A 57,671-nucleotide genomic window follows, 5' to 3' on the forward strand; every position below is an offset into this window, starting at 1 on the left:
ATGGCTCATGATGTCCCTCTGGGATGCGCTCCGGATGAATATGATGATCTCATATCAGGAACTTGTTCGCACCTTCCCTAAGAGAATCACGCAGAGCGGCGGTCTGATCAGCCGTTAAGCGGCGAGCACCGCCGGGTGCAGTAATATCGCCCTGAGCAGCCCGGTTTTCCAGAACAGGCATTTCTGGTGTCCGGGCTTTTGTCACAGGGGTAAACAGTAACGGTAAGAGTGCCAGTGCAATAGTGCTTTGTTTCACTTTATTTTCTCCATGTACAAATACATTAAAAAATAAAAACAAAGCGACTATAAGTCTCGGCCGTGACAACTTTATGACAGCTGTTGAAAAGATTAACTTTTTACTGACGAGGATGCTTCAATAACTTCTTTACGTAATCGCGCAGCAGCTCCGTATCGTCGTCAGGAATGCTGGCATCGGGCTTTACCTCGTACAGCGCCCCCTCTACCTGATCAATCAACCGCTGTTGGTCATTTTGCGCCATATTGCGAAGCATTGCAGTGACGATAATCTCCAAAGCTTCTACCTGCGCACACAGTTCTTTCGACTCTTCTTCTTTTTGGGCAAGCTTAAATAACAACTCAGCAATGAGATTTTTCATGTCTGTATTTCCTTATCCAAAGTATGGAGAAGTTAACATTATGTTTCACAACTTCATAGTGTCTGGAAGTATTATTTTTATGACAAAGGAAATACTTTACGCAAATATTTTTTGTTTGATTACCAGCGAAACGTTTCTCTTATTTAAATAATTACCCACACAAAATATAGGCTTTTAATTATCAACCTTTATTATAAATAAAAGTTATGAAATATATTCTCTTCGTTAACTTATAATTAAGAGAAAAAAACTCACCGCATGGCCATTTAAGCCAGGAATAAATTAGCTTCCCGTTCATCATTTTCGTGATCTTGCGCACATCTTTGAGATAACACACTTTCTTCACCAGTACGTTGCACGCTTTGTCAGCAGAAGATTGCAACAATCTTTCAGAAGGCCGCGAATCCCCCGTTTTGTCGTGGTAATGTATGCACTTTGTGTTAGACGGGATAGGTTTTTAAGATGGAAAAACTGCGGGTAGGAATCATTTTTGGTGGTAAATCAGCGGAACATGAAGTGTCTCTGCAATCGGCAAAAAACATTGTCGATGCCATTGATAAAAGTCGCTTCGACGTTGTGCTGCTGGGCATTGATAAACAAGGGCAATGGCACGTCAGCGATGCCAGCAATTATCTGCTAAATGCAGACGATCCTGCCCATATTGCGTTGCGCCCTTCGGCGACCAGCCTCGCCCAGGTGCCAGGTAAACATGAGCATCAGCTTATCGACGCGCAAAACGGTCAGCCGTTGCCGACGGTGGATGTCATTTTCCCGATTGTCCACGGTACGCTGGGCGAAGATGGTTCCTTGCAGGGAATGCTGCGGGTCGCCAATTTACCGTTTGTAGGTTCTGATGTTCTGGCTTCAGCAGTCTGTATGGATAAAGATGTAACCAAACGTCTGCTACGCGATGCCGGGCTGAACATTGCGCCATTTATTACCCTGACGCGCGCTAATCGTCACAACATCAGTTTTGCCGAAGTGGAGTCTAAACTGGGGTTACCACTGTTTGTAAAACCGGCTAATCAGGGCTCTTCTGTTGGTGTCAGCAAAGTAACCAGTGAAGAACAGTACGCAATTGCCGTCGATCTGGCGTTCGAGTTCGATCATAAAGTGATCGTTGAGCAAGGGATCAAAGGTCGTGAGATCGAATGCGCAGTTCTGGGCAACGACAATCCGCAAGCCAGCACCTGTGGCGAGATCGTACTCACCAGCGATTTCTATGCCTACGACACCAAGTACATTGACGAAGATGGCGCGAAAGTGGTAGTTCCGGCAGCCATTGCGCCAGAAATCAACGATAAGATCCGGGCGATTGCCGTTCAGGCTTATCAGACGTTGGGATGCGCAGGCATGGCGCGTGTAGACGTGTTTTTAACCCCAGAGAACGAAGTGGTGATCAACGAGATCAACACACTGCCTGGCTTCACCAACATCAGTATGTATCCGAAGCTGTGGCAAGCCAGCGGTCTGGGTTACACCGATCTGATCACACGTTTGATTGAGCTGGCGCTGGAGCGTCACGCTGCGGATAACGCATTGAAAACCACAATGTAATATTTTAACGCCCGATAATATTCTTATTGGGCGTTTTCAGTTTCTTCATCGCGACGACGAATAATCAACCCCGCCAGCCAGAAACTAATCACCCACGTCACCAGACCGACGGCATAGGTCTGCCAACCTTTTGCTTCAAATCCCAGTAACCCCACCACGCCATTAAGAATGAATATAAGGCCAATGGCGAACGCATAGTAGTGCCAGTCACGGCGGATTTTTACAGGCAGATTCATGGCTGCTCCGTTAACGAAAAACAACATCCTTGCATATTCTGCAACAACCGTCTGTGGTGTAGACAACATTTTCGCAGTTGTTAATAAATTTAACTTAAAGTTGCTATTTTGTGACTCGCAACGAAGATTCACGCTTCGGGAATATTCCCAACATCAATTTACCATGATTCTGATATTGACAATCTAAATGACCTGTCAGACTTGCCATAAGCCGCTGGTATCACACCAGAAGAGAAGCAGATGACTTCCGGAGGTTTTTATGGCTGATTTCACCCTGTCAAAATCGCTGTTTAGCGGAAAATATCGCAATGCCTCTTCAACGCCTGGCAACATTGCCTATGCGTTGTTTGTGCTGTTTTGCTTTTGGGCTGGGGCGCAATTGCTGAACCTGTTAGTGCATGCGCCCGGCGTCTATGAGCGTTTAATGCAGGTCCAGGAAACAGGTCGCCCACGGGTGGAAATTGGTTTAGGTGTCGGCACCATTTTCGGGCTGATCCCGTTTTTAGTAGGCTGCCTCATTTTTGCAGTGGTGGCGCTATGGCTGCACTGGCGACATCGCCGCCAGTAAGATTTACGTTGCCAGATACGGCCTAAAACGCCTTATCTGGCATGACATTCCTGTTTGATCACTGTTTCATACAACGCGCCCGCCGTTCGTCTACGCGCTTCGCAAACCAGGCCGTAGTCAGGTTGCGGGTGATTTTCGGGCTTTCCAGTTGAATGCCAGGCAACATTTCGCGGGGGAGTGATTTACCCGTTTTCGCTTCGGCAAGTTGATAAACTTTCTTGTACAGCGCCGTCTCCTCAAAAGAGAAGCTGTCACCTTTATCTAGCTGACGACGAATTTCGCTGTCGCTCATCCCCAGTTTTGCCGCCAGTTTGCGCGTTGCCAGTTCGGTTTTCCCGGGTTCTTTACTGTCGTAACGAATTAAATCACCGTCCAGTGCCAGCTTCACGCCGCTGGCCTTACTGACCGCGTTCTGAAACGCGGCATTACGGCTGGCGTACCAGCCAGCGTTAAAATCAGCAAAACGGTATATCGGTGCGCTATAACTGGCGGGATAATTCAGTAAATGGTAAGTACCAAACCACAACCCGCCGCGGCGACTAAAGACTTCCTGACGGACTGTACCGTCCATTTTCCACGGATACCCTTTGGTATGCTGTTCGGCAAAAGCAATGCTGACCTGCATCGGCCCACCGGTGCGCACCGGATTAAGCGAACCAAACAGCGTCTGCCCCATTGGCACCATGCTGATCAGATCGTCAAAAATCGCGCTCAATTGCTTTTCTGTACGCACCGAATCTAACCGTTCGCTATAACTTTTGCCGTTTGGCGATTTGATTTTTAGCGCGGTATGAACCAGAAAAGGAGGAATGTGCATCCGTTCAGCACGACGGTCAATCTCTTGCCAGGCGATTTTGCTTAAGCCCGGAACGGCCGGATCTGCCTGATAATTTGACTCCTGCTGCGCCACCGCCAGCACCGAGCAGACGTTTTCCAGCGTCGGTGCCAGCCCCTGACTTTCAAAGGTGGTGGCGAGATCTTTTGCCCAGGCATCGCGGTCTTTCACGTTCGCAGGCATCTTCTGCCGCACGACGCTCGCCACATCTATCTCTTTTTCGCCCTTTTTCAACGGTTGCGGAGCCCGACTACTACACCCCGCTAAAACCAGAACCGCCAACAATGACAGCGAAGATAGAGGATTGACGCGCGACATTACTTCTCCTTTTTAGCTCAAGGTATGGGTTACTTCCTGAATTTTGTCACCATCCAGCTCATGTTCAAAGCTGCGCAGACGTTTGTAGATAGACATCAACTCAACCAGTGTGGTCCATGAGTTAATCAGGTACTGGAAAGCACCGCGAACCTGACCAAAAACGTTGGTAATCTGCGTCATCAGGCCGAGCGTAATCGTACCGGCAACAATTGACGGAAACAGCAAGAACAAACCGAAAACGTTATCGACCTGCAAATAGAGAATGCGGGCGATGTTGAAATACATATAGTGAAAATAGAGGCGGAAATAGTTTTTCCGTACGGCGCTAAACAGCTCGCGTACCGTAGGCGGCGTCGCGCGCGTGGCATCGTCTTCACCATAAACCAGCTCTTTACGGTAGGCAGCCTCTACTCGCTGGTTTTTAAACTCCAGCCCCGGCAGTTTAATCCCTACCACTGCCAGTAATCCGGTCCCCATCAGCGACCAGACGATAGCGGCAATCACCAGACCATACGGAATGTGCCCGATAATCGGCAGCTCCGGCACATGCGCGGAGAGCGTTACCAGCACCGGCAGGAAGGCGATCAACGTCATGATGGCGTTGATAAAACTGACGCCCATATTCTCCAGCGTTGAAGCAAAACGCATGGTGTCTTCCTGCACACGCTGTGCGGCGCCTTCGATATGACGCAGTTGTTGCCAGTTCGCCATGTAATATTCGTTCATCGCCGTACGCCAGCGGAACACGTAGTGACTGACAAAGAAGTTATTCAGCACACTGATCACTACCGCGATCAGCGCAATCCCCAGAAAGACGCCCACTTCGCGGTAAAATTGTTCGATGGTGACTTTATGCGGCGAACTTAGCGCGGTTTGAATCAGATCATAGAACGGCGCATACCAGGCGTTGACGGCAACCCCGACTTCCACCAAAAACCAGGTGACGAAGATAATCAGCGCAGTACCGAGTATTGACCAGTATTGCCAACGATGCGGGCTGTAGATAAACCAGAACAATGCAAAAAGTCCTACGCAAACAATGTAGTAAGCGTAAAAAATCAGGAAATCCAACGACCAGAAACGCGCGGCGCTAATCGGGATCTGCCCGGAAGCGCCGGTGATACGCGCCACCCAGTCACCCCCACCGGCTTGCCAGAAGATAACGGCAATCAATGCCCAAACAAAGGCCGAGAGAAAAAACGTTCCCGGCTTTGGGAAAAAAGACTTAAACATATGCACTCCTGCTAACTTCTTATCGTTTTAACAACTGCTGTGTATTAACCGCATGACCGCTACAAAGCGTCAGCCAAATGAAACCGCCCATTGTGACCCATAGCAAGGCGCTTAGTTCGCCAGCCTGACCATAAGAATTGTTTCGACGGATTTCATAAACCAAAGATTGTTTACATAAGCGGATTAACACGCGCAGGATCACAAATGCAGGCATTGGTGAGCAGGAAAAAGATCGTGTTTACGCGCCGTTACGTTTTTAACACTATTATTGCACTAATTCGCCCTTTGCAATCCATCAATGAGTAGTATAAATACGCTCAGTTACCTTCATTCAATTTATGGACACCACCGTTGAAACGTAGTCTGCTTTTTTCTGCCGTGCTGTGTGCGGCGTCATTGACCTCCGTCCATGCGGCACAGCCGATCACTGAACCGGAGTTCGCTTCTGATATTGTTGATCGTTATGCCGATCATATTTTTTACGGCAGCGGTGCCACGGGGATGGCGCTGGTTGTTATCGACGGTAACCAGCGCGTCTTTCGCAGTTATGGCGAAACGCGACCTGGTAATAACGTTCGCCCGCAGCTGGATTCGGTCGTGCGTATTGCTTCCCTCACCAAGCTAATGACCAGTGAAATGCTGGTGAAATTGCTCGACCAGGGGACCGTGAAGTTAAACGATCCGCTAAGTAAATATGCTCCGCCAGGCGCACGCGTGCCAACCTACAATGGGACGCCCATTACGCTGGTCAATCTGGCAACCCATACCAGCGCCCTGCCCCGTGAACAGCCCGGTGGCGCGGCACATCGTCCGGTGTTTGTCTGGCCAACGCGCGAGCAACGCTGGAAATACCTTTCTACGGCGAAGCTGAAAGCCGCGCCAGGCAGTCAGGCGGCGTACTCTAACCTTGCGTTCGACCTGCTGGCAGATGCACTGGCGAATGCGTCCGGCAAGCCTTATACCCAGTTGTTTGAAGAGCAGATTACCCGTCCATTGGGGATGAAAGACACCACCTACACCCCCTCACCGGATCAGTGCCGCCGTTTAATGGTTGCTGAGCGCGGTGCCAGTCCATGCAATAACACGCTGGCGGCAATTGGCAGCGGCGGCGTCTATTCCACGCCTGGCGATATGATGCGCTGGATGCAGCAGTATTTGTCATCTGATTTTTATCAGCGCAGTAACCAGGCAGATCGCATGCAGACGTTGATTTATCAGCGCGCGCAGTTTACGAAAGTGATTGGTATGGATGTCCCCGGCAAAGCGGATGCGCTTGGTTTAGGCTGGGTATATATGGCCCCGAAAGAGGGGCGTCCGGGGATTATTCAGAAGACAGGTGGTGGTGGCGGTTTCATTACCTATATGGCGATGATCCCGCAGAAGAATATTGGCGCGTTTGTGGTGGTCACTCGTTCGCCGTTGACGCGCTTTAAAAATATGAGCGATGGCATCAATGATCTGGTGACCGAGCTAAGCGGGAATAAACCGTTGGTTATCCCCGCATCCTGATTAATACTCTGAAGGCAAACGGTTGATAGCGACCAGTTTGCCTTTATTCATTTCGATATAGCCGCCTTTACGCAAAGCAGCGAGAACTTCTGCGACGACAGAACGCGATATGCGTGTACGTTGATGGATATAATTCATCACACCAATACATGATCGCAATTCTTCATTCCAGTCAATCATTGATAATAATGTTGCGCGGATTTGTTCGTAGGAATTATGCCCAATGAGCTGCACGTCGCGTAATTCCAGAATTCTATTTTGCCAGGCTAACCAGTAAAAAGCGTCTCGCCAGAGTTGATTTTGTTCAATAAGCGTAATGGTTTGTTTGGCTGGTAGATGATATCCCGTACAATTTCCTTCTGATATTAATTTGTATGGTATATCGTTTTTCATTAAACCATCAGCCAGCCCCATAATATAAGGAGCCTGGGTAATACCGATAAGTACGTTTTCTTCTCTACGCAGAGAGATAACTCCCTCTAAAATAACGAAAGTATCTTCGTTATTGACATCACTGGAAAATATAACTTGCTTTTCATTATTAAACTCGAAGCGCGTACCGTATCTGGACAAACATTTATCGAGCTTACCAAATTCCTGAAGAGGTTTAACTACAGATAACATTTGCGCGTCCTTTGCAGTAATGCCCGTCAAATCCTTGACGGGCATTATTTAGATTAAATTACCAGTATTTCTTCGGAGTGAAGAATATTACCAGGTATATTTAACACCCACGTTCGCGGACCAGTCTTGATCTACGTCACCACCACCGAGGTAGTTAGCATCGGTATAGGCGCTGAAGTTCTTAGTGAAGCTGAACTGAGTACCCAGACCAACACGTACCGCAGACCCTTCAGTACCGTTATCGATGGAATCACCGTTCACATCGTTATCGTTGTTAGAGTCGTCGTAGACGTAAGCCAGTTTGAAGTACGGTGTCAGAGCCTGATCTTCGCTGTAGGTGAAGGTATAACCTGCATCTACACCCAGTTCATAACGCATGCTGCCGTAAGGAGTCACGTAACCAGCATCACCCAGTTTGAAGTCGTAACCGGCTTTCAAACCGAAGCCCCAAGCGTCGGAGTTGGTGCTACCGTCAACGTAAGTACCGTTGCTCATGGTTGCAGACAGGTCGTTGTTGAAGTGAGAGTAGCTCAAGCTACCATCAACAAAGACGTTGTTCGCGAAGTGAGCAGAAGAGTAGATGTAGGCAGTCTGGCTGTCTTGATCCACCTGACCAGAACGGTCATTCATGTCACCTTTAGCGAAGCCTGCAGCCGCACCGACGATCCACTTAGCGTTGTTACCGTCAATTTTGGTATCAACACCGACCATGATGCCGTTAACATCCTGATCATAGTTGATGGTGCCGTTGTCGCCGTTGAAGTTACCACCGAAGTAGCTTACCCATGCGCCGCCGTTATCAGCCAGGCCATGACGAGAGTTGGTCAAACGAGTACCAACGGTGTCTTGTTCCAGGTTCCAGATATTGGTGTTCGCAGATGGGATGCTCAGCGCCATGTTAGCGTAGTCGGTCAGCTCCATCTGTTGCAGAACAACGGTGTTACCGCGCTGTTCAGCCTGATAGGTGTATGCACCCAGGTCAGCTTTGTTAGCAGCAGAGAAGGTCGCGTTGCTGTTTTTGTCGTTGACGTAGATCAGCTCGTTGCCGTTGTAGTCAGCGATAGAACCAGCACCAGTAGCGTTGTCGATACGAACTTTGTAGTTACCGGTTGCGGCTGCAACATGGTCACCGTTGTTATCAACTTCGTTCTGACCAGCTTCGATAGAAGCAGTGTTGTCGTTATCGCCGTTACCGTTAATAGTCAGGTGACCATCAGAGTTCATTGCGATTAAGCCATAACCGTAGTTTGACTTGGTAGTATCGTTGGTACGATCGTTGACCAGATCGGTATCCATTACGTAATCACTGCTATGGATATCGAATACACCAGCGTGAATGTTGCCGTTAGTATCAGTGGTACTGGTCAGATTCAGGGTATCGGCCTGGAACGGGTTAGCATCGAACTGATCAACGTTAACATCCAACAGACCGTCGTTAGTTACGGTGATGGTATTTGCGTACAGTGCAGCATCTTCTAAACCCCAGCCCGCAGAAACATCATCAGACATTTTAACGGTACTATTGTCGATGGTCAGGGTATTAGTCGCTACATGACCGTCTTCACCGATGTTCAGGTTAGAACCGCCAGTCAGAGAGATAGTGTCAGAGATCAGACGAGAGTCTGCAACATTAACCTGGGAACCGCTGTTAATACTTAAAGTATCAATCAGAGAAGATTTTGTTGTATCCCACTCTGAACCACCGTTCAAAGTCACATTAAACAAACCGCTCTGGTAAACTTCGTTTCCTACGATATGGCCATTTTCGTCATATTGAGTATTGATGTTATCAACACCGACAGTTGATGAAGGCCACAGGCTGTTAGCTGCAATATCGAGCAGAGTTGCAGTTGCTTCAGTACCAACAGCATATCCGTCGTAAGAACCATCACCATCTTCATCAACCATATGAACAGACATTGCAGCGCCAACCCACTTGCTGCCGTTGTTCAGAGTCACATCCATACGGTCTGTGCCATCCCAACCGTTGGTATCTACATCACCATCAGCATCGCGATAGCTGTCAGCACCTTGCGGGAAGAAGTTTTCATCGAAATTACTGGAGAAAACAACATCACCCATCAGTGTTGAGTTGTCTAAAGTTACTGTAGTCTGCATCGCATTATCAGCATACGGATTTGCGATTGCGGCAATTGCAACATCGTCTGCAGTCAGCGTGTTGCTATAGTTGCTGGCATTACCAGTATGGCCAAACCAACCAGTAGTACCTTCATCAGTCCATGAACCAGAGGTCACAGTAGAATCTTTAACAGTAATAGTGTTATTAAACACTTCGCTGCTGTTTACGCCAGTGCTGACTGTGTTGTCGTCAATATCTTCCCACTCATAACCCTGAGTCAGCGTAATACCTGCTACATGAGAGTTATTAGTGATGGACAGATCAACTTCCTGATCCAGTGTAATAGCAGTACCCATATCGTAAACATCTACAACATGAGTGTCAGCGGCATTATTATAGGTACCGTTGTAAGTATAATGCTCGTAGTTGTCATCGATCGTTGAATTATCAACGCTCAGTGTCAGACGATCATAAACATAACCAGTAGCACGGTCATCAGCACAATCAGTAGTCATGCACTCAGAGGTAATCATACCGTGAATAGTGCTGTTTTTGATTGTCAGACTATTGGCGTTGGTATTGGTAGAAATACCGTCGTCCAGATAGTAGGTAGAAATCACGCCGTTAACGGTAGCGTTATTAATGACCGGGTAGATATCGCCGTTGTAATAGCTATCAGCGGCATAGTTGTTCCAGCCTACATAACCATCATAGTAAACGTCATCAGCATAGGTGGCGTCGTTGTAGTGATGGAAAGTATTGTAAGTTTGACCAGAAATATCGTTGGTCGCTGCATTAGCCTGAGAGGTGATAGCCAGAGTGCAAGCCAATGCTAATTGTGATACTACAAGTTTCTTTTTCCAGGAGTGCATTTGTCATCCCTCCTCAGGGACGTAATAAGTTGATCCATCAATTATCAATGCATAGAAAACATCTTATGTTTCGCGTTGACGATTATGCGGCGTTATAGAGGAATGGTTCAATTATTCTTTCCCCTAAGTCCGATTGTGGACATATATAAAAATATCTATACGCACAAAGAATAAGTTGACAAAAACACTGCATTTCAACACGTTAATGAAATCATTAATTTTGAATTATAGATCCTAAAAATACCAAAACAACAAATCAGACAAATAATGTATCAATAAGCAATGAACTTTAAGTAATTCAATTTTTGACAGTTCAACCAAATTGGCAAAAATAATAACCAGCACCTATAAATAAAAATTAAAAAATATTTTCAGTGAATATGAAGTTATTGCTATTTCTATTACAAAGATGCCCTGGTCTCTCTTTCATTCTCTTCTTGTCAACATCGTGACAACTTTCGTAAAACACTCCTGCCCCGCTTCAGGTATACTGTGCACCTTAATTCCACAAACATCAGGCAGACCATGACAGACTTAATCCAACGCCCTCGTCGCCTGCGCAAATCTCCTGCGCTGCGCGCTATGTTTGAAGAGACAACACTTAGCCTTAACGACCTGGTGTTGCCGATCTTTGTTGAAGAAGAAATTGACGACTACAAAGCCGTTGAAGCCATGCCTGGCGTGATGCGCATTCCAGAGAAACATCTGGCACGCGAAATTGAACGCATCGCCAACGCCGGTATTCGTTCCGTGATGACTTTCGGCATCTCTCACCATACCGATGAAACCGGCAGCGATGCCTGGCGGGAAGATGGACTGGTGGCGCGTATGTCGCGCATCTGCAAGCAGACAGTGCCAGAAATGATTGTCATGTCAGACACCTGCTTCTGTGAATACACTTCTCACGGTCACTGCGGTGTGCTGTGCGAGCATGGCGTCGACAACGACGCGACTCTGGAAAATTTAGGCAAGCAAGCCGTGGTTGCAGCTGCTGCAGGTGCAGACTTCATCGCCCCTTCCGCCGCGATGGATGGCCAGGTACAGGCGATTCGCCAGGCGCTGGACGCTGCTGGCTTTAAAGATACGGCGATTATGTCGTATTCGACCAAGTTCGCCTCCTCCTTTTATGGTCCGTTCCGTGAAGCTGCCGGAAGCGCATTAAAAGGCGACCGCAAAAGCTATCAGATGAACCCAATGAACCGTCGTGAGGCGATTCGTGAGTCACTGCTGGATGAAGCCCAGGGCGCAGACTGCCTGATGGTTAAACCTGCTGGAGCGTACCTCGACATCGTGCGTGAGCTGCGTGAACGTACTGAATTGCCGATTGGCGCGTATCAGGTGAGCGGTGAGTATGCGATGATTAAGTTCGCCGCGCTGGCGGGTGCTATAGATGAAGAGAAAGTCGTGCTCGAAAGCTTAGGTTCGATTAAGCGTGCGGGTGCGGATCTGATTTTCAGCTACTTTGCGCTGGATTTGGCTGAGAAGAAGATTCTGCGTTAATTTTGTTTCCTCTCAGAAAGGGGGAGTTAACCTGTTGAAAGCACGGTGAACGCCCCCTCACCCTAACCCTCTCCCCAAGGGGGCGAGAGGACCGTCCACTCTCGTATTACCCCGCCCGATAAAACGGTTTATCCCCAAGAATCGTCGCCCGATGCATAATCCGCCGCTGTGGCAGGTAATCGGCATTGGCATAGTGCTGAGTCACACGGTTATCCCAAATCGCAATATCATTCGGTTGCCAGCGCCAGCGCACCTGAAACTCCGGTTTAGTGATATGGGCGAATAAAAAGCCTAACAAGGCTTCGCTCTCTTTCTCGCTGACATCAACAATTCGCGTAGTAAAGCCTTCATTCACAAACAGCGCCTGTTTACCGCTCACCGGATGCGTTCGCACCACCGGATGTAGCAACGGCGGATTTTTCGCAACCGCCTCGCGCCAGCGTTGATGTTCCTCTTCGGTTTTGCGGTATTTGTATTCCGGGAACGATTTACGAAAATCATGCTCCGCACGCAGCCCGCTCAGCAGCTGGCGGAAGGGAACAGAGAGCGCCTCATAGGCCGCAATACCGCTGGTCCAGAGCGTATCGCCGCCGGTCGAAGGTAACTCTTTCGCTGCCAGAATCGCCCCTGCGGGTGGCGTTTCAATAAATGTCACATCGGTATGCCAGTTGTCGTTATCTGGCGGATTATCGTTATGGGTATCCAGCACGATGATCTCGTCAACCCCTTCGGCATGAGGGTAAACAGGGTGAATATGCAGTTCGCCAAAACGCTGGGCCAGCGCGCGTTGCTGCTGCGGCGTAATGGCTTGATCGCGCAGAAACACCACCTGATGGCGCAGTACCGCATGGTAAAGTTGTTCAAACTGATTATCGCTTAACGGGCGCGTCAGGTCGGCACCCGAAATTTGTGCTCCGATATACGGCCCCAGCGGGGTAATGCTCAGACGTTCACTCATTGTACTTCTCCATGCCAGGGCGTCAGGCGGCGCTGTAACGCGCGCAGACCCAGTTCTAAAAGAAAGGCGATAATCGCAATCACCGCGATCCCCGCCAGCACCACGTCAGTCGCGAGAAATTCACCCGCTGACTGAACCATAAATCCTAAACCGCGCGTCGCGGCAATCAGCTCCGCCGCCACCAGCGTAGACCAGCCCACACCCAGACCAATACGTAATCCGGTGAGGATTTCCGGCAGCGCGCCGGGCAAAATGACAAACCACAGCACCTGCGCACGGCTGGCACCCAGCGACTGGGCAGCACGAATGCGAACCTGCTGCGCGCTTTTCACCCCCGCCAGCGCCGACATCGCCACCGGTGCAAAAATCGCTAAATAGATCAGTAAGATCTTCGAGGTTTCACCAATACCAAACCAGATCACCATCAGCGGCAAATAAGCCAGCGGCGGCACCGGACGATAAAGCTCGATTATCGGATCCAGAATGCCGCGCACCGTCGGGCTTAGCCCCATGGCGATCCCGACCGGAATGCCGATCAACACCGCCGCGAGTAGCGCCAGCACAATGCGCGTCAGGCTGGCTGCCAGATGCTGCCACAGCGTGGCGTCCATAAATCCCTGCGGTCCGGCAATGGTGAGCAGTTTTGCCAGTACTTGTTGCGGCGGCGGCAAAAACAGCGGGCTAATCAGTTGCAGCGCCGCCACCGTCCACCATACAGTGAGTAAAACCGCTAACGTGCCAATGCTTAAGGTCACCTGACGCGAGAGCGGCCAGCGCCATTTCAGCCGCCGCGAATGCAGTTTTTCATTAATGAGCACACTCATGAGAACGCCTCCCGTTGCTCAAATACGCGGCTTAAAACATATTCGCGCATGGCGATGAATTGTGGATCGGACTTGATGCTGCGGCTCGACTCTCCCGCAACAAAGCGGCGAGCAAAGTTGAGCGGCAGCCGCTCCAGCACGCGGCCAGGGCCGGGTGAAAGCAGAACCAGTTCAGTCGCCATAAACACCGCTTCTTCTATATCGTGGGTAATCAACAGCACCTGCTTGCCCGTCTCCTGCCAGAGTTTCAGCAGCAGGGTTTGCATCTGGTCGCGGGTGAAGGCGTCCAGCGCACCAAACGGTTCGTCGAGTAATAACAGCTGGGGATTCGCCGCCAGCGCGCGGGCAATCCCCACCCGCTGACGTTGACCACCGGAAAGCTGCCAGATGTAGCGTTTTTCTGCGCCTTCCAGCCCCACTTTTTTCAGCATCTGGTGCGCGATTTCCAGTCGCTGCATTTTCTCTATACCTGCCAATTGCAGGCCGAACGCCACGTTGTCCTGTACATTGCGCCACGGTAGTAGCCCTTCATTCTGAAAAACTACGCCACGCTCTGCTCCCGGCCCCTCAATACGCTTACCCGCCAGTTGAATGCTGCCATGCTGATAAGGCACAAAACCGGCAATCAAATTCAGCAGGGTGGTTTTACCGCAGCCGGACGGCCCCAGCACCACCAGTAGCTCGCCGCTTTCCAGCGTCAGGTTGATATCTTCCAGTACCGGTTTGCCGCCATAATCGGCGTAAAGATGAGAGATTTGCAGCATCTGCGCCTCCTTTTATTGCACGAAGCGCGAGGTAACGTACTGGCTGTAATCATTCGCTACAGCCGGGACCTTGCCCTGCTCTTTCAAAAACTGCGCGGTGTCGATGATCGCTTTGTTCACCGGTCCGGTCAGTTCTGCCGTTTGTTGCTGCGGCGTCAGATAGGTATTCCCCTTCACCAGCCCCGGAACGTCACCTTCAGGCACGCCGCTTAAACGCGCCAGTTTGCTGATGTTTTCCGGCTGTTTCAGCCACACGTCTGGGTTAGCAATGTACGGTTGCTGAGCATCGATGGCGCTTTTAGCGAACGCTTTCACGACCTCAGGATGTTTCTCGGCAAAATCTTTGCGCACCACCCAAACGTCCAGCGTTGGCGCGCCCCACTGCCCGACCTGTTCAGAATCGGTCAACACCTTGCCGTCTTTTTCCAGGGCGTTAACCGCCGGTGCCCAGACATAAGCACCATCAATATCTCCCCGCTGCCAGGCAGCGATAATCGCGGGCGGCTGCAGGTTCACAATCTCCACTTGCCCGGGTTTAATGCCCCAGTGTTTCAGCGCCGCCAGCAGGCTGTAGTGGGTGGTGGAGATAAACGGTACGGCGATGCGTTTGCCAATCAGATCTTCCGGTTTGCTGATAGTTTTCTTTACCACCAGCGCTTCGGAGTTACCCAGTTTTGACGCCAGCAAGAAGACTTCAATCGGCACCTGTTGGCTGGCTGCAACCGCTAACGGGCTGGAACCAAGGTTGCCGATTTGCACGTCGCCAGAAGCCAGCGCCCGCACGATGCTGGCTCCGCTGTCAAACTTACGCCAGTCCACGGTTGCTCCGCTTTCTTTAGCAAAGGTGTTGTCGGCCTGAGCCACTTTCGCCGGTTCGGCTGAGGTTTGATACGCCACGGTGACGTTCACCGCCTGCGCCTGAAAAGCGATGAATGCCAGTGCGGCAAGAAGAGTGTTACGCGATGAAATTGCCATGATTATCTGCTCCCCTGTCTTGTTATGGGAGCAGTATTTCGTTGCGGGTCAGTTTGATAAAGGAATTAAAAGGTCTTGTTAAGAACAAAGCGTTTTTAGAAAAAAATCGGCAATGGTTAGCGAGTTTGCGCATTTTGCGGTTTTGGCGAACGTATCCCGCCGGTTCACAAGCCAGATAAGATGTGCGCGCTCCGGCAAATTATTGCCATTTTGTTACATCCATTCCATATCTGTCGCTGGTTGATTGCCAGCGCCGCGCCGTGATGCATGATAGGAGAATTAGATAATAAGAGAAGAAAAGTATGATTCGGGTAGTGCTGGTGGATGACCATGTGGTGGTGCGCTCTGGCTTCGCACAATTACTCTCTCTGGAAGACGATCTGGAGGTCATTGGTCAGTACAGTAGTGCCGCGCAGGCATGGTCGGCATTAATCCGTGATGACGTCAATGTTGCCGTCATTGATATTGCCATGCCGGACGAAAACGGCCTCAGTTTGCTTAAGCGCCTGCGTGCACAAAAACCGCAATTTCGCGCCATTATTCTTAGCATTTATGACGCGCCAACCTTTGTGCAAAGCGCGCTGGATGCCGGTGCCAGCGGGTATTTAACCAAACGCTGTGGGCCGGAAGAGTTAGTACAGGCGGTGCGCTCGGTCGGGCTGGGCGGGCATTATCTCTGTGCCGATGCGATTCGGGCTTTACGCGGCGGCGGGCAACCCGCCCAGGCGCTGGAAATTCTCACCCCACGAGAACGTGAAGTGTTTGATTTACTGGTCAAAGGAGACAGCGTTAAAGAGATCGCCTTTAAACTCGAACTCAGTCATAAAACGGTACATGTGCATCGCGCCAATGTGCTGGGAAAACTGAACTGCCATAGCACCATTGAACTGGTACATTTTGCGCTCGACCACCATCTGCTGGCGGGGCATTAATGTCGCGCAATCTTCGTCATTGGGTGATTTCGCTGTTTATTGTGCTGGCCTGGGGAACCGGCTGGCTGATGCTGTGGACGCTCAGCTTTTATCTGACCAATAACGGTCAACAGGCGGTGTTGTTTCTCCCGCAGGGAGTTTATCTCGCCCTTGTTATTTTGCTCTCTCGCCGCTACTGGCCTGCGTTGGTGCTCCCCCCTTTGCTGATGATGTTCTGGCTCCATAGTGAACAGCTATTGAACGGTTATCTCATGCTGGCAACGCCGGTTATTAGCCTGTTTCCTGTCCTCCTTGCGCAAAACTTCTGGCACCGTTTTCCACTTTACTGGCAGCGTCTGACGTTGCTGTTAGCCACTGTCACGGCAGCTTCATTGTTGAATACCGCCCTGCTCTCCCCTTTTATGTCAGACCCAATAATGCTGCCGGGTTTGACCTCATTTACCGGCGGCGTATTACTGACGCCGTTTGTCTATCTTATCTTTGAGTTTCTGCGCCAGCAGCATCGCTACCAGCTCCTGGGACTCGATACGCATAATCCCCCCTTGCGTACCTCTTTAATCATCTGGTGTAGCCTGTTTTTTATTATTGGTATCGGCACTCAGATGGTGCTGTCACCTGAAATTGAACGTCTGCTGTTGATCGTGGTCTTTTTGCCCAATGTGGTGATGGCGTGGAAATTTGGCTGGCAAGGTGGCGTACTCTCCGGGCTTTTGGGCAGCATGATGATCACCATCGCCCGCCAGATTGGCGTGGGCTTTAGTAACCTGGTGGAGCTGGAGATTTTCCTCGCGACCCAGGCCTTGCTGGGAATTGGCCTGGGCATTGCCATCAGTCGCCAGCAACATCTGGCGCTAAACCTGCACCATTACCGACAACGGCTGGAGGCCGAGCTGGCAGCGCGGCGGGCATTGGCGGAAAAGCTGATCCACACCGAGGAGGACACGCGAAAAAACCTGGCGCGAGAGCTGCACGACGAAATCGGTCAGAACATCACCGCCATTCAGATCCAGTCGCAACTGGTGAAGCGGGCGCGTGATCCGGCGCAAATTCAATCCGCAGCCAGCCAAATCAATGAGCTCGCCCGCCGCATTCATCTCTCCACCCGCCAATTGCTGCGCCAGTTGCGGCCTCCCGCGCTTGATGAACTGACATTTCGCGAAGCGTTGTTGCATCTGATTAATGAATTTGCCTTTAGTGAACGCGGCATTCATTGCCAGTTTGCCTATCAACTGAACTCCACACCAGAAAACGAAACGGTGCGCTTTACCTTGTATCGGTTATTGCAGGAGTTGCTCAATAACATCTGTAAACACGCCGAAGCCAGCGAAGTGACGATTATCCTGCGCCAGCAGGGAGAGGTATTGCATCTGGAAGTCAGCGACAACGGTGTGGGGATCGCCAGCGGGAAAATGGCCGGATTTGGCATTCAGGGGATGCGTGAGCGCGTCAGCGCCCTGGGCGGCGACTTAACGCTCGAAAAACAGCACGGCACGCGGGTAATTGTTAACTTGCCCACATTTTTGCAACAAATCGCCGGATAACCAGGAAAAAGTCTTAGGTATCCCGGATTTTCTCTCATCCCCTTTCACTTTCATTTTCATATAGTCAGCAACATGGAGACAACCATGCACGCGCGTTCAGCGAGAGAAATTAATCAATGCTACCGGACATTACGTCCGCGATTGCTGATGTGCATGATTATTGGCTACGCCGCATTTTATCTGACGCGAAAAAGCGTGAATTACGTCCTTCCGGCGCTACAAACCGACCTCGGACTGGATAAAGGCGACATTGGCCTGCTGGGTTCGCTGTTTTATCTCAGCTACGGATTGTCGAAATTTACCGCCGGACTGTGGCATGACAGCCACGGACAACGCGGTTTTATGGGCGTCGGCTTGTTCGCCACCGGGTTATTGAACGTGGTGTTTGCCTTTGGCGAATCACTTACGCTTCTGCTTGTGGTCTGGACACTGAACGGTTTTTTTCAGGGCTGGGGATGGCCACCGTGTGCCCGCTTGCTGACCCACTGGTACTCACGCAATGAGCGCGGTTTCTGGTGGGGCTGCTGGAATATGTCGATCAACATTGGCGGAGCGATTATTCCGCTGATTAGCGCCTTTGCCGCCCACTGGTGGGGCTGGCAGGCCGCGATGCTGACACCGGGGATAATCAGCATGGCATTAGGGATCTGGTTAACGCTACAACTCAAAGGCACGCCCCAGGAAGAGGGATTACCGACAGTTGGTCACTGGCGTCACGATCCGCTGGAGTTACGTCAGGAACAACAAAGTCCGCCGATGGGGCTGTGGCAAATGTTGCGCACCACCATGCTGCAAAATCCGCTGATCTGGCTACTGGGCGTCTCTTATGTACTGGTTTATGTGATCCGGATTGCGCTTAACGACTGGGGCAATATCTGGCTGACGGAAAGCCACGGTGTCAACCTGCTCAGCGCCAACGCCACGGTAATGCTGTTTGAAGTGGGCGGCTTACTCGGCGCGTTATTTGCCGGATGGGGATCGGATTTGCTGTTTAGCGGGCAACGAGCGCCAATGATTTTGCTGTTCACGTTGGGGTTGATGGTGTCAGTCGCCGCACTGTGGCTGGCACCGGTTCATCACTACGCTCTGCTGGCAGTGTGCTTTTTTACCGTGGGCTTTTTCGTCTTTGGCCCACAAATGCTGATTGGACTTGCGGCGGTGGAGTGTGGGCACAAAGCTGCGGCGGGTTCAATCACCGGATTTCTCGGCCTGTTCGCTTACCTTGGCGCGGCGCTGGCAGGCTGGCCGCTGTCGCTGGTCATCGAACGCTACGGCTGGCCGGGAATGTTCAGTTTACTCTCGGTCGCCGCAGTACTTATGGGTTTACTGCTGATGCCGTTACTGATGGCGGGCATCACCACCACTCACGCTCGAAGGATAAAACAATGAAAATGACCTTTACCTCTACTCTGATTGCTTCTGCCGTTGCGCTGGCGACTTTAACGGGTGCCGCGCAGGCAAAAGGCCGGCTGGTGGTCTATTGCAGCGCCACCAATGAAATGTGTGAGGCCGAAACCAAAGCGTTTGGCGAGAAATATGATGTAAAAACCTCGTTTATCCGCAACGGTTCCGGAAGCACCCTGGCAAAAGTCGATGCTGAAAAGAAAAACCCCCAGGCTGACGTCTGGTACGGCGGCACTTTAGACCCGCAATCGCAGGCTGGCGAGATGGGCCTGCTACAGGCGTATAAATCCCCTAACCTTGAGCAGATCATGGAGAAATTCCGCGATCCGGCAAAAGTGAAAGGGAATCTGTCCTCTGCCGTTTATGTGGGGATCCTCGGTTTTGGCGTAAACACCGATCGTCTGAAAGAGAAAAACCTGCCGGTGCCGAAGTGCTGGAAAGATCTCACCAAACCGGAATATAAAGGCGAAATTCAAATTGCCGATCCGCAAAGTTCCGGTACTGCCTACACCGCCCTGGCTACTTTTGCGCAGCTGTGGGGGGAAGATCAGGCCTTTGATTATCTAAAACAACTGAACGCCAACGTCTCTCAGTACACCAAATCAGGCATAGCCCCGGCACGTAACGCCGCCCGTGGCGAAACGGCGATTGGTATTGGCTTCCTGCATGACTACTCGCTGGAAAAAGAACAGGGCGCGCCGCTAGAGTTGATTTCCCCGTGTGAAGGTACAGGCTACGAAATTGGCGGCGTCAGCATTCTGAAAGGCGCACGCAACCTCGACAACGCCAAACTGTTTGTGGACTGGGTATTATCAAAAGAAGCGCAGGAACTGGCGTGGAAGAAAGGGAAGTCTTATCAGATCCTGACCAATACCATCGCCGAAACGTCGCCAAACTCACTGAAGCTCGACGACCTGAAATTAATCAACTACGACATGGACAAATACGGTTCCACGGATGTTCGTAAGGCATTGATTAATAAATGGGTTAGCGAAGTAAAAATGGGTAAATAAACCCGCATTAGGCGCATTTGCCGGGTGCAGCGCAGACGCCTGCCCCGGCCAACCATACCGGAACTGCTATGTCACAGACACTTGCACTCCATCCCGTGAAAAAGCGGGATGCGATTTTCCTTTGGGTTTTGCTGGGTTGGCTGGCATTTGTCCTGTTGCCGAGCTGGAGCCTCGATTATGGCCTGCTGGAGTCCACGAGTGATGAGATCCTCGGGGCGTACGGCTGGTCGCATTTTAATATCAGCTGGCTGTGGTATTTACTCCCGAGCCTGTTGCTGGTCCGCCCGTTTAGTGAGGCCACGCGCGACCAACGTAGCCGTCATTATTTCGATGCCGGCTGGGCATTGCTCTGTATGGCGTTTATCGTCATCAGCGCCACCGTGGTTGGACGCGGTTTAGGCTACGCCGCCATCGTGCTGTTTGTCGAACTAGGCGCGATTATGACGCTGGCCTTAACCCGCCTCGAATGGCTGGGTGGCGACCGCTTCGTGATCGGCTCACTGATTGCGATTGTGGCGCTGATTGGCATTTTTATCGTCTGGCCGAGCATCGCCATTTTTATCCCGATGTTCACCAACGACGCGGGAGAGTTCGCCCCGCTGGCGTTTATGACCGTGCTCTCGCAGGCACATATTGTTCAGGTGATCGTCAACTCTATCGTCTTGTCGATAGCGGTGGGGATAGGCTGTGCTTTCTTCGGCCTGGTGCTGGCGATTTATACCACGCGCATCGCTAAACGCAGCGCCATTATTGGTCGCATCTTTTCCATTTTGCCCATCGTTACGCCACCGTTTGTGGTCGGCTTAGGCGTGACGCTCATGATGGGGCGCTCCGGCTATGTTACGGAATTTATGGTGGAGTGGTTTGGGCTGACCAACACCAACTGGCTGTACGGTTTTACCGGGATCTGGCTGGCACAGGTTCTGGCATTCACGCCAATGGCATTTATGATCCTCGACGGGGCCATTAAAACCATTCATCCCTCGCTGGAAGAGGCCTCCTACACCCTGCGCGCCAGCCGCTGGCAAACCTTTAACGGCGTGTTTGTGCCGTTGTTGAAGCCCGCACTCGCCAATGCCTTTTTAATCGTCGTGGTACAGTCACTGGCTGATTTCAGTAACCCGCTGGTACTTGGCGGTAACTTCGACGTACTGGCGACGCAAATTTACTTCTATATTACCGGCTCGCAGCTGGATTATCAGGCCGCCAGCACCCTTGGCGCTTTCCTGCTGCTGTTCTCGCTGCTGGTGTTCTGCATCCAGTATATGTGGATTGGTAAACGCTCTTACGTCACGGTTTCCGGCAAATCCTACCGTGGCGACGTCCAGCCGCTACCGGTCACCCTGGTGTGGAGCGTGGTCGCCATACTTGCGATATGGATTGCCTTTAACGCCCTGCTCTACGGCAGCATTTTCTACGGCAGCTTCACGGTGAACTGGGGCGTGGACTACACCCTGACGCTGGATAACTTTATCAAGCTATTTGGTCAGGGAATGAGCGACGGCGCGTGGCCTTCACTGCTGGATACCCTGCTCTACGCCGGGATTGCCGCTCCCATTACCGCTATCTTTGGCCTGCTCATCGCCTGGGTGGTGGTGCGTCAACAATTCAAAGGCAAAAAGACCATCGAGTTCACCACCATGCTGTGCTTTGCCGTACCGGGTACGGTGGCGGGCGTCTCGTATATTCTCGCCTTTAACAGCGCTCCGGTTTATCTCACCGGAACGGCGGCAATTGTGATTATCTCGATGGTGATGCGTAACGTTCCGGTGGGTATTCGCGCCGGGATTGCGGGTCTGGGGCAGATCGACAAATCGCTGGATGAAGCCTCACTCAGCCTGCGCGCGGGTTCCTTGCGAACCATAACCCACATTTTACTGCCGCTGCTGCGTCCGGCCATTCTCTCGGCCCTGATCTACAGCTTTGTGCGGGCCATCACGACGGTCAGCGCCATCGTCTTTCTCGTCACGCCGGACACCCGCGTGGCAACCGCCTACATTCTTAACCGCGTTGAAGACGGCGAATATGGCGTAGCCATCGCCTATGGTTCGATTCTGATCGTGGTGATGCTGGCGATTATTTTCCTCTTTGACTGGCTGATCGGAGAAGCTCGTATCTCCCGTTCTAAAGCCAAAAACCAGGCGTAATGGAGCGCACTATGAGTCAGAAAAATTTTGTTGAACTGCGCAACGTCACTAAACGATTCGGCAGTAATACGGTTATCGACAATATCAATCTCACCATTCCACAAGGGCAAATGGTGACGCTGCTCGGTCCTTCCGGCTGTGGCAAAACCACCATTTTGCGTCTGGTTGCCGGGCTGGAAAAACCGAGCGAAGGGCAAATTTTTATTGATGGCGAAGATGTCACGCATCGTTCCATTCAACAGCGCGATATCTGCATGGTGTTTCAGTCATACGCTCTGTTCCCGCATATGTCGCTGGGTGAAAACGTTGGCTACGGGCTGAAGATGCTTGGCGTGTCGCGTAGCGAAGTGAAACAGCGGGTGAAGGAGGCGCTGGCAATGGTGGATCTGGAAGGCTTCGAGGACCGCTATGTCGATCAGATTTCCGGTGGTCAGCAACAGCGTGTGGCACTGGCCCGCGCGTTGATCCTCAAGCCAAAGGTGCTGCTGTTTGATGAGCCGTTAAGTAACCTCGATGCCAACCTGCGCCGCAGTATGCGCGATAAGATCCGCGAGCTGCAAAAGCAGTTTAATATCACGTCGCTCTACGTCACTCACGATCAAAGTGAAGCTTTCGCGGTGTCCGACACTGTGCTGGTGATGAATAAAGGTCACATCATGCAGATTGGCTCACCGCAAGATCTCTATCGTCAGCCAGCCTCCCGATTTATGGCAAGTTTTATGGGCGACGCCAACCTGTTCCCGGCGAACTTTAGCGAAGAGTATGTCGATATCTACGGTTATCGCCTGCCGCGCGCGGCGCATTTCCCGGCGCAAGGTAGCGGCACCGTCGGCGTTCGCCCGGAAGCCATCACCTTAAGCAATCACGGCGAAGAGAGTCAGCGTTGTGTTATTCGCCATGTCGCCTACATGGGGCCGCAGTACGAAGTGACCGTAGAGTGGCATGGACAGGAGATTTTATTACAAGTAAACGCCACCCGTTTACAGCCCGATATTGGTGAGCACTATTACCTCGAAATCCATCCTTACGGGATGTTTGTTTTAGCGGATGCGGCATAAAAATAGCACATAAACGGTCCCCATCTGTCTTGAGGGACCGTTCACCTGGTTAGGCTTCGGACAACAATTATTCTCCAGTGTTATATACTATAGGGGGGTATGTATCGACATATAGCATACCCCCCTATAGTATATTGCGTGCAGATGATGAGGTGCGAAATGCCCAGTACTCCGGAAGAGAAGAAAAAGGTCCTTACTCGAGTTCGTCGTATTCGGGGGCAGATTGATGCTCTGGAACGGTCGCTGGAGGGTGATGCCGAATGCCGTGCCATACTCCAACAGATCGCTGCCGTTCGGGGCGCGGCTAATGGGCTGATGGCAGAAGTGCTTGAAAGCCATATCCGGGAAACGTTTGACCGAAATGACTGCTACAGCCGCGAAGTCAGCCAATCCGTTGACGACACTATTGAACTGGTTCGTGCCTATCTTAAATAGCTGAATCTATTACCATATTGAGGAAGAGCGAGAGATGAAATCACGTGCTGCCGTTGCATTTGCTCCCGGTAAACCGCTGGAAATCGTTGAAATTGACGTTGCACCACCGAAAAAAGGTGAAGTGCTGATTAAAGTCACCCATACCGGCGTTTGCCATACCGACGCATTTACCCTCTCCGGCGATGACCCGGAAGGTGTATTCCCGGTGGTTCTCGGTCACGAAGGGGCTGGCGTTGTGGTTGAAGTCGGTGAAGGCGTAACCAGCGTCAAACCAGGCGACCATGTGATCCCGCTTTACACCGCAGAGTGCGGCGAGTGTGAGTTCTGTCGTTCTGGCAAAACTAACCTCTGTGTTGCGGTTCGCGAAACCCAGGGTAAAGGCCTGATGCCAGACGGCACCACCCGTTTTTCTTACAACGGGCAGCCGCTTTATCACTACATGGGGTGTTCTACATTCAGTGAATACACCGTAGTCGCGGAAGTGTCTCTGGCAAAAATTAATCCAGAAGCAAACCATGAACACGTCTGCCTGCTGGGCTGTGGCGTGACCACCGGTATTGGCGCGGTACACATCACAGCTAAAGTCCAGCCAGGGGATTCTGTTGCTGTGTTTGGTCTTGGCGCGATTGGTCTGGCAGTGGTTCAGGGCGCGCGTCAGGCGAAAGCGGGACGGATTATCGCTATCGATACCAACCCGAAGAAATTCGATCTGGCGCGTCGCTTCGGTGCCACCGACTGCATTAACCCGAATGACTACGACAAACCGATTAAAGATGTCCTGCTGGATATCAACAAATGGGGTATCGACCATACCTTTGAATGCATCGGTAATGTCAACGTGATGCGTGCGGCGCTGGAAAGTGCGCACCGCGGCTGGGGTCAGTCGGTGATCATCGGGGTCGCGGGTGCCGGTCAGGAAATCTCCACCCGTCCATTCCAGTTGGTCACTGGTCGCGTATGGAAAGGTTCCGCGTTTGGCGGCGTGAAAGGTCGTTCCCAGTTACCGGGTATGGTTGAAGATGCGATGAAAGGTGATATCGATCTGGAACCGTTTGTCACGCATACCATGAGCCTGGATGAAATTAATGACGCCTTCGACCTGATGCATGAAGGCAAATCCATTCGAACCGTAATTCGTTACTGATTGCCCGCAGGTATACCCCGTCCACTTCAGACGGGGTTCTTAATACTCTCCCCGGGCAGCCGTCCGGGGGATTAACCGTGAGATAATGACTGATGGAACTCATTGAAAAACATGCCAGCTTTGGCGGCTGGCAAAATGTGTATCGGCATTATTCCGCATCACTGAAATGTGAAATGAATGTCGGCGTCTATCTCCCGCCAAAGGCCGCAGGTGAAAAATTACCGGTACTGTACTGGCTTTCGGGCCTGACCTGCAATGAGCAGAATTTCATTACTAAATCGGGGATGCAGCGTTACGCGGCTGAGCACAACATTATTATTGTTGCGCCGGACACCAGTCCGCGAGGCAGTCATGTCGCAGATGCCGACCGTTACGATCTCGGGCAAGGTGCCGGATTTTACCTGAACGCGACGCAAGCGCCGTGGAATGAACATTACAAAATGTATGACTATATCCGCAACGAGCTGCCGGATTTAGTGATGCAACATTTTCCGGCAACGACCAGAAAGTCTATCTCAGGTCATTCTATGGGCGGGCTGGGCGCGCTGGTGTTGGCGTTACGTAACCCAGATGAATATGTCAGCGTCTCGGCGTTTTCGCCCATTGTCTCCCCATCGCAAGTACCGTGGGGACAGCAAGCCTTTGCCGCATATCTTGGTGAAAATAAAGATGCCTGGTTGGATTACGATCCGGTGAGTCTTATTTCACAAGGTCAACGCGTTGCGGAAATCATGGTTGATCAGGGGTTGAGTGATGATTTTTACGCGGAACAGCTGCGGACTCAAAATCTTGAAAAGATCTGCCAGGAGATGAATATCAAGACGTTAATCCGTTATCACGAGGGTTACGACCACAGCTATTATTTTGTCTCCAGTTTTATTGGCGAGCATATTGCCTACCACGCCAATAAACTGAATATGCGTTAATAATAGTGCACGACTGCCGGATGCGGCGTGAACGCCTTATCCGCCTACATTTCGCCCGTAAGCCGTAGGCATGATAAGACGCGCATAGCGTCGCATCAGGCATCTGCGCACGACTTATCTATGTTTACCACATCAAATCATCAGGCACTTTGAAGTCGGCATACGGATCGTCTTCATCCTGCTCTTCGGCACTGAGCGCGCTGTGCAACACAATACTGCTGGCATCACGCTGAGCAATTTTATCGGCAACGCTGGCGGGAATAATTGCGTATTCACCTTCGCTATTGTTATCGACCAACAAGCGGGCAATCGCCAGACGACCATTAATCAACTGCGCCTGTGTGAGCTTATCGACAAAAATCTTCTTAATCAGATTGCCGTCAGTGAAGTTAAAACCAATATCGCCATTGGCAATGGTGATCCGGTTCATTTCAATAAGCTGCTTCACCTGAGCTTTATATTCTTTCGCCAACGCCGCTTGTTTTTGCTGTTCGCTAAGCTGTTTATCACGCTCAAGCTGTGCCTTTTTATTTTCTTCTACCGCAGCCCGAGCTTCACGCGCCTGAACTCGCGATTTTTTCGCCGTTCTCTCGACCTTCGCCGCTTTTTTGCTGGTGACTAATCCTGCTTTGAGCAACTGCTCTTGTAAGGTAAGTTTTGCCATCTTTGTTTCCAAACCCGCTGAATAATTTTTAGCGAGTATACCTGTAAACGCCGTGGGTGTATTGGGGGCAAGTCCCTTTCGCCCCTGCTTAATAAGGCGCGTCAGGCATCGGCACACGGCTGCATTCTTGATCTCCGACTCATCAAAATAAACACTGCCACCCCTGCAACAAGAATACCCGGTGCAGAAGCGGCCATTACGCCGACCGTGCCAGTGCCTAATGCCAGCATTTTCCCGGCCAGTAACGGACCGCTCATAGCCCCCAGACGCCCTACCGCCACGGCTGTTCCCACACCTGTTGCGCGGATCTGCGAATTGTAAAACAACGGTGCCAGGGCATACAAAACGCTTTGCCCACCTGTCGCAAACAACCCCGCGACAAATCCCGCCAGCAACATACCGTTAAATGACGACACCGTTCCAAGCGCCAGCAGCGAAGCTAACATGCCGCTATAAATCAGTAGCGACATGGTTACTGGACGCAGCTTATCCATCAATGCGCCCAACATTAACGTCCCGCTCGCCGCACCCATTTGCAGTGCAAACATCACCCCTGCCGCCTGCGATGGCTGGAATCCTTGCTCCACCAAAAGCAGCGGTAGCCAGTTGATCAACATGTAGACCACCAGCAGAGTGAAGAAATAACACAACCACAGCAGCAGCGTCGCGGTTGCCGTTTCTGGCGCAAATAACGCACGCAGTGGTGGCGCAGCCTGTTTTTCGCCAGCGAAAACCGCCGACTCCGGCAGCCAGCGCATTAATAGCGGCACCAGAATCAACGGCACCACACCACCTACCCAAAACACCGTTTGCCATGCTAAGTTTGCCCCCGCGAAACCCAGTGTCGCCGCCAGCGCCGCGCCAATGGGAACACCGCAATACATCAGGCTCACTGCCGTCCCACGAAAACGTGGACCCGCGGCTTCAGACGTCAGGGCGATAAGATTCGGCAACGCCGCCCCCAGCCCGACACCGGTCATCAGCCGCGCAAAGACCAGTGAGGGGAAATCCCAGGCAATCGCCGTTGCCAGCGAGAACAAACCAAACAGCGCAACTGAGCCAATCAAAATGCGCTTGCGACCATAACGGTCCGCCAGCATTCCGCCAACCAACGCGCCGGGTAGCAAACCGAGTATTCCGGCGCTGAATATCCAGCCCATTTGCATTTTATCGAGTGCGAAAGCCTGGGCGATGCCACCCGCCGCAATGCCAGCCGCCTGAAGATCCAGCCCTTCCATCAGAGCGACCAAAAAACAAAGCCCGATAGTCAGCATCAGGCGGGATGAAGATGATGAAGGGGTACGAGTCGACATAAGATGAACCTCGTTGCGAGTGCAGGTGAATCGCGACTGATACATTGCCAGCCGCGTAATCAGAACTATTTAATGACTGCCTACGGGCGAAATGTAGGCCGGATAAGGCGTTCACGCCGCATCCGGCAGTCGTGTGCAGATGCCTGATGCGACGCTTGCGCGTCTTATCAGGCCTACAAATTCCCGCGCCATCCGTAGGCCGGATAAGGCGTTTACGCCGCATCCGGCAGTCGTGCGCAGATGCCTGATGCGACGCTAACGCGTCTTATCAGGCCTACAAATTCCCGCGCCATCCGTAGGCCGGACAAGACGTTTACCGCATCCGGCAGTCGGGTGCAGATGCCTGATGCGACGCTAACGCGTCTTATCAGGCCTACAAATTCTCACGCCACCCGTAGGCCGGATAAGGTGTTTACGCCGCATCCGGCAGTCGTGCTGGGATGGGCATACAAAATGCACGTTCTCGGCAGTCATCATTATTTGTTGTTGCGCAGATCCAGCGCCACGTCGACGATCATATCCTCCTGACCGCCAACCATTCGGCGTTTGCCCAGCTCAACGAGAATATCCACCGCGCTTAAGCCATAACGCGCCGCCGCCGTTTCACAGTGACGCAGGAAGCTGGAGTAAACACCAGCGTATCCCAGCGCCAGCGTTTCGCGATCGACTCGTACCGGACGATCCTGCAACGGACGCACCAGGTCGTCAGCGGCATCCATTAACGCATAGAGATCGGTCCCATGCTGCCAGCCCAGTTTATCCGCGGCGGCAATAAACACTTCCAGCGGCGCGTTACCTGCGCCCGCGCCCATTCCCGCGAGACTGGCGTCGATTCGGTCACAGCCCTCTTCCACCGCCGCGATAGAGTTCGCCACGCCAAGACTCAGGTTATGGTGAGCGTGCATGCCGGTTTGCGTTTCTGGTTTCAGCACTGCTTTCAGGGCGCGGAAACGGTCACGGATATCGCTCATGTTCATCGCACCGCCAGAATCCACCACATAAATGCAGGTCGCACCGTAGCCTTCCATCAGCTTTGCCTGCTTGGCGAGATTCTCCGGCGTGGTCATATGGCTCATCATCAGAAAACCAACGGTGTCCATTCCGAGCTCGCGGGCATACTGAATATGCTGGGCGGAAACATCAGCTTCGGTACAGTGCGTTGCCACACGAACCACCCGCGCGCCAGCCTGCCAGGCATTTTTCAGATCGTGAATAGTGCCGATTCCTGGCAGCAACAACGTCGCGATTTTGGCGTGCTTCACCACATCCGCCGCCGCTTCAATCCATTCAAGGTCGCTATGTGCGCCGAAACCATAGTTAAAGCTGGAACCCTGCAAACCGTCGCCATGGGCCACTTCAATCGAATCCACGCGGGCATCGTCCAGTGCTTTGGCAATCTGGCGAACGTTTTCCAGCGAATACTGATGACGAATGGCGTGCATACCGTCACGCAACGTGACGTCCGAGATATAAAGTTTTTTACCGTTCATGCCGCTTCTCCTGCCTTGCGCGCCAGTGACTGGGCCATTTTTTCCGCTGTCGCCAGCGCACTGGAAGTCATAATGTCGAGGTTGCCCGCATAGGCAGGCAGATAATGCGCTGCGCCTTCGACTTCCAGCCAGACCGCTGTTTTCAGTCCGGAGAATTGCCCCACGCCCGGTAAATTGACCGGTTTATCCTGCGGGATAACTTCAAACTGCACGCGCTGTTTCAGGCGATATCCCGGTACGTAAGCCTGCACCGCCTCAGCCATTTCATTGATTGAGGCTTCGATATCATCTTGTGAAGCTTCGTCGCTCAATACATACACCGTGTCACGCATCATCAACGGTGGCTCTGCTGGGTTAAGCACGATAATTGCCTTCCCTTTTGCCGCGCCGCCCACCACTTCAATGGCTCGGGAAGTGGTTTCCGTAAATTCATCGATATTGGCACGCGTGCCAGGTCCGGCAGATTTACTGGCGATAGAAGCGATAATTTCGGCGTAATGAACACGCACCACGCGTGAAACTGCCGCCACCATTGGAATGGTGGCCTGGCCGCCGCAGGTGACCATGTTGACGTTCAGTTGATCGACGTTCTCCTCGAGGTTAACCACCGGCACGCAGTAAGGGCCGATGGCAGCAGGCGTCAGGTCAATTAAGCGAATATCCGGTTTCGCTTCGCGCAAAGCGGCATCGTTTTTCACATGAGCACCGGCGCTAGTCGCATCAAATACAATGTCGATATCAGCAAATTCAGGCATGTTCATCAGCCCGATCACCCCTTCATGGGTGGTGGCGACGCCCATACGTCTGGCACGCGCCAGACCGTCGGACTGAGGATCAATGCCGACCATCACCGCCATCTCCAGATGCTGACCGTGACGCAAAATTTTAATCATCAGATCGGTGCCAATGTTGCCAGAACCGATAATGGCGACTTTACGCTTACTCATGACAGACTTCCTTTTGGGGCTGCGCTTGAAAATGTCGCAGCAACTGAACCTATGCCTTCAATATGGGCTTCAAAACGATCGCCCGCATTCACTGCCACCATCGGACCTAATGCCCCGGTAAGAATGATATCTCCGGCGCGCAGCGGTTCACCCAGACTGGCCATTTTGCGTGCCAGCCAGACGGCGGCATTAAGCGGATGTCCCAGGCATTCGCTGCCGCGCCCGCTGGAAACCTCTTCGTTATTACGCGTCATCTTCATGGCGCAGTTTTTCAGGTCTAACCCCGCCGGACGTTGCGCCGGACCGCCGATGACATACACCCCGCAGGAAGCGTTATCTGCCACGGTATCGACAAACTGAATCGACCAGTCGCGAATGCGGCTCCCCACCACCTCCAGCGCCGGAAGTACCCATTCAATGGCGTTATACAATTCGTCGAAGGTGATATCAGTTGCGGGTAAATCGCGGTTCAACACCAGTGCGATCTCCGCTTCAATGCGGGGTTGCAGAACACGGGAAAAAGGAATGGTTTCGTTATCGCCATAACACATGTCGGCAAATAAAGTCCCGAAATCCGGTTGATCAACGCCCAGTTGTTGCTGCACTTTCGGATGTGTCAGGCCCACTTTACGCCCCACCACGCGACGCCCCTGCGCAACGTCATATTGCACATTTATGTGCTGAATGGCGTAGGCCGCTTCAGCGTTATCGGTACCAATCAGATCGCGCAGCGGCGCAATCGCTTCGCCCTGCTCTGCGGCGCGGCGTAAATCCGCCGCCAGTTGCTCAAGAGTATGCTTCGTCATGACCGTTCCTTAAGCACGTGCGAGGAAATTCAGCACCAGTTGATTGAAAGCGTCGGCATGTTCCCACTGCGCCCAGTGACCACAGTCGCGGAAGATATGCAGTTCAGAACCGGCAATGCCGGACAGCAGACGCAGACCCGCATCCATCGGCACAAAGCGGTCGTTGCGCCCCCAGACAATCAGGGTTTGCGCTTTGATTTCCGCCAGACGTGGGCCAAAATCCGGGAACTGTTTCGGATTAGCTTCCAGGCTCTTAACGAAATTTTCCAGGTGATCGCGGCGCGACAGCATATTATTCAGGCGCGCTTCAAACAGGGCGTCGGTCAAATCGCTGGTATCAAAAACGAAGATATCCATCATCAGCTTCAGGTTTTCGATAGTCGGCTGACGATAAAGCTGATTCAGTCGCTTAATACCTTCGGTTGGCATCGGCGTAAACAAACTCATGCCGCCCGTACCGCCGCCCATCAGCACCAGTTTGCCGACGCGCTCCGGCCAGTTAAGGGTGAACGCCACAGAACTATGGCCACCCATCGAGTTGCCCAGCAGGTGGATTTTGGCGATATCCAGTTGATCCACCACGCTTTTCAGGATTCGTGCATTAAGATCCGATCGCGAACCACTATTAACGATCGAATCGCTCTTGCCCCAACCCGGACAATCCAGCAGGATCACCCGATAGCCCGCCTCTACCAGCGGATCGATATTGCGGCTGAAGTTCGCCCAGCCAGTAGCACCCGGGCCGGAACCATGCAGCAGGACAACGGTTTCGTCGCCTTGTCCGCAGTCATTAAAATGGATGCGCAGCGTTTTACCCGCTTCTTCTACATTCAGAAAACGGCTGGTGGCAGCTTCGGTTTGTGGCTGATAACTCATCATCTTCTCCTGCATATTCAGTTCTCTGTTCTGGCGCTTAACGAGCCAAATCCGGCAATCCACTCCGGGATTGGGCGGTAATAACGCCCTTCGCTACGCCAGTTGCCAAACGCAGAAATAGCGGCAAAAGCGGCGACCCAGGTTTTGATTTCATGTGTCGACTTTCCGGCAATGGCGGAAAGCTCTTCGTTACTGACGGCATCCAGTTCCTGTATGCGTCCCTGCTCCAGCAAAGTCATGAACTGGTTATCCCAAATCGGGTTGAGCGGATGCAGAGTTCTCTGATCCTCAACAAACTTCTCAGCGGCGCTAATCACCCTTTGCTGACGCAATTCGCGCTCACTGGCGGGTAAATCTTTCCCGCTCCCCAACAGACGGTCGCGCATATGGGCATCGGCTTTCGCCAGTTCGGGCACCGGCGGCTGATGGGAAAGCCCACCGGAACCCAGGAACAGCACGCGTTTATTGAGAGTGCTGGTGAAACGTCCAATGGCTTCACCCAACATGCGGGTACGCTGGAAACCGGGCAGCGGCGTGGCGACACCGTTGATGAACACAGGCAGAACTGGCACCTTATCCAGCCCACCGAGCAGGAACTCCAGCGGCTGGGCGAACCCGTGGTCCACCTGCATACAGTAAGAAACGGCAAGATCGATCCCGCTCTTCATGACGGCATGCGCACAGGCCTCCGCCAACTCCACAGGCACTGGCAGCTCTCCTGCCGCACTACCGAAATCACCAATTGCCGTCGCTCCAACGCCTAAACAGAACGGTGGCATCACGTCATAGAAAAAGCCGTTGTAGTGATCTGGCGCAAACAGCACCACCAGTTCAGGGGAGAAAGCCGCAATACGCTCGCGGGCGCTGGCAATCACGCCATCGACCTCATCGAGCACCTCTTGCGCCGGGTCGACATACCCCACCAGCGGCGAGTGGGAAAGACAGTGAAGATAAGCGTGCATATCAGGCTACCTTTTCGACAGAAACGTCGGCATCAGGGCGGGTCAGCGTCATCACCGACGCCAGTTTATTCAGGGTCTTGCCCAGGGTTTGCGGAATGGCGGTGGCGGCAACAAAGCGATCCGGGCGCATCACCACCAGCGAAGCATTGTGTTGCGCGAACCAGCTACGCAGGCGACCTTGCGTATCCCCCACGCGTAGTACGCCGTCGTGGTTATCCTGTGCGGTATGAATTTGCACTTCCGGCACCACCTGAATGAAGCGTGTGCCCAACGCGCGCCACTGCTGGATTTGCTCGTCGCTCATCCCCCACAGTGGATTGCATCCCCAGCCAATTACCGCGAAGTTCGCGCCGATCGCGTTATCGAGCAGCGTCACGTCGCCGTTTTCCAGCGTGACTTTCGGCTGAATAAACATCTTGCCGACCGGAGAGTGCTTCGCTTCGCCCTCACGCACCAGCGCACCGCCGTAATATTGCGGCATCGGCTTGAAGCGCATTTCGAGGAAGTAGCGTTTTACTGGCGGCAGATAATTCAGCAGCCAGGAAACGCCGTCACGTAACGTACCCTGCCAGCGTTTCGGCGGAGCCAGCACGTTGCCCGCCGTCACGGACAGGTCAATCATCGCTTTGGCGTGATCGCGACGTTCTTGTTGATAGGTATCGAGCAGCGCATCGCGGGCTTTCCCCTGGATAACCAACGCCAGTTTCCATGCGAGGTTAAAGGCGTCGCGCATGCCACTGTTATAGCCCTGCCCCTGCCATACCGGCATGATGTGCGCGGCATCGCCCGCCAGCAGTACGCGATCAATACGGAAACGTTGCGCCAGTCGCGCGTTGTGGGTGTAGACACGCTGGCGAATCAATTCAACATTGTCCGGATTAGGCAGCACTTTGCTTAACAGCTTGCGCATATTTTGCGGCTCACGCAGCTGTTCTTCGGTTTCTCCCGGCATCACCATAAATTCAAAGCGACGTACCGCATGAGGCAGCGCGGCAGAAACATACGGGCGCACCGGATCGCAACACAAATAGATATGCGGCGTACTTAACGGATCGTTGGCGATATCTACCACAATCCACTGATTTGGTGCAGTTTTACCTTCAAACGGCACATTCAGGGTGCGACGGACAAAACTTGCCCCACCATCACAGGCCACCAGCCACTGGGCTTTGACTATTTCCCGCTGCCCTTCTGCCGTTTTCAGGTGCAAGGTCACTTCGTCATCTTGCTGACTGAAGGCCTCCAGCTCGCGGGAAAACAAGCAGCGCACATTCGGAAAACGCGACACCCCTTCCAGCATCACCGCATCGACCTGCGGCTGAATAAAGGCGTTACGGCGCGGCCAGCCAAATTCATCGGTCATTGGCTGAATATCAGCAAAACAGCGGCCCTTCGGGGTGAGAAAACGCATCGCGTGCCACGGTGTAGTGTGCGGCAGAACATTATCGACCAGGCCAACCGACTGCATGGTGCGCAGCGCCTCGTCATCAATACCAATCGCACGCGGGTAGTCGATCAACTTATCGAGTTTCTCCACCACCAGCACGTCAATGCCCATCTGGCCGAGATAGTTCGCCATCATCAGCCCGACCGGACCGGCACCAGCGATCGCCACCTGAACGCTATGGTTAACAGCAGGCTGGATGTCAGGGTGTTGTATTGCCATTTCAGTACCTCACGACTCGGACAAAATGCCGTTGCGCGCACAGTACGGCGCAACTTATTTTGTTAAAAACATGTAAATGATTTTTTATTGTGCGCTCAGTATAGGAAGGGTGTTTTCGGCTACAATCAAAACATGCCCGAATGTGCACCAGGTGCACAACGTTGTTTTAACTATAGAAATGTCAATTAATATGCAGAACAATGAGCAGACGGAATACAAAACCGTGCGCGGCTTAACCCGCGGTCTAATGTTATTAAATATGTTAAATAAACTTGACGGCGGTGCCAGCGTCGGGCTGCTGGCGGAACTCAGCGGCCTGCATCGCACCACTGTGCGGCGACTGCTGGAGACGCTGCAGGAAGAGGGATATGTCCGGCGTAGTCCCTCCGATGATAGTTTTCGTCTGACCATCAAAGTGCGGCAATTAAGCGAAGGATTTCGTGACGAACAGTGGATTTCTGCACTGGCGGCCCCACTGCTGGGCGATCTGTTGCGCGAAGTGGTATGGCCGACAGATGTGTCCACGCTGGATGTTGATGCAATGGTGGTACGCGAAACCACCCACCGTTTCAGCCGCTTATCCTTTCACCGGGCAATGGTCGGGCGACGTTTGCCGCTTCTGAAAACCGCCTCGGGCCTGACCTGGCTGGCCTTTTGCCCGGAACAAGAACGCAAGGAATTAATCGAAATGTTAGCCTCCCGCCCCGGTGATGACTATCAACTGGCACGAGAACCGTTAAAGCTGCAAGCCATTCTGGCGCGCGCGCGCAAAGAGGGTTACGGACAGAACTACCGCGGCTGGGATCAGGAGGAGAAGATCGCCTCTATCGCCGTACCGCTGCGCAGTGAACAACGGGTGATTGGCTGTTTGAATCTGGTGTATATGGCGAGCGCAATGACCATCGAACAGGCAGCGGAAAAGCATCTTCCGGCACTACAACGGGTAGCAAAACAGATCGAAGAAGGGGTTGAATCGCAGGCTATTCTGGTGGCCGGACGGCGAAGCGGCGTGCATTTACGCTAGTTACGCCAATGTGTAATTTGGCCCATTCTCATCGTTATTCGCCCATTTGCCCACATGCACAGTACGGGCTGCACGCTACGCTAATGACATCAATACTGTGATGTGGAGCAAATCATGAAAATTACGCAAATTCGTAATGCCACCCAAATTATCCAATACGCTGGCAAAACATTTCTTATCGACCCGTTACTCGCGCCTAAAGGAAGTTATCCGGGTTTTGCCGGAACGGCACGCGCAGAAATCCGCAATCCAACGGTAGAATTACCGTGCGATTTAACAACGTTACTCAACGTTGACGCCCTAATCGTGACTCATTTACATGAAGATCACTGGGACGAAACAGCCTCCCGCGTCGTCCCTAAAGATAAACTGATTTATGTGCAAAATGAGCAAGATGCTGAATCACTGCATAAACAAGGATTTACACATCTTACCGTACTTACCGATGAGACTAAATTTGGCGATATTACTCTGCATAAAACGACAGGGCAGCACGGCTCCGATCGCACCTATGCCGACCCGGCGATGGCGAAGCGTTTAGGCGCAGCCTGCGGCGTTGTTTTCCAGCACCCGACAGAGAAAACGCTCTATCTGGCTGGCGATACCCTCTGGCGTGACGACGTCGAGGTTACAATGCTAACTTTCCAACCAGAAGTGGTTGTGTTGAATGCCGGATTTGCGCATGTTCTGGGGCATGGCGCGATAATTATGGGAGCAGAAGATATTCTCAAAACACATTTTACCCTGCCAGAAGCGCAAATTGTCGCGACACATATGGAGGCCGTAAACCACTGTTTGCTGACGCGTGATGCGCTCAAGGAATACGCCAGAGATAATCAAATTATCGAATTTGTGAACGTACCAGAAGATGGTGAAACGTTGACATTCTAATTCGGAGAAAAAGAGTGTTATGCGCCCGCTAACTGTTGCCATTATCGCCGTTGCCGGTTTTAGTCCTTTTCACCTTTCCGTACCGTTTATCGTATTTAGCGAAAAAATGGCGGAGAAAAAACACTTTCACGTAATTATCTGCGCTGAAAAGCCGGGAAACGTGGACTCTGCCGATGGGTTTTCCGTAACCGCCACCCATGACTATACCGCAGTCATCCAGGCGGATATTGTGATAATTCCTTACTGGGGAACAATTACACAAAAACCGCCACAAAAACTGCTGGAAGCCTTAACGACCGCACGGGATAACGGCGCACAGATTGTCGGGCTTTGCCTGGGCACGTTTGTGCTCGGCTATGCAGGTTTACTGAAAAATAAGCGTGCCGCCACACACTGGGAGTTCGAGCGTGAATTTCAGGCACGTTTTCCACAAACACATCTGGATATTAACGCGTTGTACGTAGACGATGACGGCATTATTACCTCTGCCGGTACTGCCGCGGCGCTGGATTGATGTTTGTATATTGTTCGGCAACATTTTGGCAGCGACTATGCTAACCATATTGCCCGACGGATGGTCGTACCGCCATATCGCACCGGCGGTCAGGCGCAGTTTATTGAGCAACCAGTGCCGAAAAATACCCATGATGAACGCATTAATCTCCTGCTGGATTACCTGCGGCAAAACATTGCGCAACAGCATGATCTCGACTCGCTGGCGCAGCGAGTAATGATGAGTCGCCGCACATTAACTCGCCATTTTATGAAAGCGACCGGTTCGAGTATCGCCGAATGGCTTATTACTGAACGCTTACGCCGTAGCCAGGAACTGTTGGGATCCAGTCAATTGCCCGTTGAGCGGATAGCAGCTGAGGTGGGTTTTCTCTCACCTGTGACCTGGCGTCAGCATTTTAAATCTCACTTCGGCGTCAGCCCCGCCGAATGGCGCAAAACCTTTCGCGGTATGGCATGATAGCGCCCGGAAGAGAGTCAATTCAGGGTGGTGAATGTGAAACCAGTAACGCTATACGATGTCGCAGAGTATGCCGGTGTCTCTTATCAGACCGTTTCCCGCGTGGTGAATCAGGCCAGCCACGTTTCTGCGAAAACGCGGGAAAAAGTGGAAGCGGCGATGGCGGAGCTGAATTACATTCCCAACCGCGTGGCACAACAACTGGCGGGGAAACAGTCGTTGCTGATTGGCGTTGCCACCTCCAGTCTGGCCCTGCACGCGCCGTCGCAAATTGTCGCGGCGATTAAATCTCGCGCCGATCAACTGGGTGCCAGCGTGGTGGTGTCGATGGTAGAACGAAGCGGCGTCGAAGCCTGTAAAGCGGCGGTGCACAATCTTCTCGCGCAACGCGTCAGTGGGCTGATCATTAACTATCCGCTGGATGACCAGGATGCCATTGCTGTGGAAGCTGCCTGCGCTAATGTTCCGGCGTTATTTCTTGATGTCTCTGACCAGACTCCCGTCAACAGTATTATTTTCTCCCATGAAGACGGTACGCGACTTGGCGTGGAGCATCTGGTCGCATTGGGTCACCAGCAAATCGCGCTGTTAGCGGGCCCATTAAGTTCTGTCTCGGCGCGTCTGCGTCTGGCGGGCTGGCATAAATATCTCACTCGCAATCAAATTCAGCCGATAGCGGAACGGGAGGGCGACTGGAGTGCCATGTCCGGTTTTCAACAAACCATGCAAATGCTAAATGAGGGCATCGTTCCCACTGCGATGCTGGTTGCCAACGATCAGATGGCGCTGGGCGCAATGCGCGCCATTACCGAGTCCGGGCTGCGCGTTGGTGCGGATATCTCGGTAGTGGGATACGACGATACCGAAGACAGCTCGTGTTATATCCCGCCGTTAACCACCATCAAACAGGATTTTCGCCTGCTGGGGCAAACCAGCGTGGACCGCTTGCTGCAACTCTCTCAGGGCCAGGCGGTGAAGGGCAATCAGCTTTTGCCCGTCTCACTGGTGAAAAGAAAAACCACCCTTCCGCCCAATACGCAAACCGCTTCTCCCCGCGCGTTGGCAGATTCTTTAATGCAGCTGGCGCGACAAATTTCCCGACTCGAAAGCGGGCAGTGAGCGCAACACAATTAATGTGAGTCAGCTCACTCATTAGGCAAGCCAGGCTTTACACTTTATGCGTCCGGCTCGTATGTTGTGTGAAATTGTGAGCGGATAACAATTTCACACAGGATACAGCTATGACCATGATTACGGATTCACTGGCCGTCGTATTACAACGTCGTGACTGGGAAAACCCTGGCGTTACCCAACTTAATCGCCTTGCAGCACATCCCCCTTTCGCCAGCTGGCGTAATAGCGAAGAGGCCCGCACCAATCGCCCTTCCCAACAGTTGCGCAGCCTGAATGGTGAGTGGCAATTTGTCTGGTTTCCGGCACCAGAAGCGGTTCCGGAAAGCTGGCTGGAGTGCGATCTTCCTGTCGCCGATACTGTCGTTGTCCCCTCAAACTGGCAGATGCACGGTTACGACGCGCCCATCTACACCAACGTGACCTATCCCATTACGGTCAATCCGCCATTTGTTCCCACGGAGAATCCGACGGGTTGTTACTCGCTCACATTTAATGTTGATGAAAGCTGGCTACAGGAAGGCCAGACGCGAATTATTTTTGATGGCGTTAACTCGGCGTTTCATCTGTGGTGCAACGGGCGCTGGGTCGGTTACGGCCAGGACAGTCGTTTGCCGTCTGAATTTGACCTGAGCGCATTTTTACGCGCCGGAGAAAACCGCCTCGCGGTGATGGTGCTGCGCTGGAGTGACGGCAGTTATCTGGAAGATCAGGATATGTGGCGGATGAGCGGCATTTTCCGTGACGTCTCGTTGCTGCACAAACCGACCACACAAATCAGCGATTTCCATGTTGCCACTCGCTTTAATGATGATTTTAGCCGCGCGGTACTGGAGGCAGAAGTTCAGATGTACGGCGAGCTGCGCGATGAGCTGCGGGTGACGGTTTCTTTGTGGCAGGGTGAAACGCAGGTCGCCAGCGGCACCGCGCCCTTCGGCGGTGAAATTATCGATGAGCGTGGCGGTTATGCCGATCGCGTCACACTAGGTCTGAACGTCGAAAACCCGAAACTGTGGAGCGCCGAAATCCCGAATATCTATCGTGCGGTGGTTGAACTGCACACCGCCGACGGCACGCTGATTGAAGCAGAAGCCTGCGATGTCGGTTTCCGCGAGGTACGGATTGAAAATGGCCTGCTGCTGCTGAACGGCAAGCCGTTGCTGATTCGCGGCGTTAACCGTCACGAGCATCATCCTCTGCATGGTCAGGTCATGGATGAGCAGACGATGGTGCAGGATATCCTGCTGATGAAGCAGAACAACTTTAACGCCGTGCGCTGTTCGCATTATCCGAACCATCCGCTGTGGTACACCCTGTGCGACCGCTACGGCCTGTATGTGGTGGATGAAGCCAACATTGAAACCCACGGCATGGTGCCAATGAATCGTCTGACCGATGATCCGCGCTGGCTACCCGCGATGAGCGAACGCGTAACGCGAATGGTGCAGCGCGATCGTAATCACCCGAGTGTGATCATCTGGTCGCTGGGAAATGAGTCAGGCCACGGCGCTAATCACGACGCACTCTATCGCTGGATTAAATCTGTCGATCCTTCCCGCCCGGTGCAGTATGAAGGCGGCGGAGCCGACACCTCCGCAACCGATATTATTTGCCCGATGTACGCGCGCGTGGATGAAGACCAGCTCTTCCCGGCTGTGCCGAAATGGTCCATCAAAAAATGGCTTTCGTTGCCTGGAGAGACGCGCCCGCTGATCCTTTGCGAATACGCCCACGCGATGAGTAACAGTCTTGGCGGCTTCGCTAAATACTGGCAGGCGTTTCGTCAGTACCCCCGTTTACAGGGCGGCTTCGTCTGGGACTGGGTGGATCAGTCGCTGATTAAATATGATGAAAATGGCAATCCGTGGTCGGCTTACGGCGGTGATTTTGGCGATACGCCGAACGATCGCCAGTTCTGTATGAACGGTCTGGTCTTTGCCGACCGCACGCCGCATCCGGCGCTGACGGAAGCAAAACACCAGCAGCAGTTTTTCCAGTTCTGTTTATCCGGGCGAACCATCGAAGTGACCAGCGAATACCTGTTCCGTCATAGCGATAACGAGCTCCTGCACTGGACGGTGGCACTAGATGGCAAGCCGCTGGCAAGCGGTGAAGTACCTATGAATGTCGCTCCACAAGGTAAACAGGTAATTGAATTGCCTGAACTACCGCGACTGGAGAGCACCGGGCAACTCTGGCTAACGGTACACGTAGTGCAACCGAACGCGACCGCATGGTCAGAAGCCGGACACATCAGCGCCTGGCAGCAGTGGCGTCTGGCGGAAAACCTCAGCGTGACACTCCCCTCCGCGCCCCACGCCATCCCGCAACTGACCACCAGCGAAACGGATTTTTGCATCGAGCTGGATAATAAGCGTTGGCAATTTAACCGCCAGTCAGGCTTTCTTTCACAGATGTGGATTGGCGATAAAAAACAACTGCTGACGCCGCTGCGCGATCAGTTCACCCGCGCACCGCTGGATAACGACATTGGCGTAAGTGAAGCGACCCGCATTGACCCTAACGCCTGGGTCGAACGCTGGAAGGCGGCGGGCCATTACCAGGCCGAAGCGGCGTTGTTGCAGTGCACGGCAGATACACTTGCCGACGCGGTGCTGATTACCACTGTCCACGCATGGCAGCATCAGGGAAAAACCTTATTTATTAGCCGGAAAACCTACCGGATTGATGGTAGTGGTCAAATGGCGATTACCGTTGATGTTGAAGTAGCGAGCGATACACCGCATCCGGCACGGATTGGCCTGACCTGCCAGCTGGCGCAGGTAGCAGAGCGGGTAAACTGGCTCGGATTAGGGCCGCAAGAAAACTATCCCGACCGCCTTACTGCCGCCTGTTTTGACCGCTGGGATCTGCCATTGTCAGACATGTATACCCCGTACGTCTTCCCGAGCGAAAACGGTCTGCGCTGCGGGACGCGCGAATTGAATTATGGCCCACACCAGTGGCGCGGCGACTTCCAGTTCAACATCAGCCGCTACAGCCAACAACAACTGATGGAAACCAGCCATCGCCATCTGCTGCACGCGGAAGAAGGCACATGGCTGAATATCGACGGTTTCCATATGGGGATTGGTGGCGACGACTCCTGGAGCCCGTCAGTGTCGGCGGAATTCCAGCTGAGCGCCGGTCGCTACCATTACCAGTTGGTCTGGTGTCAAAAATAATAATAACCGGGCAGGCCATGTCTGCCCGTATTTCGCGTAAGGAAATCCATTATGTACTATTTAAAAAACACAAACTTTTGGATGTTCGGTTTATTCTTTTTCTTTTACTTTTTTATCATGGGAGCCTACTTCCCGTTTTTCCCGATTTGGCTACATGACATCAACCATATCAGCAAAAGTGATACGGGTATTATTTTTGCCGCTATTTCTCTGTTCTCGCTATTATTCCAACCGCTGTTTGGTCTGCTTTCTGACAAACTCGGGCTGCGCAAATACCTGCTGTGGATTATTACCGGCATGTTAGTGATGTTTGCGCCGTTCTTTATTTTTATCTTCGGGCCACTGTTACAATACAACATTTTAGTAGGATCGATTGTTGGTGGTATTTATCTTGGCTTTTGTTTTAACGCCGGTGCGCCCGCAGTAGAGGCATTTATCGAGAAAGTCAGCCGTCGCAGTAATTTCGAATTTGGTCGCGCGCGGATGTTTGGCTGTGTTGGCTGGGCGCTGTGTGCCTCAATTGTCGGCATCATGTTCACCATCAATAATCAGTTCGTTTTCTGGCTGGGTTCTGGCTGTGCACTCATCCTCGCCATTTTACTCTTTTTCGCCAAAACGGATGCGCCCTCTTCCGCCACGGTTGCCAATGCGGTAGGTGCCAACCATTCGGCATTTAGCCTTAAACTGGCGCTGGAACTGTTCAGACAGCCAAAACTGTGGTTTTTGTCACTGTATGTTATTGGCGTTTCCTGCACCTACGATGTTTTTGACCAACAGTTTGCTAATTTCTTTACTTCTTTCTTTGCCACCGGTGAACAGGGGACGCGGGTATTTGGCTACGTAACGACAATGGGCGAATTACTTAACGCCTCAATTATGTTCTTTGCGCCACTGATCATTAATCGCATCGGTGGGAAAAACGCCCTGCTGCTGGCTGGCACTATTATGTCTGTACGTATTATTGGCTCATCGTTCGCCACCTCAGCGCTGGAAGTGGTTATTCTGAAAACGCTGCATATGTTTGAAGTACCGTTCCTGCTGGTGGGCTGCTTTAAATATATTACCAGCCAGTTTGAAGTGCGTTTTTCAGCGACGATTTATCTGGTCTGTTTCTGCTTCTTTAAGCAACTGGCGATGATTTTTATGTCTGTACTGGCGGGCAATATGTATGAAAGCATCGGTTTCCAGGGCGCTTATCTGGTGCTGGGTCTGGTGGCGCTGGGCTTCACCTTAATTTCCGTGTTCACGCTTAGCGGCCCCGGCCCGCTTTCCCTGCTGCGTCGTCAGGTGAATGAAGTCGCTTAAGCAATTAATGTCGGATGCGGCGCGAGCGCCTTATCCGACCAACATATCATAACGGAATGATCGCAATGAACATGCCAATGACCGAAAGAATAAAAGCAGGCAAGCTATTTACCGATATGTGCGAAGGCTTACCGGAAAAAAGACTTCGTGGGAAAACGTTAATGTATGAGTTTAATCACTCGCATCCATCAGAAGTTGAAAAAAGAGAAAGCCTGATTAAAGAAATGTTTGCCACGGTAGGGGAAAACGCCTGGGTAGAACCACCCATCTATTTCTCTTACGGTTCCAACATCCATATAGGCCGCAATTTTTATGCAAATTTCAATTTAACCATTGTAGACGACTACACGGTAACGATCGGTGATAACGTATTGATTGCACCCAATGTTACTCTTTCCGTTACGGGACACCCTGTACACCATGAATTGAGAAAAAACGGTGAGATGTACTCTTTTCCGATAACGATTGGCAATAACGTCTGGATCGGAAGTCATGTGGTCATTAATCCAGGCGTCACCATCGGGGATAATTCTGTTATTGGCGCGGGTAGTGTCGTCATAAAAGACATTCCACCAAACGTCGTGGCTGCTGGCGTTCCTTGCCGGGTTATTCGCGAAATAAACGACCGGGATAAGCAATATTATTTCAGAGATTACAAAGTTGAATCGTCAGTTTAAATTATAAAAATTGCCTGATACGCTTCGCTTATCAGGCCTACAAATTCAGTGATCTACGTAGGCCGCATCCGGCATGAACAAAGCGCAGGAACAAGCGTCGCATCATGCCTCTTTGACCCACAGCTGCGGAAAACGTGCTGGTGCAAAACGCAGGGTTATGATCATCAGCCCAACGACGCACAGCGCATGAAACGTCCAGTCCATCAGGTAATTGCCGCTGATACTACGCAGCACGCCAGAAAACCACGGGGCAAGCCCGGCGATGATAAAACCGATCCCCTGCATAAACGCCACCAGCTTGCCAGCAATAGCCGGTTGCACAGAGTGATCGAGAGCCAGCAGCAAACAGAGCGGAAATGCGCCGCCCAGACCTAAACCACACACCATTGCCCAGAAAACCGGCAATTGCAGCGGCAACCAGATAAAGCCGCAGAACCCCACCAGTTGTAACACCAGCGCCAGCATTAACAGTTTGCGCCGATCCTGATGGCGAGCCATAGCAGGCATCAGCAAAGCTCCTGCGGCTTGCCCAAGCGTCATCAATGCCAGCAAGGAACCGCTGTACTGCGCGCTGGCACCAATCTCAATATAGAAAGCGGGTAACCAGGCAATCAGGCTAGCGTAACCACCGTTAATCAGACCGAAGTAAACACCCAGCGTCCACGCGCGAGGAGTGAAAACCACGCGAACCGGAGTGGTTGTTGTCTTGTGGGAAGTGGCGACCTCGCGGGTGCTTTGCCACCACCAGGCAAAGAGCGCAACAACGGCAGGCAGCGCCCACCAGGCGAGTGTTTGATACCAGGTTTCGCTATGTTGAACTAACCAGGGCGTCAGGGCGGCACCAAGTCCACCGCCGCCCATCAGAGCCGCGGACCACAGCCCCATCACCAGTGGCGTGCGCTGCTGAAACCGCCGTTTAATCACCGAAGGCATCACCGCCTGAATGATGCCGATCCCCACCCCACCAAGCAGTGCGCTGCTAAGCAGCAGCGCACTTTGGGGGTAAAGCTCACGCATCAATGCACCGACGGCAATCAGTAACAAACTGATGGCGACGCTGCGACGTTCGCTGACATGCTGATGAAGCCAGCTTCCGGCCAGCGCCAGCCCGCCCATGGTGACCACCGGCAGAGCGGTCAACAGGGCAGCCACGCTAAAGCTCATTCCGCTTGCCTGGCGCAATTGCGGTAGCAGTGGCCCGACGGAGGTGAGCAGTGGTCGCATATTAAGACCAATCAGCACCAGAACCAGCAGCATCGTGAACGTCTTTTGATGGTTGCGCATGGCTGTCAGAACGGTTTGGTCGGCAGATATTTACCATCTAAGGTGATGACCGCACGTTCGCCACCTTCCGGATCCGCCACTTTCTTAACGTCGAGTTTGAAGTTAATCGCGCTGATAATGCCATCGCCAAACTTCTCATGAACCAACGCTTTCAGGGTTGTGCCGTACACCTGCAACATTTCATAGAAACGATACATCGTTGGGTCGGTTGGAATACGGTCATCAATGCAGCCACGCAGTGGGATCATCTGTAACAGTAGAATGGCGTCTTCGTCGAGATCCAGCTTCGCCCCGACCTGGCGGGCGGCGTCGGCAGGAAGCGCCTGCTGACCCAGCAAAGCCGCGGTCACAAAGGCTTCTGCCAGCCCGGTGCCGTCGGCAATCTCGGCAAATGAGAGATCTTTTTTAGCTTTGCTGAGCAAAATGGCATCGGCAAGATCAAGACGAATATTGCGATTAATTTGCGACTGAATCATGGTGCATCTCCTGATGGTTTAAAAATAAGGTTACGCTGCGGTCGGTTGGCGTAGCGGTATGGCACAAACGCGAGGATTAGCGGCCAGTGGCACAAACTGGCGGGTTGCGCCGTCAAACGCTGCGATGCTGCCGCTTTCAATGTCGTAGACCCAGCCGTGCAGGGCGATCCGCCCCTCTTCGAGCGCCAGGCGCACCGATGGATGAGTTTGCAAATTAGCCAACTGAGCAATGACGTTTTCACGTACCATCGCCGCAGCTTTTGACGGTAAATCGGAATGCGGGCGCGCCTCATTAACGACGCGGGCTGAATCGGCATAACGCAGCCAGTGGGAGACGGCAGGCATATGGTCCATGCACTGACAGCTGGCAATGGCGGTCATCGCGCCACAGTTGGAATGACCGCAAATCACAATGTCAGATACCCGAAGCGCAGCGACGGCATACTCCACCGAAGCAGAAACGCCACCGGGTTCCGGCCCGTAGGAAGGGACGATATTGCCCGCGTTGCGAATAACGAACAGATCGCCAGGCTCACGTTGCGTCACCAGCTCAGGGACCAGACGGCTGTCGGAGCAGGAGATAAAAAGTGTGCGCGGGCTTTGCTGTGTCGCCAACTGTTTAAATAAGGCTTCCCGCTTCGGAAATGCCTCGCGCTGGAATTTAAGGAATCCATCAATAATCTCTTTCACCGTTAACCTCTGTCTGTCTCTGGAATGAGAGGCAGACTACTCGCCGATTGTCATAAGGTAAAAGTCTCATTTATGATGAGTTCTATTGGATTTACTTATAGGTTGGCGAATGCTCTCTCGACATATCAATTATTTTCTTGCCGTGGCTGAACATGGCAGCTTCACCCGTGCCGCCAGTGCGTTGCACGTCTCTCAGCCTGCGCTTTCCCAGCAGATTCGCCAGTTAGAGGAGAGTTTAGGCGTGCCGCTGTTTGACCGTAGCGGGCGAACGATTCGTCTCACTGATGCAGGAGAAGTCTGGCGACAGTACGCCAGCCGGGCGTTACAGGAACTGGGGGCGGGTAAACGGGCGATTCATGATGTTGCCGATCTGACGCGAGGATCGCTGCGTATCGCCGTCACCCCCACCTTTACGAGCTACTTTATCGGCCCCTTAATGGCGGATTTCTATGCGCGCTACCCCGGCATCACGCTCCAGCTACAGGAAATGTCGCAGGAGAAAATCGAAGATATGCTTTGCCGCGACGAGTTGGACGTTGGGATTGCCTTCGCGGCTGTGCATTCGCCGGAGCTGGAGGCAATTCCTTTACTGACAGAAAGTTTAGCGTTAGTCGTGGCGCAACATCATCCGCTGGCTGCCTGTGAACAGGTGGCGTTGAGTCGCTTGCATGATGAAAAACTGGTCCTGCTCAGCGCGGAATTTGCCACCAGAGAGCAAATTGACCACTACTGCGAGAAAGCGGGGCTGCATCCACAGGTGGTCATTGAGGCGAACTCAATTAGCGCGGTTCTGGAGCTGATTCGCCGCACTTCCCTTTCCACATTGTTACCAGCAGCGATTGCCACACAACATGACGGGCTTAAAGCTATTTCTCTTGCCCCGCCACTACTGGAGAGAACGGCGGTTTTGTTGCGGCGGAAAAATAGCTGGCAGACAGCCGCCGCGAAGGCATTTTTGCACATGGCGTTGGAGGAATGTGCGGATGTTGGCGAGAATGAATCACGGTAGCCACTGACACAATTGCCTGATGCGCTACGCTTATCAGGCCTACGAGTTCAGTGCTCTACGTAGGCCGGATAAGGCGTTCACGCCGCATCCGGCATAAACTACGCTCGCTTTGTCAACACACAGCCCAGCCGATCACCGTTTGTAATCGATGGCTTCTGGCTGCTCCAGATATACGGTGGTTTGTGCCGGTTGTGTGCTGGCAATCACCTTGCCGCCACGTACCGAATAACGTACCGGAACCTGACGGCGCAGCGCATCAAATCCATTTTCAGCCGGCAGGATAATCAGGTTGGCGCTGTTTCCGGCGGCAATGCCGTAATCCTGCAAATTCAACGTCCTGGCGCTGTGGTGGGTGATTAAATTCAGGCCATCGTTAATTTGCCCGTAGCCCATCAACTGACAAACATGCAGCCCCATATGCAGCACTTGCAGCATATTCGCCGTTCCCAGCGGATACCACGGATCGAAGACATCATCGTGACCAAAGCAGACGTTAATGCCGGACTCCAGCATCTCTTTAACGCGCGTGATGCCGCGACGTTTTGGATACGTATCGAAACGTCCTTGCAGATGAATATTGACCAGCGGGTTGGCGACAAAGTTAATACCGGACATTTTCAGCAAGCGGAACAGGCGTGAGGTATACGCCCCGTTATAGGAGTGCATTGCCGTGGTGTGGCTGGCGGTGACTCGCGCGCCCATGCCTTCATGGTGCGCCAGGGCAGCAACGGTTTCGACAAAGCGCGACTGCTCGTCATCGATCTCATCACAGTGAACGTCGATGAGACGGTCGTATTTTTGCGCCAGGGCGAAGGTTTTATGCAGCGACTCCACGCCGTATTCACGGGTAAATTCAAAATGCGGAATCGCCCCCACTACATCTGCCCCTAAGCGTAACGCCTCTTCCAGCAACGCTTCACCGTCGGGATACGACAAAATCCCTTCCTGAGGGAAGGCGACGATTTGCAGATCAATCCACGGCGCGACTTCCTGCTTCACTTCCAGCATTGCTTTCAGCGCAGTTAGCGTTGCATCCGAAACATCGACATGGGTACGCACATGCTGAATGCCGTTGGCAATCTGCCATTTCAGCGTTTGCCATGCGCGTTGTTTCACATCGTCATGGGTTAATAACGCTTTGCGCTCGGCCCAGCGTTCAATGCCTTCAAACAGCGTGCCGGACTGATTCCAGTTCGGTTGTCCGGCGGTTTGCGTGGTGTCCAGGTGAATATGTGGCTCCACAAACGGCGGTATAACTAAACCTTGTTCGGCATCCAGGCTGTTTTCAGTTATGGGCATCACGCCGGATTGCGCATCAATGGCGCTGATTTTTCCGTCCTGCAGATGAATCTGCCACAGCCCCTCTTCGCCTGGTAACCGGGCGTTAATAATTGTTTGTAAAGCGTTATTCGACACTGTTAGCCTCCACATGCGTCATTGCTGCTGTCGTTTTACGATTCAAAATCGGGTTAAGGATCAGATAGCTCAGCGCGCCACCTAATACCGCGTTGACCGGAACAATTCCCGGTAACCAGTGGCCTGCAGCAATCCCCAAGGCGACCGCCAGAATCGCCACCCAATTGACACTCATCATACGCGTGGTCGCAAAGTGCTCATAGCGGCGACGGTTCATCAGATAGTCGGCAATGATCACGCCACCCACCGGAGGAATAGCTGCCGAAAGGAAGGTCAACCAGCCGACAAAATTGTTATACAGCCATAATGCACAGACCGTACCGATAATACCGTTGATTGCCGAAAGGGTTTTGCTCGACATCCCGGTAATGTTGGCGAAACCTAAACCCGACGCATAGAGCGCGTTATCGTTGGTGGTCCAGATATTTAGCCCCAGCACCACAATCGCAGGCAACAGCAGGCCCTGAGCAATCATCACATCAGAGATATCCGCCATCCCCAGTGCCGCAGCGCCCGCTGCACCGAAAATAAACATCAACGAGTTGCCGAGGAAAAAGGCCACCATCGCCACCAGCACCGCCAGTTTGGCATTGCGACCAAACCGGACAAAGTCAGCGGTGAGCGTACCCGCACTGATAAATGACCCCACAACCAGCGCCAGCGCGACATTGAAATCTAACGGTTGTGCGGGAACGACCGCTTTTAATGCGTCCAGGCCGCCCATGCCGTTAACAGCCAGCCACACGGAATAACCACCAAGGCAGGCGATAGCCGGAACCGCAATCACCGAAAGAACCGTCAGCGCCGAAATGCCAAAGAAGACGGTGACGGTCATCAGTAAACCGGAAACGGCAATCAGCAAATTAATATCCAGCCCGGTTGCCTTGCCCACCGGAATGGCAAACATCGCCACACCGACGCCAAACCAGCCAACCTGGGTGCCGCCCAGCAGCAGTGAAGGCAGCCATGAGCCTTTAACACCAAACGAGAAGCGAGCAAGAAGATGGGTGGTCAGGCCGGTTTTTGCGCCAATGTAACCGAGAAATGAAGTGTAAATACCGAGGAGAAGATTACCGATGAGAACTGCGAGGAAGAAATCATGATAGCTAAGACCGGTTCCGAGAGTGCCGCCGGTCCACATACTGGCGGAAAAGAAGGTTAATCCCAGCATGACGAACGTCAATGCCAATACCCCTTTCCGCGCCGACTGCGGGACTGGCCCCTGGCTAAAGTTGTTATCTTGCGACACGAAATTCCCCCTTTTTGCTGTTTGAAACCCAAAAAATCCGCCGCATTCTATTCATCTGAAGATAAAAAGCAATCGTTTTCGTGGGGAAATATATTTTTTATATGAATGAGTGCAAAAAGGTGGGGGAAAAATTATCGGTGTAAAAACAGTGGGTAGGCATAATAAGACGCGGTAAGCGTCGCATCAGGCATCGGCGCATGGTGTCGGATGCGGCGCGAGCGCCTTATCCGACCTGCGGTTCAGGCCTGTAGGCATGATAAGACGCGCCTGCGTCGCATCAGGCATCTGCGCATGGTGTCGGATGCGGCGCGAACGCCTTATCCGACCTGCGGTTCAGGCCTGTAGGCATGATAAGACGCGCCTGCGTCGCATCAGGCATCGGCGCACGGTGTCGGATGCGCCGCGAGCGCCTTATCCGACCTACGGTTCAGGCCTGTAGGTATGATAAGACGCGCCTGCGTCGCATCAGGCACTGAGCACGGTGTCGGATGCGGCGCGAGCGCCTTATCCGACCTACGGTTCAGGCCTGTAGGCATGATAAGACGCATCAGCGTCGCATCAGGCATCGGCACACGGTGTCGGATGCGGCGCGAGCGCCTTATCCGACCTACGGTTCAGGCCTGTAGGCATGATAAGACGCATCAGCGTCGCATCAGGCATCGGCACACGGTGTCGGATGCGGCGCGAGCGCCTTATCCGACCTACGGTTCAGGCCTGTAGGTATGATAAGACGCGCCTGCGTCGCATCAGGCACTGAGCACGGTGTCGGATGCGGTGCGAGCGCCTTATCCGACCTACGGTTCAGGCCTGTAGGCATGATAAGACGCGTCAGCGTCGCATCAGGCATCGGCGCATGGTGTCGGATGCGCCACGCGACGCATCCGACAATACCTTACTCTTCCATCGCCTGGCGGATCTGATCCAACGACGCAGGATCATCAATGGTCGTCAGATCTCCAGGATCGCGTCCTTCGCAAATCGCCTGGATCGTACGCCGCAGCATTTTTCCGGATCGCGTTTTTGGCAATTGCGAGACAAACCAGACGTGCGCCGGGCGGCCAAAGTTGCCAATCTGGCTGTCCACCAGTGCCATAATCGCCTTCTCTTGCGAGTGCGCCACGTCTCGGTCTTCCAGACTGTCGCTCTCTTTCGGAATGACAAACGCTACCGCCACCTGCCCTTTCAGCGCATCTTTCACCCCAACCACCGCCACTTCGGCAACGCCCGGATGACTGGAGATACTCTCTTCAATCTCGCGCGTCCCCAGCCGATGCCCGGCAACGTTAATTACATCGTCAGTGCGCCCGAGAATAAAGTGATAACCGTCAGCATCGCGGATGCCCCAGTCAAAGGTGGCGTACACCGGGCGGGAAAACAGCGACCAGTACGTCTTCACAAAGCGGTCGTCGTCGCCCCAGATGGTCTGAATACACCCCGGCGGCAGCGGCCCTTCCACCACCAGCATCCCTTTCTCGTTGACGCCACACGGTTCGCCGGTGACTTCATTAAGCAACTGCACGTTATAGCCATACATCGGCACGCCGGGGCTTCCCAGACGCGTCGGCCTGTCGTCCAGACCGCGAGCAATCGCCATAATCGGCCAGCCGGATTCGGTCTGCCAGTAGTTGTCGATGACCGGCACATCCAGCGTATTGCTCACCCAACTGGCGGTCGGCTCGTCCAGCGGTTCTCCAGCCAGATAGAGCACTTCCAGCGACGAGAGATCGTGTTTGCGAATTTCAGCGGTAGGGAATTTTTTCAGCACGCGAATGGCGGTCGGCGCTGAGAACATCCGGCTAACCTGATATTTCTCGACGATTTTCCACCACACGCCGCAGTCCGGCCAGGTCGGTAATCCTTCGTAAACGATAGTCGCCATCCCCGCCAGCAGCGGCGCGTAGACGATATACGAATGCCCCACCACCCAGCCGATATCCGAAGCACAAAAGAACACACCGCCCGCTTTGCCGCCAAAAATGGTGTCCATCGAGGTCACCAGCGCCACCGCATATCCGCCGACGTCACGCTGCACGCCTTTAGGTTTGCCGGTCGTGCCGGAGGTGTAGAGAATGCAGGAGGTTTCGTTGGATTCCAGCCACGCCACCGGTACCCGCGCGCCGATGTGTTGATGGCGCAACGACGCGAAATCGACATCCCGCCCGCTGACGCGCGCCATTTTCGCCAGCCCGCGATCCACCAGCAAAACATGGCGTGGCTGGTGCTGCGCCTGACTTATCGCATCGTCGAGCAATTTTTTATAGGGAATGATTTTGCCACCGCGCGCTCCGGCATCAGCCGAGACAATCAGCACCGGTTTAGCATCATCAATTCGCGCCGCCACGCTGTGCGAGGCAAATCCACCAAACACCACCGAGTGAATAGCGCCAATGCGCGCGCAGGCCAGCAGGGTAATATGCGCTTCGGCAATCATCGGCATATACACCAGCACCCGATCGCCACGCTGCACGCCCAGCGAGCGCAGCATTGACGCCACCGCATTTACTTCGTCATGAAGCTGGCGAAAGGTAAAGGTGCGCTCTTCTTCTGTTTCCGAAGAGACGGCAATCAGCGCCAGCGCCTCTGGTTGTTTCTCCAGCCAGCGATCGATAGCGTTGTGACACAAGTTGGTTCGGCCTTCACAAAACCAACGGACAAACGGCGGATTGCTGTGATCGAGCGTTTGCGTAAAGGGCGTCTGCCAGTCAATACGCCGGGCCTGCTCGGCCCAGAACTGCTCCGGTTCGTTAATCGAACGCTGATAAAATTCGCTAAAAGACATAATGCTCTCCTGTTGAAATTACGCCTTACCGCTGTTTGCTTAAATGACGTACAGGTCGAGATACTCATTGACCGGCATCTGTTCCAGGCGAGTTCTGTCGAGAGAAACCTCCAGAATGCGCTGCTGCTGGCGAGTCGGGAACTGGCGCGCGAGATTGATTTTGAATTTATCGACCAGCTTCGGAATGCCATCCTGACGGCGGCGAGCATGACCAATGGGGTACTCCACCACCACTTCTTCAAAGCGCGTGCCGTCGGTGAACTCAAGGGTTATGGCATTGGCAATAGCGCGTTTTTCCGGGTCGTGGTAGTCAGCGGTAAATGACGGATCTTCAAAGCAATTGATCTTCTCGCGCAGGGCGTCAATGCGTTTATCTTGCGCAACGTTGCCCTCGTAATCTGCCGCCGTTAAGCGCCCGAATAGCAGCGGGATCGCCACCATGTACTGAATGCAGTGATCGCGGTCTGCTGGGTTATTGAGCGGCCCTTTTTTGTCGATGATGCGAATACAGGCTTCGTGGGTGCGAATGGTCACTTTTTCGATATCCGCCGCCGTTTTGCCTGCTGCCTGCATCTGTTCATAGAGCGTCATCGCCGCTTCAACTGCCGTCTGGGAGTGGAACTCCGCCGGGAAGGAGATTTTGAACAGCACATTTTCCATCACGTAAGAACCGTACGGACGCTGGAAGCGGAACGACTCACCTTTAAAGGAGACGTCGTAGAAGCCCCACCCAGGCGCAGTCAGGGCTGACGGGTAACCCATTTCGCCCGTTTTCGCCATCAGTGCCAGACGTACCGCGCGGGAAGTGGCATCGCCCGCCGCCCAGGATTTACGCGTGCCGGTGTTCGGCGCATGGCGATAGGTGCGCAGCGACTGACCGTCCACCCACGCCAGCGAAACAGCGTTGAGAATTTCCTCGCGGGTCAGGCCAAGTATTTCGGCGACCACGGCGGTGGAAGCCACTTTCACTAACAGAACGTGGTCGAGGCCGACGCGGTTAAAGGAGTTTTCCAGCGCGATGCAGCCCTGAATTTCATGGGCTTTAATCATTCCGGTCAGCACCTGTTTCATGGTCAACGGCGCTTTGCCGCTGGCGACCGCGTTGCGCGAAAGCCAGTCTGCCGTTGCCAGAATGCCGCCGAGGTTGTCGGAAGGATGCCCCCACTCCGCCGCCAGCCAGGTATCGTTGAAATCGAGCCAACGGATCATCGCGCCGATGTTAAATGCCGCCTGGACGGGGTCGAGCTGGAACTGAGTTCCGGGGACGCGCACGCCGTTAGGTACGACGGTGCCGGGGACAATTGGCCCCAGCAGTTTTTTACAGGCCGGGTATTCGAGAGCTTCAAGACCGCAGCCGAGCGTGTCGAGCAGGCAGTAATGTGCGGTGTCGTAGGCCACTTTGGAGCTGATTTCGTAGTTCATCACGTAATCGACGATATCAACGATTTCACGATCAAATTCCGGGCGGATGTTGTTGATTTGAGCTGACATTGGGTACGTTTCCTTATTGTTATTCGTAGAGGTTTACTGGCGCTTATCCAGCGCGACAAACTGGCGGTCTTCCGGTCCAACATAATTGGCGGAAGGACGGATAATTTTGTTGTCCTGACGTTGTTCGATAATGTGCGCCGCCCAGCCGGTGACGCGAGCGATAACAAACAGTGGTGTGAACATCTCGGTGGGAACGCCCATCATGTTGTAGGAAACAGCGGAGAACCAGTCGAGATTGGGGAACATCTTTTTGCTCTCCCACATCACCGTTTCCAGGCGATCGGCGATGTTGTACATCTTCAGCGAGCCGCCTTCCTGCGAGAGCTGCTTCGCCACACGTTTAATCACCTGGTGGCGCGGGTCGGCGATGGTATAAACCGGATGCCCAAAACCAATGACCACTTCTTTGTTTTCCACGCGCTTGCGGATATCTGCTTCGGCTTCGTCTGGCGTTTCGTAGCGTTGCTGGATCTCCAGCGACACTTCATTCGCCCCGCCGTGTTTCGGCCCGCGCAGTGCGCCAATCGCGCCAATAATCGCGGAATACATATCAGAGCCGGTGCCCGCAATCACCCGACTGGTAAAGGTGGAAGCGTTAAACTCGTGTTCGGCGTACAGCACCAGCGAAATATGCATCGCCTTTTCCCAGCTTTGCGACGGCTTTTCGCCGTGCAGCAGATGCAGGAAGTGACCGCCGATGGAGTCGTCATCGGTTTCCGGCTGGATGCGTTCGCCGTTATGGCTGTAGTGATACCAGTAGAGAAGAATCGAGCTAAGTGACGCCAGCAGTTTGTCGGCAATATCCCGCGCGCCAGAGACGGTATGCCCCTCTTTTTCTGGCAGCGTGCAGCCGAGCGCGGAAACGCCGGTGCGCATAACATCCATCGGGTGTGACGCCGCCGGTAAGGCTTCCAGCACGGTACGCACGTTAGCCGGTAAACCGCGCAGGGCTTTCAGTTTCGTTTTGTAGGCGGCGAGTTCGTCACGGGTCGGCAGTTTGCCGTGGATCAGCAGATGCGCCACTTCTTCAAATTCGCAATGTTCCGCCAGATCAAGAATATCGTAGCCACGGTAATGCAAGTCATTGCCACTTTTACCCACGGTGCAGAGCGCCGTATTGCCCGCCGGAACGCCAGAAAGCGCCACAGATTTTTTCGGTTTAATGACATGGGTACTGTTTTGCAGGATCGTTGTGTCGCTCATATTGTCCTCGTCATTGTTATCATTTGTAGGGTCGAGATTGTTGTCGGATGCGACGCCATGCGTCTTATCCGACCTACAGTTCACCCCGTAGGCCTGATAAGTCGCGTCAGCGGCGCATCAGGCATCGGTTGTCGAATACAACCAACGGGCGTTTTTTATTTCGCCTGGCTACGGGCAAACAGGTCGTCGAGCTTCTCTTCGTACTGGTAGTAGTTGATGCTTTCGTACAGCTCGTTGCGGGTCTGCATGGTGTCGATGACGCTTTTCTGCGTGCCTTCCTGGCGCAGGACGTTGTAGACATGTTCGGCGGCGCGGTTCATGGCGCGAAACGCTGAAAGCGGGTACAGCGCCATCGCGACATGAGCGCTGCGTAATTCGTCGGTGGTAAACAGCGGCGTGGCGCCAAATTCGGTAATGTTGGCGAGGATTGGCACCTGCACCGCATCGGCAAACTGGCGGTACATGGCGAGTTCGGTAATCGCCTCCGGGAACAACATCTCGGCACCCGCTTCAACATAGGCCTGCGCACGCTCGATCGCCGCATCCAGCCCCTCTACCGCCAGCGCATCGGTGCGCGCCATGATCACAAAATCAGGATCGGTTTTCGCATCCACCGCCGCACGGATCCGATCCACCATCTCCTCTTTCGAGACGATCGCTTTATTCGGACGATGACCGCAGCGTTTCGCACCAACCTGATCTTCAATATGCAATCCTGCCGCACCAGCTTTAATCATCGATTTCACGGTGCGCGCCACGTTAAAGGCCGAAGAACCAAAACCGATATCCGCATCCACCAGCAGCGGCAGCGAACAAACGTCGGTGATACGGCGAATATCTGTCAACACGTCATCAAGAGTAGAAATACCGAGATCGGGCAGCCCCAGCGACCCTGCCGCCACGCCACCGCCGGAGAGATAAATTGCCTGATATCCGGCACGCTGCGCCAGCAGCGCATGGTTAGCGTTGATGGTGCCAACAATTTGCAACGGGGTTTCTTTGCTTAGTGCAGCGCGAAACGCTTTACCTGGAGAGTGTAGAGACATAGCCCATCCTTTGTTATCAACTTGTTATTTGCGTTGATAATCACAAAGCAAGGGGTGTGCCACAATTGCCTTAATAAAATTAAATCTTTAATTTCAATTTGTTAGAGATAAAATCATGAACTAATCCGCAAATATGCGTTTCAGTTAACGTTTCAGGCAATGTTTCACCGCGTTTCATTGCAACAATTATGAAACAAGGCTAAACCCAATATTCGGTTTCTTAACTTTGCGGTGCGCTATGGCACATCCACCACGGCTTAATGACGACAAACCGGTTATCTGGACGGTATCTGTAACGCGCCTGTTCGAGCTGTTTCGCGATATCAGCCTCGAGTTTGATCACCTGGCGAACATTACCCCTATTCAGCTTGGCTTTGAAAAAGCAGTGACCTACATCCGCAAGAAACTGGCAAACGAACGCTGTGACGCCATCATCGCTGCTGGCTCTAACGGCGCGTACCTGAAAAGCCGCCTGTCAGTACCAGTTATTTTGATTAAACCGAGCGGCTACGATGTGTTACAGGCACTGTCAAAAGCCGGAAAACTCACCTCTTCTATCGGCGTTGTCACTTATCAGGAAACTATTCCGGCACTGGTGGCGTTTCAAAAAACCTTTAATTTGCGCCTCGACCAACGTAGCTACATTACCGAAGAAGACGCACGCGGGCAGATTAACGAGCTAAAAGCTAACGGCACCGAAGCGGTGGTCGGTGCGGGGCTGATTACCGATCTGGCAGAAGAAGCCGGAATGACCGGAATTTTTATCTATTCCGCCGCCACCGTGCGCCAGGCGTTCAGCGATGCGCGGGATATGACGCGCATGTCGTTACGCCATAACACTCACGATGCTACCCGTAACGCCCTGCGTACTCGTTACGTGCTGGGCGATATGCTCGGTCAATCACCACCGATGGAACAAGTACGGCAGACTATTTTGCTGTATGCCCGCTCCAGTGCAGCGGTGTTGATTGAGGGGGAAACGGGGACGGGCAAAGAGCTGGCGGCCCAGGCGATTCATCGGGAATATTTTGCCCGCCACGATGCGCGA

49 protein-coding genes and 2 pseudogenes (1 of these 51 running past the window's edge) are annotated in these 57,671 nt (G+C 52.9%); 22 read left to right on the top strand and 29 right to left on the bottom strand.

Annotation, left to right across the window (positions count from 1 at the left end; translation table 11 throughout):
* Nucleotides 1-52: 52 nt before the first annotated feature.
* The 3 genes and pseudogenes from OQV04_RS11055 to OQV04_RS11065 all read right to left on the bottom strand — a co-directional run.
* Nucleotides 53-256: pseudogene (locus OQV04_RS11055) on the bottom strand (alkaline phosphatase); the annotation flags it as partial.
* Between the two features lie 100 nt (nt 257-356).
* Nucleotides 357-617: an anti-adapter protein IraP gene (gene iraP, locus OQV04_RS11060; RefSeq protein ID WP_000792970.1), complete on the bottom strand. Its 261-nt coding sequence runs from the start codon at nt 615-617 to the stop codon at nt 357-359.
* 181 nt (nt 618-798) lie between these two features.
* Nucleotides 799-1,002, bottom strand: a complete 204-nt coding sequence (locus OQV04_RS11065) for a hypothetical protein (protein ID WP_077757345.1) — start codon at nt 1,000-1,002, stop codon at nt 799-801.
* A 77-nt stretch (nt 1,003-1,079) separates the two neighbouring features.
* On the opposite strand from OQV04_RS11065, the gene ddlA reads away from it, so the two are divergent.
* The gene (gene ddlA / locus OQV04_RS11070; protein WP_247806663.1) at nt 1,080-2,174 is read left to right on the top strand and encodes a D-alanine--D-alanine ligase; all 1,095 of its coding nucleotides are present in this window, start codon (nt 1,080-1,082) and stop codon (nt 2,172-2,174) included.
* A 23-nt stretch (nt 2,175-2,197) separates the two neighbouring features.
* On the opposite strand, the gene OQV04_RS11075 is transcribed toward ddlA, so the two are convergent.
* Complete coding sequence (locus OQV04_RS11075) at nt 2,198-2,410, bottom strand: DUF2754 domain-containing protein (protein WP_001295334.1); 213 nt, start codon at nt 2,408-2,410, stop codon at nt 2,198-2,200.
* A gap of 259 nt (nt 2,411-2,669) precedes the next feature.
* On the opposite strand from OQV04_RS11075, the gene OQV04_RS11080 reads away from it, so the two are divergent.
* Nucleotides 2,670-2,978 (top strand): YaiY family protein, encoded by a 309-nt coding sequence (locus tag OQV04_RS11080; RefSeq protein ID WP_000763151.1) that lies wholly within the window; start codon nt 2,670-2,672, stop codon nt 2,976-2,978.
* Nucleotides 2,979-3,036: 58 nt separating this feature from the next.
* On the opposite strand, the gene yaiW is transcribed toward OQV04_RS11080, so the two are convergent.
* Both yaiW and sbmA read right to left on the bottom strand, forming a co-directional pair.
* Nucleotides 3,037-4,131: a surface-exposed outer membrane lipoprotein YaiW gene (gene yaiW, locus OQV04_RS11085; RefSeq protein ID WP_032280376.1), complete on the bottom strand. Its 1,095-nt coding sequence runs from the start codon at nt 4,129-4,131 to the stop codon at nt 3,037-3,039.
* Nucleotides 4,132-4,143: 12 nt separating this feature from the next.
* Complete coding sequence (gene sbmA / locus OQV04_RS11090; protein WP_001301663.1) at nt 4,144-5,364, bottom strand: peptide antibiotic transporter SbmA; 1,221 nt, start codon at nt 5,362-5,364, stop codon at nt 4,144-4,146.
* A gap of 351 nt (nt 5,365-5,715) precedes the next feature.
* Between sbmA and ampH the strand changes: the two genes are divergently transcribed.
* Nucleotides 5,716-6,873: a D-alanyl-D-alanine-carboxypeptidase/endopeptidase AmpH gene (ampH, locus tag OQV04_RS11095; protein ID WP_000830741.1), complete on the top strand. Its 1,158-nt coding sequence runs from the start codon at nt 5,716-5,718 to the stop codon at nt 6,871-6,873.
* On the opposite strand, the gene iprA is transcribed toward ampH, so the two are convergent.
* Complete coding sequence (gene iprA, locus OQV04_RS11100; protein WP_032280373.1) at nt 6,874-7,497, bottom strand: hydrogen peroxide resistance inhibitor IprA; 624 nt, start codon at nt 7,495-7,497, stop codon at nt 6,874-6,876. It lies immediately after the preceding gene.
* A gap of 87 nt (nt 7,498-7,584) precedes the next feature.
* Nucleotides 7,585-10,449, bottom strand: a complete 2,865-nt coding sequence (gene ehaB / locus OQV04_RS11105) for an autotransporter adhesin EhaB (RefSeq protein WP_032280372.1) — start codon at nt 10,447-10,449, stop codon at nt 7,585-7,587.
* A gap of 525 nt (nt 10,450-10,974) precedes the next feature.
* Here ehaB and hemB point away from each other — a divergent pair.
* A complete protein-coding gene (hemB, locus tag OQV04_RS11110) occupies nt 10,975-11,949 on the top strand; it encodes a porphobilinogen synthase (protein WP_001295337.1) in 975 nt (324 codons plus the stop codon).
* Between the two features lie 106 nt (nt 11,950-12,055).
* Here hemB and tauD read toward each other — a convergent pair whose 3' ends face one another.
* The 4 genes from tauD to tauA are packed head-to-tail and all read right to left on the bottom strand — an operon-like array spanning nt 12,056 to nt 15,470.
* Entirely contained in the window at nt 12,056-12,907 is an 852-nt protein-coding gene (gene tauD / locus OQV04_RS11115) for a taurine dioxygenase (protein ID WP_000004024.1), read from the bottom strand.
* Nucleotides 12,904-13,731 carry a taurine ABC transporter permease TauC gene (gene tauC, locus OQV04_RS11120; protein WP_000114601.1) on the bottom strand — a complete coding sequence of 276 codons (828 nt, stop codon included), beginning with the start codon at nt 13,729-13,731 and terminating at the stop codon, nt 12,904-12,906. Before tauC ends, tauD begins: the two co-directional genes overlap by 4 nt.
* Entirely contained in the window at nt 13,728-14,495 is a 768-nt protein-coding gene (tauB, locus tag OQV04_RS11125) for a taurine ABC transporter ATP-binding subunit (RefSeq protein WP_000939394.1), read from the bottom strand. The genes tauC and tauB overlap by 4 nt, the downstream gene beginning before the upstream one ends.
* A 12-nt stretch (nt 14,496-14,507) precedes the next feature.
* Complete coding sequence (gene tauA / locus OQV04_RS11130; RefSeq protein ID WP_001018417.1) at nt 14,508-15,470, bottom strand: taurine ABC transporter substrate-binding protein; 963 nt, start codon at nt 15,468-15,470, stop codon at nt 14,508-14,510.
* Nucleotides 15,471-15,772: 302 nt separating this feature from the next.
* On the opposite strand from tauA, the gene OQV04_RS11135 reads away from it, so the two are divergent.
* The 9 genes from OQV04_RS11135 to fghA all read left to right on the top strand — a co-directional run bounded on the left by OQV04_RS11135 (nt 15,773) and on the right by fghA (nt 26,070).
* On the top strand, nt 15,773-16,402 hold the full coding sequence (locus tag OQV04_RS11135) for a response regulator transcription factor (RefSeq protein ID WP_000621915.1): 630 nt from the start codon (nt 15,773-15,775) through the stop codon (nt 16,400-16,402).
* Nucleotides 16,402-17,943 carry an MASE1 domain-containing sensor histidine kinase gene (locus OQV04_RS11140; protein ID WP_101969342.1) on the top strand — a complete coding sequence of 514 codons (1,542 nt, stop codon included), beginning with the start codon at nt 16,402-16,404 and terminating at the stop codon, nt 17,941-17,943. Before OQV04_RS11135 ends, OQV04_RS11140 begins: the two co-directional genes overlap by 1 nt.
* Nucleotides 17,944-18,015: 72 nt before the next feature.
* Nucleotides 18,016-19,332 (top strand): MFS transporter family glucose-6-phosphate receptor UhpC, encoded by a 1,317-nt coding sequence (gene uhpC / locus OQV04_RS11145; RefSeq protein WP_001312597.1) that lies wholly within the window; start codon nt 18,016-18,018, stop codon nt 19,330-19,332.
* Entirely contained in the window at nt 19,329-20,360 is a 1,032-nt protein-coding gene (locus OQV04_RS11150; protein ID WP_032280368.1) for an ABC transporter substrate-binding protein, read from the top strand. The genes uhpC and OQV04_RS11150 overlap by 4 nt, the downstream gene beginning before the upstream one ends.
* A 68-nt stretch (nt 20,361-20,428) precedes the next feature.
* Nucleotides 20,429-22,507: an ABC transporter permease gene (locus tag OQV04_RS11155; RefSeq protein ID WP_096959983.1), complete on the top strand. Its 2,079-nt coding sequence runs from the start codon at nt 20,429-20,431 to the stop codon at nt 22,505-22,507.
* 11 nt (nt 22,508-22,518) lie between these two features.
* Nucleotides 22,519-23,565, top strand: coding sequence for a ferric ABC transporter ATP-binding protein (gene fbpC, locus OQV04_RS11160; RefSeq protein WP_000078831.1), 1,047 nt, complete (start codon nt 22,519-22,521; stop codon nt 23,563-23,565).
* A 159-nt stretch (nt 23,566-23,724) separates the two neighbouring features.
* A complete protein-coding gene (frmR, locus tag OQV04_RS11165; RefSeq protein WP_001141271.1) occupies nt 23,725-24,000 on the top strand; it encodes a formaldehyde-responsive transcriptional repressor FrmR in 276 nt (91 codons plus the stop codon).
* Nucleotides 24,001-24,034: 34 nt separating this feature from the next.
* Entirely contained in the window at nt 24,035-25,144 is a 1,110-nt protein-coding gene (gene frmA, locus OQV04_RS11170) for an S-(hydroxymethyl)glutathione dehydrogenase (protein ID WP_032280366.1), read from the top strand.
* 92 nt (nt 25,145-25,236) lie between these two features.
* Entirely contained in the window at nt 25,237-26,070 is an 834-nt protein-coding gene (fghA, locus tag OQV04_RS11175; RefSeq protein ID WP_032280365.1) for an S-formylglutathione hydrolase, read from the top strand.
* Nucleotides 26,071-26,194: 124 nt separating this feature from the next.
* Here the strand turns inward: fghA and OQV04_RS11180 are convergent, their stop codons facing one another.
* The 8 genes from OQV04_RS11180 to OQV04_RS11215 form a co-directional block, all read right to left on the bottom strand.
* A complete protein-coding gene (locus tag OQV04_RS11180; protein WP_001096705.1) occupies nt 26,195-26,734 on the bottom strand; it encodes a DUF2058 domain-containing protein in 540 nt (179 codons plus the stop codon).
* Nucleotides 26,735-26,835: 101 nt separating this feature from the next.
* On the bottom strand, nt 26,836-28,047 hold the full coding sequence (gene mhpT, locus OQV04_RS11185; protein WP_032280364.1) for a 3-(3-hydroxy-phenyl)propionate transporter MhpT: 1,212 nt from the start codon (nt 28,045-28,047) through the stop codon (nt 26,836-26,838).
* Between the two features lie 476 nt (nt 28,048-28,523).
* Entirely contained in the window at nt 28,524-29,537 is a 1,014-nt protein-coding gene (mhpE, locus tag OQV04_RS11190; protein ID WP_001013507.1) for a 4-hydroxy-2-oxovalerate aldolase, read from the bottom strand.
* Complete coding sequence (gene mhpF, locus OQV04_RS11195; protein ID WP_000044325.1) at nt 29,534-30,484, bottom strand: acetaldehyde dehydrogenase; 951 nt, start codon at nt 30,482-30,484, stop codon at nt 29,534-29,536. The genes mhpE and mhpF overlap by 4 nt, the downstream gene beginning before the upstream one ends.
* A complete protein-coding gene (gene mhpD, locus OQV04_RS11200) occupies nt 30,481-31,290 on the bottom strand; it encodes a 2-keto-4-pentenoate hydratase (RefSeq protein WP_032280363.1) in 810 nt (269 codons plus the stop codon). Before mhpD ends, mhpF begins: the two co-directional genes overlap by 4 nt.
* A 9-nt stretch (nt 31,291-31,299) precedes the next feature.
* Nucleotides 31,300-32,166, bottom strand: coding sequence for a 2-hydroxy-6-oxonona-2,4-dienedioate hydrolase (gene mhpC / locus OQV04_RS11205; protein ID WP_000121896.1), 867 nt, complete (start codon nt 32,164-32,166; stop codon nt 31,300-31,302).
* A gap of 17 nt (nt 32,167-32,183) precedes the next feature.
* Entirely contained in the window at nt 32,184-33,128 is a 945-nt protein-coding gene (mhpB, locus tag OQV04_RS11210; protein ID WP_021556541.1) for a 2,3-dihydroxyphenylpropionate/2,3-dihydroxicinnamic acid 1,2-dioxygenase, read from the bottom strand.
* Between the two features lies 1 nt (nt 33,129).
* A complete protein-coding gene (locus tag OQV04_RS11215; protein ID WP_001007431.1) occupies nt 33,130-34,794 on the bottom strand; it encodes a bifunctional 3-(3-hydroxy-phenyl)propionate/3-hydroxycinnamic acid hydroxylase in 1,665 nt (554 codons plus the stop codon).
* 190 nt (nt 34,795-34,984) lie between these two features.
* Here OQV04_RS11215 and OQV04_RS11220 point away from each other — a divergent pair, with 190 nt between their 5' ends.
* The 7 genes and pseudogenes from OQV04_RS11220 to lacA all read left to right on the top strand — a co-directional run bounded on the left by OQV04_RS11220 (nt 34,985) and on the right by lacA (nt 43,980).
* Nucleotides 34,985-35,818, top strand: coding sequence for a DNA-binding transcriptional regulator (locus tag OQV04_RS11220; protein WP_001180626.1), 834 nt, complete (start codon nt 34,985-34,987; stop codon nt 35,816-35,818).
* Between the two features lie 114 nt (nt 35,819-35,932).
* Nucleotides 35,933-36,709 (top strand): MBL fold metallo-hydrolase, encoded by a 777-nt coding sequence (locus tag OQV04_RS11225; protein ID WP_032280361.1) that lies wholly within the window; start codon nt 35,933-35,935, stop codon nt 36,707-36,709.
* A 19-nt stretch (nt 36,710-36,728) separates the two neighbouring features.
* Nucleotides 36,729-37,682, top strand: a pseudogene (locus tag OQV04_RS11230) (GlxA family transcriptional regulator).
* 36 nt (nt 37,683-37,718) lie between these two features.
* Entirely contained in the window at nt 37,719-38,801 is a 1,083-nt protein-coding gene (gene lacI, locus OQV04_RS11235; RefSeq protein ID WP_247806662.1) for a DNA-binding transcriptional repressor LacI, read from the top strand.
* Nucleotides 38,802-38,923: 122 nt separating this feature from the next.
* Nucleotides 38,924-41,998 (top strand): beta-galactosidase, encoded by a 3,075-nt coding sequence (gene lacZ, locus OQV04_RS11240; protein ID WP_096959819.1) that lies wholly within the window; start codon nt 38,924-38,926, stop codon nt 41,996-41,998.
* A gap of 51 nt (nt 41,999-42,049) precedes the next feature.
* Nucleotides 42,050-43,303, top strand: a complete 1,254-nt coding sequence (gene lacY, locus OQV04_RS11245; protein ID WP_000291541.1) for a lactose permease — start codon at nt 42,050-42,052, stop codon at nt 43,301-43,303.
* Between the two features lie 65 nt (nt 43,304-43,368).
* Nucleotides 43,369-43,980: a galactoside O-acetyltransferase gene (gene lacA, locus OQV04_RS11250; protein WP_032280359.1), complete on the top strand. Its 612-nt coding sequence runs from the start codon at nt 43,369-43,371 to the stop codon at nt 43,978-43,980.
* Between the two features lie 102 nt (nt 43,981-44,082).
* Here the strand turns inward: lacA and cynX are convergent, their stop codons facing one another.
* The 3 genes from cynX to cynT are packed head-to-tail and all read right to left on the bottom strand — an operon-like array spanning nt 44,083 to nt 46,430.
* Nucleotides 44,083-45,264 carry a cyanate transporter CynX gene (cynX, locus tag OQV04_RS11255; RefSeq protein ID WP_032280357.1) on the bottom strand — a complete coding sequence of 394 codons (1,182 nt, stop codon included), beginning with the start codon at nt 45,262-45,264 and terminating at the stop codon, nt 44,083-44,085.
* Nucleotides 45,265-45,269: 5 nt separating this feature from the next.
* Nucleotides 45,270-45,740, bottom strand: a complete 471-nt coding sequence (gene cynS, locus OQV04_RS11260) for a cyanase (protein ID WP_000616247.1) — start codon at nt 45,738-45,740, stop codon at nt 45,270-45,272.
* Between the two features lie 30 nt (nt 45,741-45,770).
* Nucleotides 45,771-46,430, bottom strand: a complete 660-nt coding sequence (gene cynT, locus OQV04_RS11265; protein ID WP_000658652.1) for a carbonic anhydrase CynT — start codon at nt 46,428-46,430, stop codon at nt 45,771-45,773.
* A 109-nt stretch (nt 46,431-46,539) separates the two neighbouring features.
* On the opposite strand from cynT, the gene cynR reads away from it, so the two are divergent.
* Nucleotides 46,540-47,439: a transcriptional regulator CynR gene (gene cynR, locus OQV04_RS11270; protein WP_032280356.1), complete on the top strand. Its 900-nt coding sequence runs from the start codon at nt 46,540-46,542 to the stop codon at nt 47,437-47,439.
* Nucleotides 47,440-47,571: 132 nt separating this feature from the next.
* On the opposite strand, the gene codA is transcribed toward cynR, so the two are convergent.
* The 6 genes from codA to prpB all read right to left on the bottom strand — a co-directional run bounded on the left by codA (nt 47,572) and on the right by prpB (nt 56,623).
* The gene (gene codA / locus OQV04_RS11280) at nt 47,572-48,855 is read right to left on the bottom strand and encodes a cytosine/isoguanine deaminase (protein ID WP_032280355.1); all 1,284 of its coding nucleotides are present in this window, start codon (nt 48,853-48,855) and stop codon (nt 47,572-47,574) included.
* Nucleotides 48,845-50,104: a cytosine permease gene (codB, locus tag OQV04_RS11285; protein WP_032280354.1), complete on the bottom strand. Its 1,260-nt coding sequence runs from the start codon at nt 50,102-50,104 to the stop codon at nt 48,845-48,847. Before codB ends, codA begins: the two co-directional genes overlap by 11 nt.
* 892 nt (nt 50,105-50,996) lie before the next feature.
* The gene (prpE, locus tag OQV04_RS11290) at nt 50,997-52,883 is read right to left on the bottom strand and encodes a propionate--CoA ligase (protein ID WP_032280353.1); all 1,887 of its coding nucleotides are present in this window, start codon (nt 52,881-52,883) and stop codon (nt 50,997-50,999) included.
* A 39-nt stretch (nt 52,884-52,922) separates the two neighbouring features.
* Nucleotides 52,923-54,374 carry a 2-methylcitrate dehydratase gene (prpD, locus tag OQV04_RS11295; RefSeq protein WP_032280352.1) on the bottom strand — a complete coding sequence of 484 codons (1,452 nt, stop codon included), beginning with the start codon at nt 54,372-54,374 and terminating at the stop codon, nt 52,923-52,925.
* 33 nt (nt 54,375-54,407) lie between these two features.
* Nucleotides 54,408-55,577, bottom strand: coding sequence for a bifunctional 2-methylcitrate synthase/citrate synthase (gene prpC / locus OQV04_RS11300; protein WP_001285909.1), 1,170 nt, complete (start codon nt 55,575-55,577; stop codon nt 54,408-54,410).
* Nucleotides 55,578-55,732: 155 nt separating this feature from the next.
* Complete coding sequence (gene prpB / locus OQV04_RS11305; protein WP_032280350.1) at nt 55,733-56,623, bottom strand: methylisocitrate lyase; 891 nt, start codon at nt 56,621-56,623, stop codon at nt 55,733-55,735.
* Nucleotides 56,624-56,861: 238 nt separating this feature from the next.
* On the opposite strand from prpB, the gene prpR reads away from it, so the two are divergent.
* On the top strand, nt 56,862-57,671 hold the 5' portion of the coding sequence (gene prpR, locus OQV04_RS11310) for a propionate catabolism operon regulatory protein PrpR (protein WP_032280349.1). Its footprint extends 777 nt past the window's final position; 810 of the gene's 1,587 nt are visible here — the first part of the coding sequence; its start codon is at nt 56,862-56,864; its stop codon lies beyond the right edge, outside the window.

This window comes from Escherichia sp. Lx600-2 (assembly GCF_036662595.1).
GTDB classification, from domain to species: Bacteria; Pseudomonadota; Gammaproteobacteria; order Enterobacterales; family Enterobacteriaceae; genus Escherichia; species Escherichia coli.

Excerpts from the sequence above, each read along its gene's own strand:
- iraP (WP_000792970.1), bottom strand. The coding sequence starts at position 617 with ATGAAAAATCTCATTGCTGAGTTGTTATTTAAGCTTGCCCAAAAAGAA.
- ddlA (WP_247806663.1), top strand. The coding sequence starts at position 1,080 with ATGGAAAAACTGCGGGTAGGAATCATTTTTGGTGGTAAATCAGCGGAA.
- OQV04_RS11075 (WP_001295334.1), bottom strand. The coding sequence starts at position 2,410 with ATGAATCTGCCTGTAAAAATCCGCCGTGACTGGCACTACTATGCGTTC.
- OQV04_RS11080 (WP_000763151.1), top strand. The coding sequence starts at position 2,670 with ATGGCTGATTTCACCCTGTCAAAATCGCTGTTTAGCGGAAAATATCGC.
- yaiW (WP_032280376.1), bottom strand. The coding sequence starts at position 4,131 with ATGTCGCGCGTCAATCCTCTATCTTCGCTGTCATTGTTGGCGGTTCTG.
- sbmA (WP_001301663.1), bottom strand. The coding sequence starts at position 5,364 with ATGTTTAAGTCTTTTTTCCCAAAGCCGGGAACGTTTTTTCTCTCGGCC.
- iprA (WP_032280373.1), bottom strand. The coding sequence starts at position 7,497 with ATGTTATCTGTAGTTAAACCTCTTCAGGAATTTGGTAAGCTCGATAAA.
- ehaB (WP_032280372.1), bottom strand. The coding sequence starts at position 10,449 with ATGCACTCCTGGAAAAAGAAACTTGTAGTATCACAATTAGCATTGGCT.
- hemB (WP_001295337.1), top strand. The coding sequence starts at position 10,975 with ATGACAGACTTAATCCAACGCCCTCGTCGCCTGCGCAAATCTCCTGCG.
- tauD (WP_000004024.1), bottom strand. The coding sequence starts at position 12,907 with ATGAGTGAACGTCTGAGCATTACCCCGCTGGGGCCGTATATCGGAGCA.
- tauC (WP_000114601.1), bottom strand. The coding sequence starts at position 13,731 with ATGAGTGTGCTCATTAATGAAAAACTGCATTCGCGGCGGCTGAAATGG.
- tauB (WP_000939394.1), bottom strand. The coding sequence starts at position 14,495 with ATGCTGCAAATCTCTCATCTTTACGCCGATTATGGCGGCAAACCGGTA.
- tauA (WP_001018417.1), bottom strand. The coding sequence starts at position 15,470 with ATGGCAATTTCATCGCGTAACACTCTTCTTGCCGCACTGGCATTCATC.
- OQV04_RS11135 (WP_000621915.1), top strand. The coding sequence starts at position 15,773 with ATGATTCGGGTAGTGCTGGTGGATGACCATGTGGTGGTGCGCTCTGGC.
- OQV04_RS11140 (WP_101969342.1), top strand. The coding sequence starts at position 16,402 with ATGTCGCGCAATCTTCGTCATTGGGTGATTTCGCTGTTTATTGTGCTG.
- uhpC (WP_001312597.1), top strand. The coding sequence starts at position 18,016 with ATGGAGACAACCATGCACGCGCGTTCAGCGAGAGAAATTAATCAATGC.
- OQV04_RS11150 (WP_032280368.1), top strand. The coding sequence starts at position 19,329 with ATGAAAATGACCTTTACCTCTACTCTGATTGCTTCTGCCGTTGCGCTG.
- OQV04_RS11155 (WP_096959983.1), top strand. The coding sequence starts at position 20,429 with ATGTCACAGACACTTGCACTCCATCCCGTGAAAAAGCGGGATGCGATT.
- fbpC (WP_000078831.1), top strand. The coding sequence starts at position 22,519 with ATGAGTCAGAAAAATTTTGTTGAACTGCGCAACGTCACTAAACGATTC.
- frmR (WP_001141271.1), top strand. The coding sequence starts at position 23,725 with ATGCCCAGTACTCCGGAAGAGAAGAAAAAGGTCCTTACTCGAGTTCGT.
- frmA (WP_032280366.1), top strand. The coding sequence starts at position 24,035 with ATGAAATCACGTGCTGCCGTTGCATTTGCTCCCGGTAAACCGCTGGAA.
- fghA (WP_032280365.1), top strand. The coding sequence starts at position 25,237 with ATGGAACTCATTGAAAAACATGCCAGCTTTGGCGGCTGGCAAAATGTG.
- OQV04_RS11180 (WP_001096705.1), bottom strand. The coding sequence starts at position 26,734 with ATGGCAAAACTTACCTTACAAGAGCAGTTGCTCAAAGCAGGATTAGTC.
- mhpT (WP_032280364.1), bottom strand. The coding sequence starts at position 28,047 with ATGTCGACTCGTACCCCTTCATCATCTTCATCCCGCCTGATGCTGACT.
- mhpE (WP_001013507.1), bottom strand. The coding sequence starts at position 29,537 with ATGAACGGTAAAAAACTTTATATCTCGGACGTCACGTTGCGTGACGGT.
- mhpF (WP_000044325.1), bottom strand. The coding sequence starts at position 30,484 with ATGAGTAAGCGTAAAGTCGCCATTATCGGTTCTGGCAACATTGGCACC.
- mhpD (WP_032280363.1), bottom strand. The coding sequence starts at position 31,290 with ATGACGAAGCATACTCTTGAGCAACTGGCGGCGGATTTACGCCGCGCC.
- mhpC (WP_000121896.1), bottom strand. The coding sequence starts at position 32,166 with ATGAGTTATCAGCCACAAACCGAAGCTGCCACCAGCCGTTTTCTGAAT.
- mhpB (WP_021556541.1), bottom strand. The coding sequence starts at position 33,128 with ATGCACGCTTATCTTCACTGTCTTTCCCACTCGCCGCTGGTGGGGTAT.
- OQV04_RS11215 (WP_001007431.1), bottom strand. The coding sequence starts at position 34,794 with ATGGCAATACAACACCCTGACATCCAGCCTGCTGTTAACCATAGCGTT.
- OQV04_RS11220 (WP_001180626.1), top strand. The coding sequence starts at position 34,985 with ATGCAGAACAATGAGCAGACGGAATACAAAACCGTGCGCGGCTTAACC.
- OQV04_RS11225 (WP_032280361.1), top strand. The coding sequence starts at position 35,933 with ATGAAAATTACGCAAATTCGTAATGCCACCCAAATTATCCAATACGCT.
- lacZ (WP_096959819.1), top strand. The coding sequence starts at position 38,924 with ATGACCATGATTACGGATTCACTGGCCGTCGTATTACAACGTCGTGAC.
- lacY (WP_000291541.1), top strand. The coding sequence starts at position 42,050 with ATGTACTATTTAAAAAACACAAACTTTTGGATGTTCGGTTTATTCTTT.
- lacA (WP_032280359.1), top strand. The coding sequence starts at position 43,369 with ATGAACATGCCAATGACCGAAAGAATAAAAGCAGGCAAGCTATTTACC.
- cynX (WP_032280357.1), bottom strand. The coding sequence starts at position 45,264 with ATGCGCAACCATCAAAAGACGTTCACGATGCTGCTGGTTCTGGTGCTG.
- cynS (WP_000616247.1), bottom strand. The coding sequence starts at position 45,740 with ATGATTCAGTCGCAAATTAATCGCAATATTCGTCTTGATCTTGCCGAT.
- cynR (WP_032280356.1), top strand. The coding sequence starts at position 46,540 with ATGCTCTCTCGACATATCAATTATTTTCTTGCCGTGGCTGAACATGGC.
- prpE (WP_032280353.1), bottom strand. The coding sequence starts at position 52,883 with ATGTCTTTTAGCGAATTTTATCAGCGTTCGATTAACGAACCGGAGCAG.
- prpD (WP_032280352.1), bottom strand. The coding sequence starts at position 54,374 with ATGTCAGCTCAAATCAACAACATCCGCCCGGAATTTGATCGTGAAATC.
- prpC (WP_001285909.1), bottom strand. The coding sequence starts at position 55,577 with ATGAGCGACACAACGATCCTGCAAAACAGTACCCATGTCATTAAACCG.
- prpB (WP_032280350.1), bottom strand. The coding sequence starts at position 56,623 with ATGTCTCTACACTCTCCAGGTAAAGCGTTTCGCGCTGCACTAAGCAAA.